A 57,671-nucleotide genomic window follows, 5' to 3' on the forward strand; every position below is an offset into this window, starting at 1 on the left:
TGCCTCGCGCCTGAAGCGGCGCGGCCCCGCCCGGCGGCTGACGCCTGAAGCGGTCCGGCCCCTGCCTCGCGCCTGAAGCGGCGCGGCCCCGCCCGGCGGCTGACGCCTGAAGCGGTCCGGCCCCTGCCTCGCGCCTGAAGCGGCGCGGCCCCGCCCGGCGCCTCACGCCTGAAGCGGCGCGGCTTCCGCCGTCCGGCCCCCTCCTTCGGCCGAATGCCGTACGGACCACGGCAGTTGTGCGTCCGTAAGGAGCAACGAGGTCTGGCGTCCATGGCGCCCGCACCGCTAGGTTCACCCGCGACCGATCTCAAGGGGAGATCTCCAGGGGAGGGTGAATGCGCAAGGCGCTCAGATGGCTGCTGTCGCTCGTGGTGCTCATAGGCACGATCAGCGCTGCCGGGATGACGGCGGGTGCGGCCACCGCCGCAGAGCCGGCCGCCGGCACGGACATCAAGGACCGGATCCTCGCGATTCCGGGCATGAAGCTCATCGAGGAGAAGCCGTATCCGGGCTACCGGTTCTTCGTCCTCACCTACGACCAGCCGGTCGACCACCGGCAACCGCGCAAGGGCACCTTCGCGCAGCGGATCACCCTGCTGCACAAGGACACGACCCGCCCCACCGTCTTCTTCACCTCCGGCTACAACGTGTCCACCACGCCGCGCCGCAGTGAGCCGACGGCCATCGTCGACGGCAACCAGCTCTCGATGGAGTACCGGTTCTTCACTCCGTCGCGGCCCCAGCCCGCCGACTGGTCGAAGCTGGACATCTGGCAGGCCGCCAGCGACCAGCACCGCCTGTTCACGGCCCTGAAGCCGGTCTACGACCGCAAGTGGCTGTCCACCGGCGGCTCGAAGGGCGGCATGACCGCCACGTACTACGAGCGCCACTACCCCCGGGACATGGACGGTGTCGTCGCGTACGTCGCGCCGAACGACGTCGTCAACAACGAGGACCGGGCGTACGACCGCTTCCTGGCGAACGTCGGCACCGCGGAGTGCCGCGACAGGCTGCACGCCGTGCAGCGCGAGGCCCTGGTCCGCCGGGCGCCGATGGAGAAGATCTACGAGACGTACGCCGCCGACGGCGGCTACACCTTCACCACGGTCGGCAGCCTGGACCGCGCCTACGAGGCCGTCGTCCTCGACTACGCGTGGGCGTTCTGGCAGTACAGCCTGCTCGCCGACTGCGAGTCCGTGCCCGCCGCGGCCGGCGCGAGCGACCAGGAGCTGTTCGACCACATCGACGCGGTCGCCGGCTTCTCCGCCTACGCCGACCAGGGGCTGTCCGCCTACACGCCGTACTACTACCAGGCCGGCACCGAGCTGGGCTCCCCGGACATCGCGCAGCCCCACCTGAAGGGCCTGAGCCGCTACGGCTACCAGCCGCCGCGGAACTTCGTGCCGCGGGACATCCCGATGCGCTTCAAGCCGTGGGTGATGAAGGACGTCGACACCTGGGTGCGGCACAACGCCACGCGCATGATGTTCGTCTACGGCGAGAACGACCCGTGGGGCGCGGAGCCGTTCCGCGTCGGCAAGGGCGCCCGCGACTCCTACGTCTACACGGCCCCCGGCGCCAACCACGGCGCCAACGTGGCCGGTCTCGTCCCGGACGAGAAGGCGAAGGCGACCGCGGCGATCCTGCGCTGGGCGGGCGTCGCCCCGGCCGCCGTGCAGGAGGACCCGGCGAAGGCGCGGCCGCTGGCCGAGGCCGACGCCAGGCTCGACAAGCGGGACATGGAGCGGACGCTGCGTCCGTGACGGGACGGGCCGCGGGCTTCCCGCCCGCGGCCCGGCCCCCGTGCGAGGGGCCCCGGCCACCACACCGTGGCGGCCGGGGCCCTTCGTGGATGCCGCCGGAGCGCACCGAGCGGGTGCGCTCCGCCGGCCGGCCGGCCCGCGGGCGGCACCCGGGCCGCCGGCCGGTGGCCCGTCAGCGGTACGAGAGTCCGTGGCCGACGGGGAAGAGCGTCTGCGCCGGGTCGTCCGCCCGCTGGACCGGGACCGGGAGGCGTCCCTCGGGCCTGGCCCTGCCCGCGATCACCCGTGCGGCGGCGCGCAGTTCGACGTCCGTCCACGAGTAGCTCGCCACGGCCGCACCGACGCCGCCCAGCCGGGCGATGTCGTACGGGTTGCGGATGGCGAGCGCCACGACCGGTACGCCCGTCGCCACCAGCCGGTCCACCAGGGTGCGCTGGGAACTGGTGGCCGAGACGTTGTACGTCGCGACGACGACCACGTCCTTGCCCCCGGCCGCGGCGACGGCCTCGGCGATCTTCGCCGCGGTCGGGGCCGTCCCGGTGGACAAGGCCCCCGCCGTGAAGCCGAGTTCCGTGAAGGCGTTCGCCAGGACGGTCGTCGGCGGGCCGGTCGTGCCGCTGGGCGAGGCCGGATCGGCGCCGACCACCAGCAGGTTCGGCCGGCTGCGGCGGCTCAGCGGCAGCAGCCCGTCCGGGTTGGTGAGCACCGTGGTGGTGCCCTCGGCGATCCGGTCGGCGGCGGCCAGGTGCGACCGGGTGCCCACGGTGCGGTCGACACCCCGCGCGCTGACGAACGGGTCGCGCAGCAGCCCGAGCCGCTCCTTCAGCCGCAGAATGCGCAGGATCGATTCCTCGATGCGCGCGACGCTCAGTTCGCCGCCGCGGACCGCCGCCAGCACGGCGTTCCAGGCGACCGCCAGGTCCGGCGGGTTGAGCAACTGGTCCACGCCCGCGAGCAGGGCGAGCACCGGGACCCGGTCGTCCCCGTATTTGATCCGCACGCCCTCCATGTTGAGCGCGTCCGTGACGACCACGCCGTCGTAGCCCAGTTCCTCGCGGAGGATGCCGGTGAGGATCGGACGGGACAGCGTGGCCGGGTCGTTGCTCGGGTCGAGCGCCGGGAACTGGATGTGCGCCGTCATGATCGAGTCGATCCCGGCCTCGATCGCGGCCCGGAACGGCGGCGCGTCGATCCGCTCCCACTCCTCGCGGGTGTGGGTGATCACCGGGATGCCGGTGTGGCTGTCCACCGAGGTGTCGCCGTGGCCCGGGAAGTGCTTGGACGTCGCCGCGATGCCCGCGCCCTGGTACCCCCTGACCTGGGCGGCCACCATCCGCGACACCGCGTCCGGCTCGGAGCCGAAGGACCGTACGCCGATGACCGGGTTGGCCGGGTTGACGTTGACGTCGGCGACCGGGGCGTAGTTCTGCACGATGCCCATGGCCGCCAGCTCCGAGCCCGCGATCCGGGCGGCGGTGCGCGCGTCCGAGCGCGAACCGCCCGCGCCGAGGGCCATCGCCCCCGGCACCAGGGTGGCGGGCTTGCCGACCCGGGCGACGATCCCGTGCTCCTGGTCGGTGGAGATCAGCAGCGGCACGGGTGTCGGCTGGGCGAGACCGGCCCGCTGGATGCCGTTGGAGAGCTCGGCGATCTGGTGCGGATCACGGGTGTTGTGCGCCCACGCGAAGTAGATGATGCCGCCGACGTGGTAGCGCTCGATCAGCTCCGCGGCGGTGCGGACGCCGATCTCCTTGAGATTGGCGTCGATGTCGGCCTGGTCGGGAGCGGTGGCCGAATGGCCGTAGACCCGCATCACGAAGAGCTGGCCGATCTTCTCCTCCAGGCTCATCCGCGCGATGAGCCGTTTCAGGCGGTCGTCCTTGGACGTGCCCGTCACGGCTGACGACGCCGATGCGGGGGACGCCGAGGCGATCGCCCCCGCCGCGACGGCGGTCGCGGTGAGAAGGGTGCGTCTGGAGACATTCCGGTCGTGCACTGGTGCTCCTTCCGGGCCTTGCTCGACAAGGGTGTGGCACAAGGGAGTTGAAGGAAACTTCCAAGGAGTCACGGATATCCGGAAAGTAACTGCCAGGTCAAGGGTGTGGCAAGGAAATGACGGCCCGGCACGCGGAATCTCCGCCGTCCGGCGGGGGACGGAGCACGGGCCGGCCGGCGGCCCGGGGGTGCGTGCGGCGCCTCGCGGCGGGGTTCAGCGTTCGGCGGCCGACCGCGGCCACGCGCGGCGGAGGGTGCGGACCGTCTCGGTGATCGCGGGGCGGCGGGCGGCGCCCGCGCGCCACAGGGCGCGCAGGCGCCGGCTCGGCACCGGGTCCAGGCGGACCGCGCGCACCTCGGGCGGCAGCGCGCCCCGCCCGAGCCGGGGGACGAGCGCGATGCCGAGCCCGGCGGCGACCAGGGCGACCTGGGTCTGGTGCTCCTCCGCGAGATGGGCGATCAGCGGCTCGTGGCCCGCCGCGCGCAGGGTCCGCATCAGCCAGTCGTGGCAGACCGTGCCCGGCGGCTGCGAGATCCACCGCTCGCCGCCGAGCTCCTCGCGGCGCACCGAGCCCGCGGCGGTCAGCCGGTGCTCCGCGGGGACCAGCAGATCGCACAGGTCCGTCCCGATCACCGCCTGCTCCAGCCCCGGGGGCGTCGGCAGCGGGGCGATGTCCCAGTCGTGGGCCACGGCGAGGTCCACCGCGCCCCGGGCCACCAGATCGATCGACAGGTGCGGGTCGATCTCCTGCATCCGGATGTCCAGCGCCGGATGCCGGTCCGCGAGATCGGCCAGCACCCGGGGCATCAGCCCGCGCGCCGCGCTGGCGAAGCAGGCCACCGCGAGCCGCCCGGCGGGCTCCCCGCGGCGCTCCTCCAGGCGGACCTCCGCCGCCTCCACGATCGACATCAACTCCTGTGCGGTGAGCGCGAGTTGATGTGCCTCGTCGGTGAGCCGGATACCGCGCCCCCGGCGCTCCAGCAGCGTGGTGCGGGTCTCCCGCTCCAGCTTGGCGATCTGCTGGGAGACGGCGGACGGGGTGTAGCCCAGCGCGGTGGCGGCGGCGCCGATGGTGCCGTGGACGGAGACGGCGTGCAGGGCGCGCAGCCGGCCGAGATCGAGCACGATGCCCCCTTCGTCGGGTGCGGGCCGCTCGTCACGGCATTCGACAGAATTCCTTCATCCAACCATGAAGGAACGTGTGCTGGTGCTACACAGTTGCACGCTACATCCTCGATGTCATGCGCCCTGCCACCCTGAGCCCCGCGGGGCCCGCCGCGGTCATGTCCCGGGTCCACGCCATGCCCCCCGCCCACATCGCCCTCGCCACCCTGGTCACGGCGGTCTGGGGGGTCAACTTCGTCGTCATCGCGGTCGGCCTCGACCACTTCCCGCCGCTGCTCTTCTCCGCCCTGCGCTTCCTGGCGGCCGCGCTCCCCGCGGTCTTCTTCGTCGGCCGCCCCAAGGTCGCGTGGAAGTGGATCGTGGGGGTCGGCCTCGCGCTCGGGGTCGCCAAGTTCGGGCTGCTCTTCAGCGGCATGGAGCAGGGCGCCCCGGCGGGTCTCTCCTCGCTGATCCTCCAGGTCCAGGCCGTGTTCACCGCGCTCTTCGCCTTCCTCGCCCTCGGCGAACGCCCCGGTCCGCTACGGGTGGTGGGCATGGCCGTCGCGCTCGCGGGCATCGCCGTCGCCGCCGTCGACGAGGGCACCTCCGGCCCCCTGCTGGGCTTCATGCTGGTCATCGCCGCGGCGGCCTGCTGGGGCGTCTCCAACGTCTTCACCCGCAAGGCGTCCCCGCCGGACGCGCTGAACTTCATGGTCTGGGTCAGCGTCGTCCCGGTCCTGCCGCTGCTCGCGCTCTCCCTGCTCCTGGAGGGTCCCGACCGCGACCTCGCGGCCCTGCGCTCGCTCGACTGGACGGGTGTGGGGGTGATCCTCTTCGTCGCCTGGGTCGCCACGATCTTCGGCTTCGGCGCCTGGGGGTTCCTCATGCGCCACCACCCGGCCTCGGCGGTGGCGCCCTTCTCCCTGCTGGTGCCCGTCTTCGGCATGAGTTCGGCCGCCCTGTTCCTGGACGAGTCCATCAGCCCGCTGCGCTGGTGCGCGGCCGCGCTGCTGGTCGGCGGCGTCGCCCTCACCACGCTCGCGCGGGGCGGCCGGGGCGGGACGAGCCCGACCGGCGCACCCGCGCAGGCGGCGCACCCGAACAGCTCCGCCGACGCACCCGAGCAGCCCGCCGTCGGCGTACCCGAGCAGCCCGGCCGGCGCACCTGAGCCGTCCGGCCGGCGACCCGGGCGGCCCGGGGCGGCCTCAGCGGCCGCCGGCGGGGAGCGGCGCCCGGCGCGGGTACCGGGCGCGCACCGCGTCGACGCACAGGTCGCGGGAGGTCGGCCCGCCGAACCGGAGCCGGTCGTACCCGGTGAACGCGGGCTCCAAGGCGTCGAGTTCGTCGACGAGGGCGTGCAGCCGCGCGGACCAGGCGTCCGAGCCCGCGTCCGGCTCCGCGGGAGCCGCGCCGATGGCCGCGGTGAGCTCCTCCTTCCGCCGGATCGTGGCGGGCCGGACGGAGTGCAGGCAGACGTACTGTCCGCTCAGGTACGCCTCCCACTCCCGGCGCCCGGTCTCCCGGTCGGGCCACTGGCCGGTGAACCACTCCTCCAGCCGCTCCGGGCCACCGGCCTCCTCCGTCAGGGCGAAGAGGTCGCGCGGCACCATCTCGGCGCCGTCGGAGCGGAGGTAGCCCGGCAGCGGCAGCAGACCGGACAGCATCGTCAGACGCACCGCCCCCGGGTCACGGCCCTGGGCGGCGCAGAGGTCCTCCAGCACGGCGAACCGGGCGCTGACGTAGGCGTCGTCGGCGGGCGTCATGGGGTGGTCGCCGTTGATCCTGCGGAAACGGGCGGCGAGTTCGGACTCGTACACGGGCGGGGCCTTTCGACGGAGGCGGTGGCGCGCCCGGAGGTGACGACCTCCGGGCCGCGTCGCCCTCATGCTGGCCCGCACTCCGTTCGGCCCCGGCCGAACCGTGCCCGCCACCCGTTCGGCCCCGGCCGGATCCGTGCCCGCGCCCATGCCCGCGGCGCCCCAGCGGTACGCGCACGACCCGGCACCCGCCGGGCACCCCGGCCTGTCCGGCGACCCGGCGACCCGGCGTCCCCCGGGCAACCCGGCCCGTCCGGCGACCCTGCACCCGCCGGGCAACCCAGCCTGTCCGGCGACCCGGCGACCCGGCGACCCGGCGTCCCCCGGGCAACCCAGCCCGTCCGGCGATTGAGGACACCCGCGCGCAGCGGGGGTGCGCGACCACCGGCCGCAACGGGGGCAGGAACCCCCGGCACGGGGCCGGACCCCCCGGCGCCCCGCGCCCAACCCCCCGCGCGGACCCCCCGCGCCTCGCGCGGACCCCCCGGCGCCGTCAGACCAGCGAGCGCAGGTGCGCCACGCCCCCGGCCAGCAGCCCGGGCAGCTCCGCCGCCCGCTCGTACCACCGCTTCTCGTACTCCCAGCACACCCACCCGTCCGGGTCGGCCAGAGCCAGGCACTCGCCGAGCGGGAGGATCCCCTCGCCCAGCGGCAGCGGGGTGAGGTCGTCCCGCGAGGCGACGTCCTTGACCTGGAGGTAGCCCAGGTACGGACTGAGCGAGGCGTGCGAGGTGGCCGGCGGCTCGTCGCCGAGCCAGGTGTGCATCACGTCCCACAGCGCGCCCGCGTGCTTGTGCCCGACGGTGCCGACGATCCGCGACACGTCCTGGCCGGTGCGGTGGGAGTCGTGGGTCTCCAGCAGGATCCGCACGCCCACGCTCGCGGCCGTCTCGGCCGCCGCGCCCAGCCGCCGTGCCGCGACGGCGTCCGCCTCGGCCGGGTCGGAGTCGCCGCCACCGGGGAAGACCCGGACGAACGGCGCCCCGAGGTCACCGGCGAGGCGCACCAGCCGGTCGAGCTCGGTCAGCACCGGTCCGTCGTCGCCGGGCGCGGCGACGCGCGCGTACCCGGCGAGGGTCAGGATCTCGATCCCGGCCTGCGCGAACTCCCGCGCGACCGCCTCGCGTTCCGGCGTGGGGAGGTCCAGGTGCACCGGCTCCTCGGGATGGGTGCGCAGCTCCACCCCCTGGTAGCCGGTGGACGCCGCGAGCGCGGCGACGTCGGCGACGGGCATGCCCGGCACGCCGAGTGTCGAGAAGGCGAACTTCATGGAGGAACCTCTCTCCGGTCGGTGACCTGTCGTCCTGTCGTCTGTCGGGCACCTGCCCACGATGGGCCGCTACCCGCCCGCCGCCCCGCCACCCCGCGCCCCGGGGTGTCGCACACCACCCGTACGGGCACGCCGGTCCGCACGCCCCGCACAGGTGCGCCGATCGGCCCACCCGCACGGGCAGTCCGGCCCGGCCGGCGATCCGCCCGGCTTCGTCGCACGCCCCCGCGCGCGGACCCGCCTCCGGCGTGCGGACCCGCCCCCGCGCGGCCCCGCCCGCGCCCCACCCGCGCCCCGCCCCTGGCGTCAGGCGCGCGGCGGCGCCGTCGACCCCCGCACCATCAGCTCGGCCGGGATCGTCGCGATGCCGCCCGGGGGAGGGGTCTCGTTGCCCATCGCCAGCCGCCCCGCCCGGGCGCCCGCCTCGAACAGCGGCAGCCGCACCGTCGTCAGCGAGGGCACCACGTCGATCGAGAACGGCAGGTCGTCGAAGCCGGCCACCGAGATGTCCTCGGGGATGCGCAGCCCCTGGTCGCGCAGGGCCGCGCACGCGCCCAGCGCCACCGTGTCGTTCGCCGCCACCACCGCGGTCAGCGACGCGTCCCTGCGCAGCAGTTCGAGGGTGGCGTCGTAGCCGGAGCGCCGGTCGTAGGAGCCGTGCACGGTGAGCCGTTCCAGCCCCGCGACGTCCCCCTCGCCCACCAGGCCGGCGGCGGTCACGGCGGCCCGGTGGCCCTCCAGCCGGTGCCGGGTCGTGGTGCGCTCCAGAGGTCCCGCGACATAGCCGATGCGCCGGTGGCCGAGCGCGATCAGGTGCTCGGTCAGCCGCCGCCCGCCGCCGCGGTTGTCGAAGGCGAGCGAGGCGACGATCGCGTCCGAGCCGGGCAGCGGGGGCCGCCCGCACAGCACCACCCGGGTGCCGGCGTCCGCGAGCTTGGTCAGTTTGGCGCTCATCGCGGAGATGTGGGCGGGGTCCTCGATCGCGCCGCCGGTGAGCACGACGGCGGCGGCGCGCTGGCGCTGGAGCAGGGTGAGATAGGTCAGTTCGCGCTCCGGGGAGCCGCCGGTGTTGCAGACGACGGCCAGCTTCTCGCCGCCCGCGCGCCCCGTGCCCTCCTGGCCGCCGATCTCGGTCTGGGCCGCGCCGGCCATGATCCCGAAGAACGGGTCGGCGATGTCGTTGACCAGGATGCCGACCAGGTCGGAGGTGGCCGCGGCGAGCGAGCTGGCCGGGCCGTTGAGGACGTAGTCCAGTTCGTCGACCGCCCGCAGCACCCGTTCCCGGGTCGAGGCGGCCACCGGGTAGTTGCCGTTCAGCACACGGGAGACGGTCGCCGGGGACACCCGTGCGCGGGCCGCCACATCCGCCAGGGTGACTGTCATCGCTTTCCTCCGTGTGTGATGAGCGCCCCCCTTGTCGGGGCCGCTGTCGGCAGGCTAGCTTCATACCGCGTAGAAAGCGCTTGCTACGCTCGTATCGAGAGAACTCGGGTGAACCGAGACGAAAGAGGGAGGCACCTCGTGACACGCAGGACCGTGCGGATCGCCATGAACGGCGTCACTGGGCGGATGGGCTACCGCCAGCACCTGGTGCGTTCCATCCTCGCCATCCGGGAGCAGGGCGGCCTGGCTCTCGGCGGCGGCGAGGTCCTGTGGCCCGAGCCCGTGCTCGTCGGCCGCCGTGAGCACGCCCTGCGGGAGATCGCCGAGCGCCACGGCCTCACCGAGGTCGCCACCGACCTCGACGCCGTGCTCGCCGACGACAGCATCGACATCTACTTCGACGCGCAGGTCACCTCCGCCCGCGAGGAGGCCCTCAAGAAGGCCGTCGCGGCCGGAAAGCACATCTACACGGAGAAGCCGACCGCCACCGACCTCGCGGGCGCCCTGGACCTGGCCCGGCTCGCCACGTCCGCCGGCATCAAGCACGGCGTCGTGCAGGACAAGCTCTTCCTGCCGGGTCTGCTGAAGCTCAAGCGCCTGATCGACGGCGGCTTCTTCGGCGAGATCCTCTCGGTGCGCGGCGAGTTCGGCTACTGGGTCTTCGAGGGCGACTGGCAGGAGGCCCAGCGCCCGAGCTGGAACTACCGCTCCGAGGACGGCGGCGGCATCGTCGTCGACATGTTCCCGCACTGGGAGTACGTGCTGCACGAGCTGTTCGGCCGGGTGACCACGGTCAGCGCCCATGTCAGCACCCATGTGCCGCGCCGCTGGGACGAGCAGGGCAAGCCCTACGACGCGACCGCCGACGACTCCGCGTACGGCATCTTCCAGCTCGACGGCGGCGCGGTCGCCCAGATCAACTCCTCCTGGTCGGTCCGCGTCAACCGCGACGAGCTGGTCGAGTTCCAGGTCGACGGCACCCACGGCTCCGCCGTCGCCGGTCTGCGCAACTGCCGCGTGCAGCACCGCTCCGCGACCCCGAAGCCGGTGTGGAACCCGGACCTGCCCGTCACCGAGTCCTTCCGCGACCAGTGGCAGCAGGTGCCGGACAACGCCGAGTTCGACAACGGCTTCAAGGCCCAGTGGGAGCTGTTCCTGCGCCACATCGCGCTCGACGAGCCCTACCACTGGGACCTGCTGGCCGGCGCCCGCGGCGTCCAGCTGGCCGAGCTGGGCCTGCGCAGCCACGCCGAGGGCCGCCGCCTGGACGTGCCGGAGCTGTCGCTGTGACGATCCTGCTCCCGAACCCCGGTGGCGGCGTCCGCGCCCACGAGCCCCGCACCGAGCCGCTGGGCTTCACCGCCGGTGTGCCGCTCACCTCCCGTACGGTCTTCTCCGCCGCCCATGTGGTGGCCGACCCGTACGCCGACACCACCCCCGACTCGCCGGCGGCCGTCGACTGGGACGCCACCCTCGCCTTCCGCCGCCACCTGTGGTCGCACGGGCTCGGGGTCGCCGAGGCGATGGACACCGCGCAGCGCGGCATGGGCCTGGACTGGGCGGGCGCGGCGGAGCTGATCCGCCGCTCGGCCGCCGAGGCGAAGTCCGTGGGCGGCGCGATCGCCTGCGGCGTCGGCACCGACCAGCTGACCGGTCCCGCCACGCTCGACGCCGTCCGCGCGGCGTACGAGGAGCAGCTCGCCCTCGTCGAGTCGACCGGCGCGCAGGCGATCCTGATGGCCTCCCGGGCCCTCGCCGCCGCCGCGACCTCGCCCGACGACTACGTCGAGCTCTACTCCCATCTGCTCCGCCAGGCGTCGGAGCCGGTGATCCTGCACTGGCTCGGCCCGATGTTCGACCCGGCCCTGGAGGGCTACTGGGGCTCGTCCGACCTGGACGCGGCCACCTCCGTCTTCCTCGACGTGATCGCCGCCCACCCCGACAAGGTCGACGGCATCAAGGTCTCGCTGCTGGACGCCCGCCGCGAGGTGGAGCTGCGCCGGCGCCTGCCGCAGGGCGTGCGCTGCTACACCGGCGACGACTTCAACTACCCGGAGCTGATCGCGGGCGACGAGGCGGGGTTCAGCCACGCGCTGCTCGGCATCTTCGACCCGCTGGGCCCGCTGGCGGCCGAGGCGGTACGGGTCCTCGACACCGGTGACACGCCCGGCTTCCGCAAGCTCCTCGACCCCACGGTCGAGCTCTCCCGGCACCTGTTCCAGGCGCCGACCCGCTTCTACAAGACGGGCGTGGTCCTCCTCGCCTGGCTCGCCGGGCACCAGTCCCACTTCACGATGGTGGGCGGCCTCCAGTCCGCGCGGTCGCTGCCGCACCTGGCCCGTGCCTACGAACTCGCCGACGGACTGGGCCTGTTCCCGGACCCGGCGCTCGCCGAGGCCCGCATGAAGTCCCTGCTGACCGTCCACGGAGTCCCGCAGTGAGCGACGCCCTCTCCCGCTTCAGCATCAACCAGATGACCGTGAAGCAGCTCGGGCTGCCCGCGCTCGTCGACAACTGCGCGCGCCTCGGGATCCCCGCGGTGGGCCTGTGGCGCGAACCGGTCGCGGAGTACGGGCTCCAGGCGGCGGCGAAACTCGTCCGCGACGCCGGGCTCGCCGTCTCGTCCCTGTGCCGCGGCGGCTTCCTCACCGCGGCCGACGACGAGGGGCGCGCCCGTGCCCTGGCCGACAACCGTGCGGCCATCGACGAGGCGGCGACGCTCGGCACGGACACCCTGGTGCTGGTCTCCGGCGGACTCCCGCCGGGCAGCCGCGATCTGGTGGCCGCCCGCGCCCGCATCGGGGAGGCGCTCACCGAAGTCGCGCCGTACGCGGGCGAGCGCGGCGTGCGGCTGGCGATCGAGCCCCTGCACCCCATGTTCGCGTCGGACCGCTGTGTGGTCTCGACGCTCGACCAGGCGCTGGAACTGGCCGCACCGTTCCCCGCCTCCCAGGTCGGCGTGGTCGTCGACACCTACCACGTCTGGTGGGACGACCACGCTCCGGCGGCCGTTGCCCGTGCGGGGGCCACGGACCGTGTCCACTCCTTCCAGCTCGCCGACTGGACGACCCCCCTCCCGGAGGGCGTCCTGAACGGCCGGGGCCAGATCGGCGACGGCGCCGTCGACATGCGCGCATGGCGCGAGCGTGTCGAGGCGACCGGCTGGACGGGCTTCATCGAGGTGGAGCTGTTCAACGACGGGCTCTGGGCCCGGGACGGAGTGGAGGTGCTGGAGGAGACCGCGCGGCGCTTCGTGTCGGAGGTCTTCTGAGCACGGTGGGCACGGGGTCGGGACGCGCGTGCGGCGCGTCCCGGACGCCGTACGGGGGAGGCCGGCCGTCGCCGGCCGGGGGCATCGGGCGCGTGGGGCGTCCGGGGCGTCCGCGGTGACGGATCCTCCCCTCCGGCCCGCGCCGATGTTGCGCATGCGGCGCGGGCCGTCCTTTTCCCGGGGCGGCGCCGGGGTCGGCCGGCGCCGCCCCGCCACGGGAGCCGCCGGCACGCGTGCCGGCGCCTCGGGGGCGCGCACGCAGAGCCCCCCGTCACGGGGGTCGCCGGCACACATCCCGCGCCTCGGGGCCGCCGGCAGCGGTGGTTGATCAAGCAATAGTTACCACTGCGTAACTTACTGGCGGGTTACTTCGGGTAACTAGCGGTGCTAGCTTGCGCTCACCTGCATCGGAGCAGAGAGCGAGGAGTGAGCTGTGAGCCGCACCACCACCCGTTCGCGTTCCACGTCGGCCGCCCCCCACGGCCGGACCCCGTCACGCCGCCGCGCCCACCTGGCCGCCGTCGCCGTCGCCGGCGCGGCCTGCCTGGCGACCGCGATCGTCGCGGTACCGGCGTCGGCCGCCGACGGCACCGCCCCCACCACCCGGGCGGACGCCGCCGCCCCCGACTTCTACACGCCGCCGGCCCAACTGCCCGCCGGCAACGGCGCCCTGATCCGCACCGAGCCGCTGAAGCTCGGCCTCAGCCTGCCCGGCCTGGACGGCAAGACGCTGCCGGGCACCGCCACCCGGCTGATGTACAAGTCGACCGACGCGGGCGGCGCCCCCGTCGCCGTCACCGGCGCCTACATCGAACCGTCCGCCGCCTGGAAGGGCACGGGCCCGCGCCCGCTGGTGGCGCTCGCCTCCGGCACCATGGGCCAGGGCGACCAGTGCGCGCCCTCCAAGGCCCTGGAGAACCCGCTCTCCCTCGGCGCCGACTCGATCTCCGTCGGCTACGAGAACCTGGCCGTCTACCGCATCCTCTCCACCGGCGCCGCGGTCGTGGTCACCGACTACGCGGGCCTCGGCACCCCCGACCGGATCCACACCTACGTGAACCGGGTCGACGAGGGACACGCGCTCCTCGACGCCGCCCGCGCCGCGCGGGCCGTCCCCGGCGCGTCCGTCACGGCCGCCTCCCGCGTCGGCCTCTACGGCTACAGCCAGGGCGGCGGCGCCAGCGCCTCGGCCGCCGAACTCCAGTCCTCGTACGCCCCGGACGTGCCCGTCGTGGGCACCTACGCGGGCGCCCCGCCGGCCGATCTGACCGCCACCATGAAGGGCATCGACGGCAGCGCCCTGGCCGGCGCCCTCGCCTGGTCCATCAACGGCTTCGCCCAGTCCGACCCCGAACTGAAGCCGATCGTCGAGGCGCGCACCAACGACGCCGGCAAGAAGGCCCTGGCCGACGCGTCGACCATGTGCGTCGGCGACGCGATCTTCGGCTTCGGCTTCGCCAAGAGCACCAAGTGGACGGCCGACGGGCGCTCCCTCGCCGAGATCATCGCCACCGAACCGCGGCTCCAGGCGGTGCTGGACAAGCAGCGCATCGGCACCCTGAAGCCGACCGGGCCGGTCCGCCTCGCCACCGGCATCCAGGACGACATCGTCCCGCACGGGCAGGCCCGCCAACTCGCCGTCGACTGGTGCCGCAAGGGGGCCAAGGTCAGCTACGAGGCGGTCTCCCTGCCCAACCTCGGCGACAAGCTGCTGACCAACCACCTCGTCCCGCTCATCACCGACCAGGGCGCGGCGATCTCCTGGATCACCGACCGCCTGGAGGGCAAGCCGGCCCTCTCCAACTGCTGGTCCATGCCCGTCCAGCCGTGACGCCCGCCGCCGCTGCCACCCCCACGAGGGCGGCAGCGGCGGCAGGCCCTGTCGGCGGCACCGGGCAGAATCCGCTCCATGACCGACACACCGCCGTCCGTGCGGGCCGCCTGGGCCCGTATCGACGCCTGGCTCGCGGTGCACGCGCCCCGGAGCTTCGCCCTGCTCGCCCCGCCCGCCGACCCGGCGGACGTCGAACGGGCGCAGCAGGAGACGGGGCTGCGGTTCCCGCAGGAGCTGCTCGACTCGCTCGCGTGCCACGACGGGTCGCACGGCTCCCCGGTCCTGCCGGGCAGGCCGCTGCTCCCGGCGGAGGGCATCATCGCCGTCCGGCGGCGGGCGATGGACCTGCTGGAGTGGGCCGAACAGCAGGGATGGGCGGAGGACGACGACGGGGGCGAGCAGACCTGGCACCCGATGTGGGTCCCCTTCGCGGAGGGCGACGGCGACGCCGAGGTGATCGACCTGCGCACCTGGGAGACGTACGGCCTGGTCGGCACCGTGCACCACGACGAGGGCGGCCTCCAGGACACCTGGCCCTCCCTCGGCGCCTACCTCACCGCGATCGCCGACGCCCTCGACCAGGGCGGCACGGTCGGCGTCACCGCTCCCTATCTCACCCCGGACCGCGCGCTGGAGTGGCATGTGCCCGCGCACGTCCGCCCGGAGCGGGCCCTGACGCCCGCACCGGCCGGCGGGCGGACTCCGTAGACGCGCCTGCCGCCACGGAGTCGGCCCCGCCGCTCAGCCCGTCGGTTCGCGGCAACGGAGTCGCCACGCCGCTCAGCCCGTCGGTCCGCGGCAACGGGTCTCGTCGAGAAGGTGCCCGGTGAGCAGGCCCTCCACGCAGGCGACCGGTGCGGCGTCCTCGAAGCTCATCAAGGTGAGCAGGCTCTGCATCAGGGCATGCGCTCCCGCGCCGAACGGCAGCACGTGCAGCCGCAGCCGCCCTTCCTCCGCGAGATCCGCGATCCGGTGGAGCTGCCCGGCCATCACCTGCCCGCCGCCCACCCGGCGCCGCAACACGGCCTCGTCCAGCAGCGTCCACAGCACCGGCCGGTCCGGCCCCTCCAGGACGCGGGCGCGCTCCGTGCGAATGACAACGGCACGGTCGGCGTACTCGGCGTCCAGATCCTGGAGCAACGGGGATCGTGGCCGCCGAGAGCGGTCCGCGGAAAAATCCTCCGCCGGTGACATAGCGGGGGACGCGTCCCGCCGTCTGAGGGGTGTAGGCGACACGACCACGCCCCGCACGGGGCAACTCCCCATACGACGGAGGACAGATGAAGACGCGCAGGTTCGTCATGGCGGGCGTCATGGCGGCATTGCTCGCGGGCGGGGCGGGCACCGCCGTCGCGCTCGGCGGCGACACGTCGGCCACCACCGCCGCGCAGCAGCGGACCGGCACTCCCGCGGCGGCGGCCACTGAGGCCACCCGTCTCGCCACGGCGCAGGCGGAGGCCGTCGCCGCCGCGCAGGCCGCCGCCCGGGGCCCGCGCGTGGTGCGGCCCTACGAGCCCGTGGAGATAGGCCAGGGCGCGAAGATGGGCCTGCTCCCGCAGGGGCGGCAGAACTACGTCGTCGCCTGGAACGACTACGCCGCCTCGGTGGAACGCGCCAAGGGCCTCGTCGGCGACAGCATCCGCCCGAACAGCCTCAGCGGCGGCGTGAACACCGACGGCGACGACGTCCTGTTCACCGGCGCCTTCCGCACCCACACCGTCCCGGCGCGCATCACCGTGCGGATCGGCGACGGCGCGGTGCGGGACGCGGGCATGCTGAAGCTGCCCGGCAACCCGGGCTGGGGCACCTACCATCTCGACGCGGCGGGCGAGGGCCCCCTGGTGGAGACCGTGCGCGTCACCGCGTACGGGCCGGACGGCGCCGAGCTGGCCCGGCTGACGTTCGACCCCGGACCGGCCGGCGGCCGCTGACCCCGCGCACCGGTGCGCCGCCGACGTCCGGCGGCGCACCGGCACCGTGCGCGCACCGAGTTCGTGCGGAGAGCCGCGCACCCGCAGAAGGCCGAGCACGCCGACGACGAGGACCCGAGTGAAGACGAGCGCGGAGGCGGAGTTCCGGGCGTTCGTGGCCAGCCGCTGGCCCCGGATGCTGCGCACCGCCCATCTGCTGACCGGACACCACCACGACGCGGAGGACCTGGTGCAGGCAGCCCTGGCCAAGACGTACGTGAAGTGGGACCGCGTGCGGCGGGCGGACGACCCCGACGCCTACGTATGGCGCATCATGATCAACACCAACACCGACCGGCTGCGGCGCCTGCGGCTGCGCGAGTGGCTCACCACCCGCATCCCCGACACCGCCGCGCCCGACGGCGCCGACGGTGTCATGGAGCGCGGCGCCGTGCTGGACGCGCTCGCCCAACTGCCGCCCCGGCAGCGGGCGGTGATCGTGCTGCGCTATCTGGAGGACCGCGGCGAGCGCGAGGTGGCGTCGCTGCTCGGGACCGGGGTGGGTACGGTGCGCAGTCACACCGCCCGCGCCCTGAAGAAGCTGCGCGAGCATCCCGGGATCCACGCCGCACACACGACAGGGAGGCCGCGACCGTGAACCCCGTGAACGACGAGGACCCGCGGCGCCCGGGCGAGCGCCGCGTCCCGGCTCCGTCGGGCGACGACCGGGCCCCGGACCGCCGCAGGCCGCCGCGTGGCGGCCCGCGCGGCGACGACCCGCGGTACCCGGGCGAGCGCCACGCCCCGGCTCCCCCGGACGACGCCACCGAGTTCCCGGACGGCCCCCGGCGCGTGGGCGATGCGCGGCGTCGAGGCGATGCCACCGAGTTCGCGGACGGCCCCCGGCGCGTGGGCGACGCCGCGCGCCGTGGGGGTCCGCGCCCGGCCGACGCGGTCGGCCATCCGGGCGACATCCGCCCCCTGCGCGACGCGTTGCGCCGCGAGGCGGACACCGTGTCCGGCGGCCCCGCCCCCGTGGACGCGGTGCTCCTGCGGGGCCGGGCCGCCCGGCGGCGGCGCAACGCCGCGCTGGCCGGGGCGGCCGCCGCGGTGGTGGCCGTGCTGGCCGTCGTGCCCCTCGCCGGCCGCGAGGCCGCCCTCGTCCCCGTCCCCGTCCCGCCCGCCACCGTCGCGCCGGTCACCCCGCGTCCGGAGCCCGTGCGCACGGTCGCCCCGTACGAGACGGTCGACATCGGGCACGGCCGAACCATGGCCCTGCTCCCCGACGGGGAGCAGAACCATGTGGCGGGCCACGGCGACATCCGCGACGAGGTCGACGCCGCGCGCGACCTCGCCGGGGAGAACATCCGGCCGGACAGCCTCAGCGGCGGCAGGGACCTGGACCCCGGCCGACCGGTCATGTTCTCGGGCGTTTTCCGCACCGGCGAGGTCCCGGCCGCCGTCGAAGTCCGCATCGACTCCGGCGAACGCCTCCGCGCCGGGATGCTGCGGCTGCCGGGGGACCCGGACTGGGGCACGTACTACGCCTTCGGCCCCGAGGCCGCCGGGAACCAGAGCTGGACGGTGACGGCCTACGCCGCCGACGGGCGCGTCCTCGTGGAGACCCGCTTCGACCAGGCATCCGGCGGGTGAGGCACCGGCGCCCGCCCGGGCGCGGCCGGGGGACGGCCCGGGGCCGTCCCGTCGGAGGGGAGCCGGACCGGCCCCGGAGGGCGAGGAGGGGGGCCGGGGGCCGTACCGGCCACGGGGCAGGCGCGAACCCCGCACCCGGGGCCCGGGCCTGACGCACGGGCGGCGTTCCCGTCCCCACCCGGCCGCCGTCAGGCCCCCGCCCCCGCCCCGCCCCCCTCGCGGAACGGGGCGAGCAGCGCCTCCTCGGCGGCCGCGGCCTCCGCGTCCTCCCAGAGCGCGACGGGCACCGCCCGCACATGGCGGCCGTGCGGGTCCAGGATGTGGCCGCCGAGCTTCAGCGGCCACAGCGCGATCGCCCGGTCGGCGACCAGCAGTTCGGGGAAGCGGGCGGCCAGCCGCGTCTCGAAGGTCCGGATGTCCTCGATGGACCGCAGCCACACCGCGACCATCAGGTTGTGCGGCCCGGAGAGCGACGCGCACAGCCGGGTCTCGCGCATCCCCGCCAACTGCGCGCTCACGGCGGGGACCTCGCCCGGTGGCGCGGCGCACCACAGGGTGACCGAGACGGGCCATCCGGAGAGGAAGCGCGCCACCTCGCAGCGGAACACCAGCGCGCGTTCCGACTGCATCCGGGCGAGGCGGCGGCGTACCGTCGTCGGGCTCAGCCCGGTGCGCTCCGCGAGCTGCGCCGCGGGCAGCCGGCAGTCCTCGCTCAGCGCCGTGAAGAGGGCGAGGTCCGCCGGGTCGGGCGCCCGCGCGGCAGGGACCGCCGGTGCCCGGTCGGCGGGCACGGGGTCCATCAGCAGGGTGCGCCGGTGCTCCGCGAGCCGGTCCAGCCGCCAGTGGCTGCCCTCGACATGGAGCGCGGTGGCGATCTGGCTCCTGGTCGCCCGTACGCCCTCCAGGGCGCCCAGCCGGAAGCCGAGGTACCGGGCGAGACCGGCCTGGTCGGCGAAGGCCGCCGTCACCAGCAGGTCCCGGGAGCCGGTGACGTGCTCGACGGTGAAGACGTGCGGATCCGCGGCCACCCGCGCCGCCACGTCCCGCAGCAGCGGCGGCGCGCAGTCGATCTCGATGAACGCGACGACCGGCGCGAGCCCCGGGCCCGCCGCGGGATGGCAGCTCAGCCAGGCGAGACCGGTCTCGGTGAGCCGGGCCCAGCGGCGGGCCGCCGTGGAGGCGTCCACCTCCAGGGCACGCCCGATCCGCCGCCAGTCGGCACGCGGCGCTGCCTGGAGCGCGGTGACGAGCAGGCGGTCGAGCTCGTCGAGACCGGCGGATGTCTGCATGACAGGGGCCTTCTCTGGCGGATCCTGCGGAGTTCGGCCCGCACATCGGTGGGTCGCGCCGACCGTACCGCACATGAACCGAGACCACGCGGACGTCCGCCCTCCGCTCGCCGTCCCCGCCCCCGACGAGGCCCCCGCCCCCGGTCCCGAAAAGGCCCCCGGCCCCGGTCCCGCCGAGGCCACCGACTTCGGCCCGGACGCGCGCGCCCTCCACGACGACCTGGTGCGGCTGCGCCACGCCCTGCACCGCGACCCGGAGCTCGGCCTCGACCTGCCCCGGACCCGGCGCAGGGTGCTCGACGCGCTCGACGGCCTGCCGCTGGAGATCACCACCGGCACACGGCTGTCCTCGGTGACCGCGGTGCTGCGGGGCGGCCTCCCGGGCCCCGCCGTCCTGCTGCGGGCGGACATGGACGCGCTCCCCGTCCAGGAGGAGAGCGGGGTGCCGTACGCCTCCGAGGTGCCGGGCGCCATGCACGCCTGCGGCCACGACGTGCACACCGCCGCCCTCGTGGGCGCGGCCCGCCTGCTCTGCGCCCGGCGGGACACCCTCGCCGGAGACGTCGTGTTCATGTTCCAGCCGGGGGAGGAGGGGCACGGCGGAGCCCGCCTGATGATCGAGGACGGCGTGCTCGACGCCGCCGGCTCCCGTGTCGTCGCCGCGTACGGGATGCACGTCTTCTCGACGGTCCTGCCGCTCGGCGTGGTCGCCACCCGCCCCGGTCCGGTCCTCGCCGCGTCCGACACGGTGACCGTGACCGTCAGCGGGCGCGGCGGACACGGCTCCTCGCCGCACGCCGCGGCCGACCCGGTGCCCGCGGTCTGCGAGATGGTCACCGCGCTCCAGACGATGATCACGCGCACCGTGGACGTCTTCGACCCGGCCGTCCTCACCGTCGGTTCGCTGCACGCGGGCACGACGCACAACGTCATCCCGTCGACGGCCCGCTTCGAGGCCACCGTCCGCACCTTCTCGTCCGCGACCCACGACACCGTCCGCGAGGGGCTGCTCCGCACGGTGCGGGGCGTCGCCGAGGCCCACGGCGTCCGGGCCGATGTCGACTACCAGGAGCTGTACCCGCCGACCGTCAACGACGCGGAGGAGGCCGCCTTCGCGCTGCGCACCGCGCGCGGACTGTTCGGCCCGCAGCGGGCGTTCGAGGCGCCCAGGCCGATGGCCGGCTCCGAGGACTTCTCCTTCGTGCTGGAGGAGGTGCCCGGAGCGTTCCTCGGGATCGGCGCCTGCCCGGCCGGCGCGGACCCGTCGACGGCGCCGATGAACCACTCCCCGCACGCCGTCTACGACGACGCCGTGCTGCCGGACGCCGCCGCCCTCCTCGCCGCCCTCGCCACCGGCCGCCTCCACCGCGCCGCGACTGCCGCTGCCACCCCCGCGGCTGCCGTTGGTGCCGTTCCCGCCGGGGCGGCCGCCACGCCCGCGGCTGCCGTTGGTGCCGTTCCCGCCGGGGCGGCCGCCACGCCTGCGGTTGCCGCCGGTGCCGTTCCCGCCGGGGCTGCTGCCACCCCCGCCGGTGCCGCCCCCGCCGGTGCCGCCCCGGCTGGTGCCGCCCCCGCCGGGGCCGCTCCCACCGAGGGTGGCCGGTGAGCGCCGGTACGCCGGGGCGCCCGCCCGGCGACACCCCGGGCACCCCGCCCGCCGCACCCACCCCGGGCGCCCCCGGCGCCCACGCCCCGTCGGTGCGGGCGGTCGTCGGACTGCTCGTCCTCTTCGAGGTGATGAGCGGCTTCCTCCAGATGGGCATGGTGCCGCTGCTCCCGAAGATCGGCGACCGGCTCGGCGTCACGGACTCCGACCTCTCCTGGGTGATCGCCGTCCAGTTGCTGGCCGCGGCCGTCTGCGTACCGGCCTTCGGGCGGCTCGGCGACCTCTACGGGCACCGCCGCCTGCTGCGGGCGAGCCTGGTCTCGGTGGCCGCGGGGACCCTGCTGGTGGCCCTCGCGCCCTCCTTCGAGGTGCTGCTCCTCGGCCGGGTGCTCCAGGGGCCGCTCGCGGCGCTGCTGCCGCTGGAGATCGCGCTCGTCCGCGACCGCCTCCCCGTGGAGGCCGCCCGGCGCGCGATCGCCCTGCTGGTGGGGGCGCTGACGGTGGGCTCGCTGCTCGGCGGGGTGCTCATGGGGGCCGCCGACGCGGTCCTCGGCGACATCCGGCTGACCCTGCTGATGCCCGCCGTGCTCGCCGCGCTCTGCGTGCCCGTCGCCTTCCTGCGCATCCCGGAGAGCCGGCGCCCGTCCGGCGGGCGGATCGACCTGCCGGGCCTCCTGCTGCTCGGCACGGCGATGATCTCCCTGCTGCTCGGCGTCTCGTCCGCCGAGGAGCACGGCTGGACGACCGCCTCCGTCCTCCTCCCGCTGGCGGTGGGCGCGGCCCTGCTCGCCGCCTTCGCCGCCGTCGAACTGCGCTCCGCCGAGCCCCTGCTGGACCTGCGGGCCATGCGCGGGCGGCAGTCGGCGCCGTTCTATCTCGCGGCGTTCCTGTTCGGCGTGTTCTTCTTCGGCAGCCAGGCCCCCAACAGCACCTTCTGGGCGGCCGATCCGGACGAGACGGGCTACGGCTTCGCGCTGAGCGCGCTCTCCATCTCCCTGATGGCCCTGCCCGGCGCGGTGTTCAGCGTCGTGGGCTCGCTGCTCACCGACCGGATCGCGGCACGGGCGGGCTACCGCGCCTCGCTCGTCGGCGCGTTCACCGTCGCCGCCCTGTCGTTCTGCTCGTTCGCCCTGCTGCACGACGTGTGGTGGCACATGTCCGTCACCTACGCGTTCCTCGGGTTCGCCGTCGGTCTCGCGCTGGGCGCCATGCCGACGGTGATCGTCGAGGCGAGCGAGGTGTCCCGGTCGGGGATCGCGACCGCCGTCTACAACAACGTGAAGACGCTCGGCGGCGCCGTCGCGGGCGGGGTGTTCGCGACGATCCTCGGCTCGCTGCCCCTGCCGGGCGGCCAGGTGCCCGGCGAGCGGGCGTACGTCGTGCTGTGGCTCACCGGAGCGGCCTGCGCCCTGTGCGCGGCGGTCGCGGTGGCGGCGGCCCGGCGCGAGGAGGGCGCCCCGGCGCCCGCTCCCGGGAGTTGTCCACAGGCCGCACGCGATGTCGTACCCGGGGGATAACGTCGGGGCATGTCCAATCCGGCCACCGCCCGGGCGGGTGCGCCCGCGCCGGGCTTCACCCCCGCCGTGCTCGAAGGCGTTCTCGAACGGATCACCTACGCCAACGAGGACAACGGCTACACGGTCGCCCGCGTCGACACCGGCCGCGGCGCGGGCGATCTGCTGACGGTCGTCGGGTCGCTGCTCGGCGCGCAGGTGGGCGAGTCGCTGCGGATGGAGGGCCGTTGGGGCTCCCACCCGCAGTACGGCAAGCAGTTCACCGTGGAGAACTACACGACGGTCCTCCCGGCGACGATCCAGGGCATACGCCGCTATCTCGGCTCCGGGCTGATCAAGGGGATCGGCCCGAAGATCGCCGAGCGGATCGTGGACCACTTCGGCACCGACACCCTCGACGTCATCGAGCAGGAGCCGAAGCGGCTCGTCGAGGTGCCCGGCCTCGGGCCCAAGCGCACCAAGCTGATCGGCGCCGCCTGGGAGGAGCAGAAGGCCATCAAGGAGGTCATGGTCTTCCTCCAGGGCGTCGGCGTCTCCACGTCCATCGCGGTCCGGATCTACAAGAAGTACGAGGACGCCTCCATCTCGGTCGTCAAGAACCAGCCCTACCGGCTGGCCGCCGACGTGTGGGGCATCGGCTTCCTGACGGCCGACCGGATCGCCCAGGCCGTCGGCATACCGCACGACAGCCCCGAGCGGGTCAAGGCCGGGATGCAGTACGCCCTCTCCCAGTCCACCGACCAGGGGCACTGCTTCCTGCCCGAGGAGCAGCTCATCTCGGATTCGGTGAAGCTGCTCCAGGTCGACACCGGCCTGGTCATCGAGTGCCTCGGCGAGCTGGCCGCCGACGACGAGGGCGTGGTCCGGGAGCAGGTGCCCGGCCCGGACGGCGGGGAGCCGGTCACCGCGGTGTACCTGGTGCCGTTCCACCGCGCGGAGCTCTCCCTCGCCGGGCAGGTCCGCCGGCTGCTGCGGGCCGACGAGGACCGGATGCCCGCCTTCCGGGACGTCGCCTGGGACAAGGCCCTCGCCTGGCTCGCGCAGCGCACGGGGGCGGAGCTGGCCCCCGAGCAGGAGGCCGCCGTCAAGCTGGCGCTCACCAGCAAGGTCGCGGTGCTCACCGGCGGCCCGGGCTGCGGCAAGTCGTTCACCGTCCGGTCCATCGTGGAGCTGGCGCGGGCCAAGAAGGCCAAGGTGGTGCTCGCGGCGCCCACCGGCCGGGCGGCCAAGCGGCTGGCCGAGCTGACGGGCGCCGAGGCGTCCACCGTGCACCGGCTGCTGGAGCTGAAGCCGGGCGGCGACGCGGCCTACGACCGGGACCGCCCGCTCGACGCGGATCTGATCGTCGTCGACGAGGCGTCCATGCTCGACCTGCTCCTCGCCAACAAGCTGATCAAGGCCGTGGCGATGGGCGCCCATCTGCTGCTGGTGGGCGATGTCGACCAGCTGCCCAGCGTCGGCGCGGGGGAGGTGCTGCGCGACCTGCTCGCCCCCGGCGGCCCGGTGCCGAGCGTGCGGCTGACGCGGATCTTCCGCCAGGCGCAGGAGTCCGGCGTGGTGACCAACGCCCACCGGATCAACTCCGGCCACCAGCCCCTCACCACCGGGCTGAAAGACTTCTTCCTCTTCGTCGAGGAGGAGACCGAGGACGCCGGCCGGCTCACCGTCGACGTCGCCGCCCGCCGGATCCCGGCCCGCTTCGGACTGGACCCGCGGCGCGACGTGCAGGTCCTGGCGCCGATGCACCGCGGCCCGGCCGGCGCGGGCACGCTCAACGGCCTGCTCCAGCAGGCCATCACCCCGGCCCGGCCCGACCTCCCGGAGAAGCGGTTCGGCGGCCGGGTCTTCCGCGTCGGCGACAAGGTCACCCAGATCCGCAACAACTACGACAAGGGCAGCAACGGCGTCTTCAACGGCACGGTCGGCGTCGTCACCGCCCTGAACCCCGACGACCAGCGGCTGACGGTGCTCACCGACGAGGACGAGGAGATCGGGTACGACTTCGACGAGCTGGACGAGCTGGCCCACGCGTACGCGGTCACCATCCACCGCTCCCAGGGCAGCGAGTACCCGGCCGTGGTGATCCCGGTCACCACCGGCGCCTGGATGATGCTCCAGCGCAATCTGCTCTACACGGCCGTCACCCGGGCCAGGAAGCTCGTGGTCCTGGTCGGCTCCCGCAAGGCGATAGGCCAGGCGGTGCGCACGGTGTCCGCCGGCCGGCGCTTCACCGCGCTGGACCACCGGCTGGGCTGAGGCGGCCGCCGGTCTGGGCCGGGTTCGGATCCCGCGGGACGGGAAACACCGTGGGAAACACCACCCGGACCCCACCCCGGCTTTCAGAACCAGGGCGAAGGGGGCAAGATGAGCAGGTTGGCGGCACTGAGTGCCGTCGATGGGCCCAATGGCGACCCCGAGTGCACTCTCCTGAGCCAAATGGGGGATGGTAGAGACAGTCAGGGCACCTCGAAGTAGAGGCACTACGTCGGTGAGGGATGACGTGAGCGACAACTCTGTAGTACTGCGGTACGCGGACGGTGAATACACCTACCCGGTGGTCGAGAGCACCGTCGGTGACCAGGGCTTCGACATCGGGAAGCTCCGAGCCCAGACCGGTCTGGTGACCCTGGACAGTGGATACGGCAATACCGCCGCCTACAAATCCGCGATCACCTACCTCGACGGCGAGCAGGGCATCCTGCGCTACCGCGGCTACCCGATCGAGCAGCTCGCGGAGCGCTCCACCTTCCTCGAGGTGGCCTCCCTGCTGATCAACGGTGAGCTGCCGACCGTCGACGAGCTCGCGACGTTCAAGAACGAGATCACGCAGCACACCCTGCTGCACGAGGACGTCAAGCGCTTCTTCCAGGGCTTCCCGCGCGACGCCCACCCGATGGCCATGCTCTCCTCCGTGGTCAGCGCGCTGTCCACGTTCTACCAGGACAGCCACAACCCGTTCGACGAGAAGCAGCGCCACCTGTCGACGATCCGGCTGCTCGCCAAGCTGCCGACGATCGCCGCCTACGCGTACAAGAAGTCGATCGGCCACCCCTTCGTCTACCCGCGCAACGACCTCGGCTACGTCGAGAACTTCCTGCGGATGACGTTCTCGGTCCCGGCCCAGGAGTACGAGCTCGACCCGGTCGTCGTCTCGGCGCTGGACAAGCTGCTGATCCTGCACGCGGACCACGAGCAGAACTGCTCCACCTCCACCGTGCGCCTGGTCGGCTCCTCGCAGGCGAACATGTTCGCCTCGATCTCCGCCGGCATCAGCGCCCTCTGGGGCCCGCTGCACGGCGGCGCCAACCAGTCGGTCCTGGAGATGCTGGAGGGCATCCAGGCCAACGGCGGCGATGTCGACTCCTTCATCCGCAAGGTGAAGAACAAGGAGGACGGCGTCCGCCTGATGGGCTTCGGCCACCGGGTCTACAAGTCCTTCGACCCGCGCGCCAAGATCATCAAGGCCGCCGCCCACGACGTGCTGTCCGCGCTCGGCAAGTCCGACGAGCTGCTGGACATCGCGCTGAAGCTGGAGGAGCACGCGCTCTCCGACGACTACTTCGTCTCGCGCAACCTCTACCCGAACGTGGACTTCTACACGGGTCTCATCTACCGCGCGATGGGCTTCCCGACGGAGATGTTCACCGTGCTCTTCGCCCTCGGCCGCCTGCCGGGCTGGATCGCCCAGTGGCACGAGATGATCAAGGAGCCCGGTTCGCGTATCGGCCGTCCGCGCCAGATCTACACGGGCGAGGTCCTGCGCGACTTCGTCCCCGTCGAGGCCCGCTGACGCAGGCGTCACGCCTGGCGGACGACAGTCCGCGGTGTTCGCGAGAAGCGCCCCGCCGCCGATCCCCCCACGGGTCGGAGGCGGGGCGCTTCCCATATCCCCGGAGCGGATTCCCCCCACGGGATCCGGGCCGGGCGCCTGCGGACAGCAGATACTCCTGCTGCGGTCTGCCGGGGTACGTACGCACGGGAGGGCCGCTCAAAGCTCCCCGGGCACGTGCCCCGGCCAACGCTTGCCTGGAACGTCCCCCAAGACATTCCATGAACGTCCCCCAAGACGTTCTCGGCATCGACCATTAAGACTCGCGAGGAGCCTGAATGGTTACCCCTAAATATCTGTGATCTAGGTCTCGATGTGAAGGTCTTGTGACCTATTTGTAGTCACAGGGAGGAGCGGAACCGCTGCATCCCAGCCATCGCAAATGAGGATGAACTGGTCATCGGTTGATCGGTGATCAAGGTGCTGAGCAGCGGAAACGCCGGAACGGGCGGCGCGGGGGCCCGATAGCCCAAGGGTCGGTAAAGATTCTTCAAGATCGTGGCCGGAGAGTGCGGGCGTGGCCGGATCACGCCCCTGGTGTCACACAGGTCACGCGATCGCGGCAACCTTTCCGCGTGCGGCGGGCGCACATGCGAGGGCCGGGCCGGTGTCGGGCGGACATCTCCGCCCGGCACCGGCCCGGCCCTGTCGTGCGCGGTGCGCGCGGCCCGGTCAGGCGGTGCCGGTGAGCTCGTAGCCCGCCTCGTCCACGGCGTCGCGCACGGCGGCCTCGGCGAGCGGCGCGTCGGAGACCACGGTCACCAGGCCGGTGGCGGCGACGGCCTGCACCGAGGTGACGCCGTCGATCGCGGAGATCTCGCTGCTCACCGCGGACTCGCAGTGGCCGCAGGTCATGCCGGTGACGGTGTAGACCGTGGTCACGCCGGCCGTCGGGCCGTCCTGGGCGGTGTCGTGGCAGGAGCCGTCCGACGAGCAGCAGGAGCCGGCGCCGGAGCCCTGGACGGTTTCGAGCTGGGTCTTGGTCTCGCTGGACATCGCGTTCTCCTCGGGTGCGGGGCGTGCGTTTGCGGGGTACGCCGGGGGCGTGAAGGTACGCGCCGTCCCGGCATGTTCCGACTCTATACCCCTAGGGGGTATCAAGGCGAGCAGATCCCGGAAGCCTCGCCGAGAAGGGGCTCGAGATAACGGAACATCACCGCCTTCAGCTCCGCGGTGTACGCCACGCGCTCGGCGCCCTCGTGCGCCACGATCAGGTCGAGGCCCGCCTTGAAGATGGCGAACGTCATCGTGGAGACCCGGGCGACCTCGGCGGGCGGGGTCCCGGGAAGGTAGCCGGCGAGGATCTCCTCGATCCGGGTGAGCAGGCCCTGGTGGACGGTGTCGAACTCCTGGGTGATCCGGCCGGGGATGTCGGGGCCGTGCATCAGCACCGAGAACGCCGGGTTCTCGTGGTTGAACGCGATCAGCGGGTCGAGGACCGCGTCCAGCAACTGCTCCAGCGGCAGGTCGAGGGCGGCGGCCGCGAGGGCCGCCCCGTGCGACTCCCGCCACTGGTGCATCAGGCGGTCGCCGAGCTCGAAGGCGATCGCCTCCTTGTTCGGGAAGAACTGGTAGAGCGTGCCCGGCGAGACGCCCGCCTCACGGGCGATCGCGTTGGTGCTGGCCGCGGCGTAGCCCGTGGAGCAGAAGACGCCGGCCGCGGCGTCGAGCAACTGCGCGATCCGCCGCTCCCCCCGCGCCTGCCGCCGCTTCGGCCGCGCCCCGTCCCCTTCGCCCCCGGCGGGCGCGGCCGTCGCGGCCGTCGCGGCTCCGGGCTCCGGATCGGCCGCCGCGGCCCGTCGGCCGCCCGTGGCCGGGGGCGCGTCGGCCCCGGGGGCGGACGCGCCTGCGGCCTCGTGCCGCGGCGCGGTTGCGGCGGGCGGGTCTGCGGCCGCGTCCTGCGGCGCGGGTGCCTGCCGGTCGCCTGCGGGCGCGGCTCCCTTGGCCGCGGCGGCACGTGCCGCGGCGGCGGCCTGTCCGGCCGTCCTGCGGCGGCGGGCCGGGTCCGCTCCGGCCCCGGCCGCCGCGGTCCGTCGGCCGCCCGTGGCCGGGGGTACGTCGGCCCCGGGGGCGGACGTGGCGTCCGGTATCGGCTTCGTCGTCCGTTCCACGGCTCTCGTCGGCTTCGGCACGCGAAATCCCCGGCTTCCTGGGCATGGTTGACAAACGCGAGTGCCCGCTCGCATTCTTGTTGTCAATGCGAGTGATGACTCGTGTTTGCCAGTCTATGGCAATGGTCGAGCCGTGACGCCTGCCCGGAAGCAGCGCACGGATCACGGTGAAGGGGACACCGCACCATGTCCGAAGTCAACACGCCGACCGGCGCCACGGCGCGGCCCGCCGAGGGGGAGGCGCCGTCGGGGCCGCCCGCGCCGGCGCTCGGGCGGTGGACCCGTGCCGTCACCGCGCGCCCGCGTCTCTCGCTGCTCGTCGCCCTGGTGCTCACCGCCCTCGCGGTGTTCGCGGGGAGCGGGGTCGCCGACCGCATGGGCAGCGGCGGCTGGGAGGACCCGTCCGCGGAGTCCACCTACGCCACCAGCGAGGTCGAGCGCGTCTTCCCGGCCTCCCAGCCGAATCTGATCCTCTTCGTCGACAGCGGCGCCCGCGGCGTCGACGACCCGGCCGTGGCCGCCGAGGCGGGGCGGCTCGCCGAGCGGCTGGCCGCCGAGCCCGGCGTCACCGGCGTCGGGTCGTACTGGGGCACCAAGGCCCCCGCCCTGCGGTCCGACGACGGCGGCGAGGCCCTGATAGCGGCACGCATCGAGGGCGACGAGAAGACCGCCTCCGAGACGCTCGACCGGATCGCTCCGGGCCTGCGCGGCGGGCACGGCCCCGTGGAGGTCTCGATCGGCGGCCCCGTGGCCGTCCAGCACGAGATGACGACGACCATCCAGGACGACCTCCTGCGGGCCGAGCTGATCGCCCTGCCGGTCACGCTGGTGCTGCTCGTCATGGTCTTCGGCAGCGCCGTCGCGGCCCTGCTCCCGCTCGGCGTCGGCATCGTCGCCATCCTCGGCACGAACGCGGTGCTGCGGGGCGTCACGGAGTTCACCGACGTCTCCGTCTTCGCCCAGAACCTCACCACGGCCCTCGGCCTCGGTCTCGCCATCGACTACGCCCTGTTCATCGTGCGCCGCTTCCGCGAGGAGCTCGACAGCGGCAGCGAGGTGCGGGACGCCGTGGGGGTGACGCTGCGCACGGCCGGCCGCACCGTGCTCTTCTCCGCGCTGACGGTCGCGGTCTCCCTGGCGGCGATGCTCGTCTTCCCCCAGTACTTCCTGCGGTCCTTCGCCTACGCGGGCATCGCGGTGGTCCTGCTGGCGGCCGGCGCGGCACTGATCCTGCTGCCGGCGGCCCTGATGCTGCTGGGCCACCGGGTCAACGCCCTGGATCTGCGCCGGCTCTTCCGGCGCGGGAAGTCCGGGGCCACAGGCGCCCGGGCCGAAGGTGCCGCCGCCGAGCCCGGCGCCCGCTGGGGGAGGTTCGCCGGGCTGGTGATGCGCCGGGCGCCGCTGTTCGCCTTCACCACCGTCGGAGCGCTGGTGCTGCTCGGGCTGCCGTTCCTCGGCGTGAAGTTCGGTACGCCCGACGACCGGCAGCTGCCCTCGGGGGCCGAGTCCCACGTGGTGCAGCAGCAGATCCGTGACGGCTTCGCCGGCAGCCCGACGGGCACCCTGGAGATCCTCGCGGAACCGGCCGCGAAGGATGCCGCCGGCCCCGCCCCCACCGCCGAGCAGTACGCGCAGTACCGGGACCGGGTCGCGGCCCTGCCCGGGGTCGTCCGGGTGGACGGGCCGGTCACCTCGGGATCCGTCGGCTACTTCTCCGTGGTGCCCGAGGGCGAGGCCGTCGGCGAGCAGGCGCAGCGCCTCGTGCACGAACTGCGCGACGTCCCCGCCCCGTTCGACACCTCCGTGACGGGCCGGGCGGCCGTTCTGGAGGATTCCAAGGCGGCCATCGCCGACAAGCTGCCACTGGCGCTGGGCATCGTGGTCGTGGTGACGCTCTTCCTGGTCTTCCTGCTCACCGGCAGCGTGCTCATCCCGCTCCAGGCGGTGGTCCTGAACGGACTGAGCCTCACGGCGATGTTCGGCGCCCTGGTGTGGGTGTTCCAGGACGGCAACCTCTCCGGGCTGCTGTCGTTCACCTCCACCGGCGACATCGAGACGACACTGCCCGTCCTGATGTTCTGCATCGCCTTCGGCCTCTCCATGGACTACGGCGTCTTCCTCCTCTCCCGGATCAAGGAGGAGTACGACCGGGGCGCGAGCCACGAGCGGGCGGTCCGCTTCGGGCTCCAGCGCACGGGCGGTCTGATCACCGCGGCGGCCGTGATCCTCGCCGTGGTGATGGTGGCCATCGGCACCTCGCGGGTGACGAACACCAAGATGCTCGGGCTGGGCATCGCCCTGGCGGTGCTGATGGACGCGATGGTGGTGCGCAGCCTGCTGGTGCCCTCGGTGATGAAGCTGATGGGGGCCGCCAGTTGGTGGGCACCCGGCCCGCTGCGGCGCTTCCACGAGCGGTTCGGGCTGAGCGAGGGGGGAGTCGCAGCCGACAGCCGCGGCCGCCGCACCGGAGGGCGCCGCCGACAAGGGCGCCCGGGGCGCGGAGGCCCCGGGTGGTGAGCGGCCGTCGGAGGACCGGGACAGGGCCGGGGTCTGAGGGCCCGCGGGTGCCGTCATCGGCGGCACGAGCGGCGAGGGCCCCCGCACCCGTCAGGTGCGAGGGCCCTCGCCCGTCCGCTCCGGCCTCCCGCCGCGGCGCGGGGCTCAGTCTCTTCGGCCCCTGTTCCCCGGCCGGTTGGCCACCCAGACGCGGATGGTGTCCGCGTACCAGTACGGCTTCCCGGATTCCACCTTGTCCGGCGGTGGCAGCAGCCCGTGCTTGCGGTACGAGCGGACCGTGTCCGGCTGCACCCTGATGTGCGCCGCGATGTCCTTGTAGGACCAGAGTTGTCTGTCCGTCATATGCATGGCACCTCCCTGCGCGGGCGGCAGCGGCGGGCGGGATGCCGTCGGGGGAGCTGCCGCGGTGACGCTGGCGATCACTGAGCCTGTGCCCGTTGAACGAGGCCGGGCCCGCGCAGGGGCAGCCCTGTTGATCGCCTGTGACACAAAGCCCGCGTAATGGAGACACATGTGATGAGGAAGGGACAACGGTGACGGACGTGCGGCATTGACCTCAGATGCCGCAGGACCGCAGAAAACCGCGCGTACGTTCGGCGATCGGATAGGGCTTGTCCGGCGGGCAGGGGTACATGTCCTGCTCGACGATGGCGAAGAGGTCGACCCCGAGGGCGCCGGCCGCCGCGAGGACGGGCTCCAGGGCGGGCACCCCGGCCGGCGGCTCGCACATCACCCCCCGCCCGACGGCGGGACCGAACGGCACCTCCCCGGCGACGACTTCGGCGAGCACGGCCGGGTCGACCTGCTTGAGGTGGAGGTAGCCCAGGCGCTCGCCGTAGGTCTTGATGAGTTCCACGCTGTCGCCGCCGCAGTAGGCGTAGTGGCCGGTGTCCAGGCACAGCGAGACGAGGTCGGGATCGGTCGCGTCGAGGAAACGGCTCACGTTCTCCTCGGTGTCGATATGGGTGTCCGCGTGCGGGTGGACGACGATCCGCAGCCCGAAGCGCTCCCGCACCTCACGGCCGAGGCGTTCGCTCTGCTCCGTCAGGTCGCGCCACTGCCGCGGGGTCAGCACGCGGTCCTCCAGGACCCGCCCCGTCTTGTCGTCCCGCCAGAACGACGGGATGACCACCAGGTGTTCCGCGCCCATGGCCCGGGTGAGCGCGGCGATGTCCGCGACATGGGCCCAGGTCTCCTCCCAGACGGCCGGGCCGTGATGCAGACCGGTGAAGACCGTGCCCGCCGAGACCTTCAGCCCCCGCCGCCCGGTCTCCTCCGCCAGCCGGACGGGGTCGCTCGGCAGGTAGCCGTAGGGGCCGAGTTCGATCCACTCGTACCCGGCGCGGGCGACCTCGTCGAGGAAGCGCTGCCAGGGGACCTGCCGGGGATCGTCGGGGAACCACACCCCCCAGGAGTCGGGGGCCGAGCCGACCCGGATACGGCTGTGGGCGGGGACGGAGGCAGTCATGGACGTCAGCTTTCCGGCCGCCGGAGAAGGGTGTCAAGGCTTGGTCCGAATGTCCGGACAAAATGTTGACAGCGCTTGCCGGAGGCGGCTAGACCTGGGGGCACCCCCTGACCGAAGGGACACGTATGAGTCAGCCGTACGCCCCCCAGCCGTACGACGTGATCACGATGGGCCGGATCGGGGTGGACCTCTACCCGCTGCGCGCCGGTGTCCCGCTGGAACGGGTCGACACCTTCGGGAAGTTCCTCGGCGGCTCCCCCTCCAACGTCGCGGTGGCGGCGGCCCGGCTGGGCCGGCGGACGGCCGTGATCACCCGCACCGGCCAGGACCCCTTCGGGGAGTATCTCCACCGCGCCCTGCGGGACTTCGGCGTGGACGACCGCTGGGTGACCTCCGTCGAGGCGTATCCCACGCCCGTCACCTTCTGCGAGATCTTCCCGCCCGACGACTTCCCCCTCTACTTCTACCGGCAGCCCAAGGCACCGGATCTGCAGATCAGGGAGAGCGAGCTGGAGCGCGAGCCGCTGCGCAGCGCGCGGATCTTCTGGATGACGGGCACCGGGCTGTGCGCCGAGCCGAGCCGCACGGCGACGCTGGCCGCGCTCGCCCACCGGGCGAAGGCCGGCACCACGGTCTTCGACCTGGACTGGCGCCCGGTGTTCTGGTCCGACCCCGGTGCCGCGCGGAGCCACTACGCCCAGGCGCTGGCCCACGCCACCGTCGCGGTGGGCAACGCCGAGGAGTGCGCCGTCGCCACCGGCGAGAGCGAACCCCACGCCGCCGCCGACGCGCTGCTCGCCGCGGGCGTCGAGCTCGCCGTCGTCAAGCAGGGCCCCAAGGGGGTGCTCGCCGTCCACCGCGACGGCACCCGCACCGAGGTCCCCCCGGTCCCGGTGGACGTGGTCAACGGCCTCGGCGCCGGCGACGCCTTCGGCGGCGCGCTCTGCCACGGACTGCTCGCCGGATGGGACCTGGAGCGCACGCTGCGCTTCGCCAACGCGGCGGGCGCGGTGGTGGCCGCCCGGCTCGCCTGCTCCTCCGCGATGCCCACCGAGGACGAGGTCCACCAGGTCCTCGCCGGCGGCCCCGTCCCGCCGGACCCCAGCCGCGCGGCGGTCACGGAGGATCGGAACGCCACGGACGCCCCGGATACCGCGGACGCCCCGGAAGCCCCGGCTCCCCCCGGTTCCGGCGGGCGGGCCTCATGAGCCGTGTCGACATCGGCGAACTGGTGGGGATCCGCACCCGTCACCCCGAGGCCGTCGCCGAGGCCGCCGTCCGCCGGCGCAGACGTTCCGGTCTGCTCGGCGACAGCGGCCGGCTGATGATCGTCGCTGCCGACCACCCCGCCCGCGGCGCGTTCGCCGTCGGCGACCGCCCGCTCGCCATGGCCAACCGCCTCGACCTGCTGGAACGGCTCTGCGTCGCCCTGTCCCGCCCCGGCGTCGACGGCGTGCTCGCCACCGCCGACATCCTCGACGACCTGCTGCTGCTCGGCGCGCTCGACGACAAGGTCGTCATGGGTTCCATGAACCGCGGCGGGCTGGCCGGAGCCTCCTTCGAGCTCGACGACCGCTTCACCGGCCACCGCGCCAGGGACCTCCACCGGCTCGGCTTCGACGCGGGCAAACTGCTGCTGCGCATCGACTACGACGACCCGGCCTCCCTCGACACCCTCGCCGCCGCGGCCCGCGCCGTCGACGAGATGGCGGAGCGTCGGCTCCCCGTCTTCGTGGAGCCGTTCATCTGTCACCGCAGGGACGGAATGCTGCGCCACGATCTGGGCGCCGAGGCCGTGGCGCGCTCCCTCGCCATAGCGTCCGGACTCGGCGGGACCTCCGCGTACACCTGGCTGAAGGTGCCCGTGACCGAGGACCCGGCCGACATGCGCGCGGTGATGGAGACCTCCACCCTCCCCGCCGTCCTGCTCGGCGGGGACACCGGCGCGGACGCGGACGCCGCGTACGGGCGCTGGCGCGCCGCACTGCGACTGCCCACCGTCCAGGGGCTGGTCGCCGGGCGGGCGCTGCTGTATCCGGCCGACGGCGACGTGGCCGGCGCGGTCGATACGGCCGTGGGACTGCTGTAGGGGGTACGAGGGAGACATGAGCGACTTCGCAAGCCCGGAACTCCACCTCCCGGCGGGCAGCACGGCGAGCGGGCCCTACGCCCTGGACATCGGCCCCGAGCGCGCGGGCTGGGGGTACGCGGGCCTGCGCGTGCTGGAGCTGCCACCGGGCGGATCGCACCGGCTGGACACCGGTGACAGCGAATGGATCGTGCTGCCGCTCGGCGGCGGCTGTACGGTGCAGACGCAAGGCGAGTTGTTCGAACTGCAGGGGCGGGACGGCGTGTTCGGCGGAGTGAGCGACTTCGCCTATGTGCCGCGTGACGCCCATGCCCTGATCGCCTCCGGTGCGGGAGGCCGCTTCGCCCTGGCAGGAGCGAGGTGCGAGCGTCGACTCCCCGCTCGCTACGGCCCCGCGCCGGAGGTTCCCGTGGAGGCCCGCGGCAGCGGCATCCAGGCCCGGCGCGTGCACAACTTCGCGGCCGCGGGCTCCTTCGACTGCGACCGGCTGATCGCCGTCGAGGTCCTCACCCCCGGCGGCCACTGGTCCTCCTACCCGCCCCACAAGCACGACGAGCACCTGCCCGGCGAGGAGAGCGAGCTGGAGGAGATCTACTACTTCGAGATCGACGGCGGCGGCACCGGCTACCAGCGGGTGTCCCCCTCCCGCCCCGGCGGCGCCGACCTGCTCGCCGAGGTCCGCACCGGCGACGCCGTCCTCGTCCCCGACGGCTGGCACGGACCGTCGATCGCCGAACCGGGCCACACCATGTACTACCTCAACGTGATGGCGGGCCCGGGAGCCGACCGCGAGTGGCTGATCCGCTTCCACCCCGGCCACCTCACCGGCGAGACGAAGGGCTACCGATGAGACGCCTCACCACCGCCCAGGCCCTGGTGCGCTTCCTGACCGCCCAGTACACCGAGCGGGACGGCGAGCGGCACCGGCTCGTCGCCGCCACCTGGGGCATCTTCGGCCACGGCAACGTCGCCGGCATCGGGCAGGCGCTGCTGGAGTCCGCCGACACGATGCCGTTCGTCCAGGGCCGCAGCGAACAGGCCATGGTGCACGCCGCCGTCGGGTACGCCCGCCAGTCCCGGCGGCTGTCCGCCCACGCCGTCACCACCTCCATCGGCCCGGGGGCCACCAACCTCGTCACCGGCGCGGCCCTCGCCACCGTCAACCACCTGCCCGTGCTGCTGCTGCCCGGGGACGTGTTCGCCACCCGGCCCGCCGACCCGGTCCTCCAGCAGATCGAGGTCCCCTACGCGGGCGACGTGTCCGTCAACGACGCGCTGCGCCCCGTCTCCCGCTTCTTCGACCGGATCACCCGGCCCGAGGCGCTGATCCCGGCCGCGCTCCAGGCGATGCGGGTGCTGACCGACCCGGCGGCCACCGGCGCGGTGACCCTCGCGCTGCCCCAGGACGTGCAGGCCGAGGCGTACGACTGGCCCGAGGAGTTCTTCGCCGAACGGGTGTGGCGGATCACCGCGCCCCACCCCGACCCCGGAGTGCTGGCCGACGCCGTGCGGGCCGTCCGCGCCGCCCGCCGGCCGCTGCTGGTCGCCGGCGGCGGGGTGCACCACAGCGGCGCCGAGGACGCGCTGGCCGCGTTCGCCGAGGCCACCGGCGTGCCCGTGGCCTCCACGCAGGCGGGCAAGGGCGCCCTGCGCCACGACCACCCGGCCGACGTCGGCGGCATCGGCCACACCGGCACCGCCACCGCCGACGCCCTCGCCCGCACCGCCGACCTGGTGATCGGCGTCGGCACCCGCTTCACGGACTTCACCACGGCCTCCGGCACCCTCTTCCAGCACCCCGGCGTCCGCTTCGTCAACATCAACGTCACCGGCGCCGACGCCCACAAGCTGTCGGCCCTGCCCGTGGTCGCCGACGCCCGCGCGGCGCTCCGCGGCCTCACCGAGGGGCTGCGCGGCCACCGTGTCGACGCCGCCTACGAGACCGCGTACGGCAAGGAGAAGGCGGCCTGGGAGGAGCGGGTGTCCGCGGCGTTCGGCGCCCCCGACCCCGCCCTGCCGCCCACCCAGGCCCAGGTCCTCGGCCTGCTGGACGAACTGGTCACCGAGGACGACATCCTGATCAACGCGGCCGGTTCGCTCCCGGGCGACCTGCACAAGCTGTGGCGCGCCCGGTCGGCCGACCAGTACCACGTCGAGTACGGCTACTCCTGCATGGGCTACGAGATCCCGGCGGCGATCGGCGTCTCGATGGCCGCCCCGGGCCGTCCGGTGTGGGCCCTGGTCGGCGACGGCACCTATCTGATGAACCCGACCGAGATCGTCACCGCCGTCCAGGAGGGCGTCCCGATCCGCCTGGTCGTCCTCCAGAACCACGGCTACGCCTCCATCGGCGGGCTCTCCGAGGCGGTCGGCGGCGAGCGCTTCGGCACCGCCTACCGGCAGCGCACCGGCCCCGGCCGGGCGTACGACGGGGCGCCGCTGCCGGTCGACCTCGCGGCCAACGCGGCCTCCCTCGGGATGCGGGTGCTCCGCGCCACGACCGTGGGTGACCTGCGGGAAGCCCTGGCCGAGGCCCGGGAGGCCACGGTTCCCACATGTGTCTACACGGAGACCGGAATGCCCGACACTGTGTCGGGCCCGCCCGCCGCGCAGGCGTGGTGGGATGTTCCGGTGGCCGAGACCGCGGCCCGTCCGGCGGCGGTCACGGCGCGAGAGGACTACGACCGGCACGTCGCCGCCCGACGCCGCCATCTCTGAAGGACGCGAAGGAGCTTTTCGCCATGACGAAGACCGTCAACCACTGGATCGGTGGCAAGACCGTCGAGGGCGCGTCCGGCAACTGGGGCCCGGTCACCGACCCGGCCACGGGCGCCGTGACCACGCGCGTCGCGCTCGCCTCGGCGGCGGAGGTCGACGCGGCCGTCTCGGCGGCGCGGGAGGCGTACACGACCTGGGGCACCTCGTCGCTCGCCCAGCGCACCGCGATCCTCTTCCGCTACCGCGCGCTGCTCGACGCCCACCGCGACGACATCGCGGCCCTGATCACCGCCGAGCACGGCAAGGTGCACTCCGACGCCCTGGGCGAGGTCGCCCGCGGTCTGGAGATCGTCGAGCTGGCCTGCGGCATCACCACCCAGCTCAAGGGCGAGCTGTCCACCCAGGTCTCGCAGCGGGTCGACGTCGCCGCCATCCGCCAGCCGCTCGGCGTGGTCGCCGGCATCACGCCGTTCAACTTCCCGGCCATGGTGCCGATGTGGATGTTCCCGCTGGCCGTGGCCTGCGGCAACACCTTCGTGCTCAAGCCCAGCGAGAAGGACCCCTCGGCCGCCAACCTGCTGGCCGAGCTGGCCACCCAGGCCGGGCTGCCGGACGGCGTGCTGAACGTGGTGCACGGCGACAAGGTCGCGGTGGACGCCCTGCTGGAGCACCCCGGCGTCGCCGCCGTCTCCTTCGTCGGGTCCACCCCCATCGCGCGGTACATCCACACCACCGCCTCCGCCCACGGCAAGCGGGTCCAGGCCCTCGGCGGCGCCAAGAACCACATGCTGGTGCTGCCCGACGCCGACCTGGACGCGGCGGCCGACGCCGCGGTGTCGGCGGCGTACGGCTCGGCGGGCGAGCGCTGCATGGCCATCTCGGCGGTCGTCGCCGTCGGCTCCGTCGGCGACGAACTGGTCCAGAAGATCCGCGAGCGCGCCGAGAAGATCGTCATCGGCCCCGGCACCGACCCGGTGTCCGAGATGGGGCCGCTGATCACCAAGGCGCACCGCGACAAGGTCGCCTCGTACGTGACGGGCGCCGCCGCGCAGGGCGCCGAGGTGGTCCTCGACGGCACCGGCCACACGGTGGACGGCTTCGAGGACGGCCACTGGATCGGCCTCTCGCTCCTCGACAAGGTCTCCACCGACTCCGACGCCTACCGCGACGAGATCTTCGGCCCGGTCCTGTGCGTGCTGCGCGCCGAAACCTACGAGGAGGGCGTGGCCCTCATCAACGCCTCGCCGTACGGCAACGGCACCGCGATCTTCACCCGTGACGGCGGCGCCGCCCGCCGCTTCCAGCTCGAGATCGAGGCGGGCATGGTGGGCGTCAACGTGCCCATCCCGGTGCCGGTCGGCTACCACTCCTTCGGCGGCTGGAAGGACTCGCTCTTCGGCGACCACCACATCTACGGCAACGACGGCGTGCACTTCTACACCCGTGGCAAGGTCGTCACCACCCGCTGGCCCGACCCGGCCGACGCCCCCGCCGGCGTCGACCTCGGCTTCCCGCGCAACCACTGACACCGTCCGCCGCCGTCCGCCGGCGTCCGCCGAGGGGCCGTCCACCGGGCGGCCCCTCGGCCGTGCCGCGAGGCCGTCCCGTGCCGCGAGGCCGTCCCGTGCCGCGAGGCCGTCCCGGGCCGCCTCCGCCCCGGGCCGCCTCCGTCCCGGCCGCCTGCGCGGCCGTCGCCGCACAGCCGCGGCAAAACCGGTGGCGTGCGCGCGGTCCCGCGCCGGAGGCTGGCGCCATGTCCGACGAACCGAAGTACCGTGTCCGCGCCCGCCACACGGAGGAGACCGTCACCGTCTACCAGGCCTACCGGCCCGGGATCGGCGGCCCGGCCGCCCGCACGGGCCGCTTCCCGGCGGAGTGGAAGCGGGACCGGATGACCTGGGTCAAGCCGTCGTTCCTGTGGATGATGTACCGCTGCGGCTGGGCGGCCAAGCCGGGCCAGGAGACGGTGCTCGCCGTGGAGATCCGGCGCGACGGCTTCGAGTGGGCGCTGCGGCACGCCTGTCTGTCGCACTACGTGCGCGGCCTCCACACCGACCGGGCGGCCTGGCAGCGGGAGCTCCGGCGGTCGCCGGCCCGGGTGCAGTGGGATCCGGAGCGGGACCTGCGGCTGTCGCCGCTGCCGTACCGGTCGCTCCAACTCGGGCTCGCCGGCGAGGCCGCCGGGCGCTACGCCGACGAGTGGACGGTGTCGATCACCGACGTGACCCCGCTGGCCCGTGAGATCCACGCGCTGGTGGCCGCGGGCGACCTGGAGGCGGCCGGCCGGCTGCTGCCCGAGGAACGGCCCTACCCGGCGGGCCCCGAGCTGCTCGGGCGGCTGGTGACGGCGTGAACCCCCGCCCGCCGGGCGGGGGTCGGCGGTTCACGGGTCGGGGACACCTTCCGGATACCGCGTCTGGTGTACGCCGGAGGCGGGGTGTACTACCTCAGAAGGCCTTCCGGTTCCGCCTGACGGCAGCGGAGGGCACACAGGCGGTGCGCTTAGGGTTCAGACATGAAGATCCGACTTCCCCGGCCCGCCGCCAGGAGCCGATGGTTCGCCGGAGCGGCGGCCCTCGTGGTCCTCGCCGGAGCGGGCACCTGGACGGCCGTCGCGGACGACGGCGCGCCTCCCGTGCACCGCGAGGACCGGGTGCACACCATGCCCGGAGCGAAGATCGACACCTCGTACTTCACCGCGGGCGGTGAAGGACGGCGCCCCGCCGTGCTCATCGGCCACGGCTTCGGCGGCAGCAAGGCCGATGTGCGCGAGCAGGCCGAGAAGCTGGCCCGCGACGGATACGCCGTGCTGACCTGGTCGGCACGGGGCTTCGGCGCCTCCACCGGCAGCATCGGCCTCAACGACCCGGAGCACGAGGTCGCGGACGTCTCCCGGCTGATCGACTGGCTCGCCGAGCGCCCCGAGGTCCAGCGGGACGCGGACGGCGACCCGCGGGTCGGCATCACCGGCTCCTCGTACGGCGGCGCCGTCTCGCTGCTGGGCGCCGGGCACGACAAGCGGGTCGACGCCATCGCTCCGCAGATCACCTACTGGAACCTCGCCGACGCGCTGTTCCCCGACGGCGTGTTCAAGAAGCTGTGGGCCGGGATCTTCTTCACCACCGGCTCGGCGGCCGGCGGCGGCCTGACCGACGCCCCCGCACCGGACGGCCAGAGGCCCGGCGACGGGCAGCGCGACGGCGAGGCGCCGGGCGAGGGCCAGGCCCCCGCCGGCGGCGCTGCCGCCGCGCCCGGCACGGCCGGTGCGACCCCAGGCGCCACCCCCGGCAACCCTTCGGCCTGCGGCCGGTTCCAGCCGCAGCTCTGCGCCATGTACGAACGCGTCGCTGTGGCCGGCCGCCCCGACGCCGAGGCGCGGCGGCTGCTGGAGGAGCGCAGCCCCTCCGCCGTCGCCGACCGCATCAAGGTCCCGACCCTGATCGTGCAGGGCCAGTCGGACTCCCTGTTCCCCCTCACCCACGCGGACTCCATCGCCGAGGCCGTGTCCGCCGGCGGCGCGCCCGTCGCCGTCGACTGGATCTCCGGCGGCCACGACGGCGGCGACCGCGAGACGGACCGGGTCGAGGCCCGTATCGGGGACTGGTTCGACCGGTACCTGAAGCAGGACGAGAGCGCGGACACCGGTCCGGCGTTCCGCGTCAGCCGTACCGGAGGCGTCGACTCCACCGACGGCCGGGCGCTGCTGCGCGGCGCGACCGCCGACCGCTACCCCGGACTGGAGAGCGGGGCACGGGAGTTCGCCCTGACCGGCCGCGAGCAGACCTTCACCAACCCGGCGGGCGGGAGCCCGCCCTCCGTCTCCGCCATCCCGGGCCTGAGCGCCGGAGCGGGCGCGCTGTCCTCGCTCGGCGTCGGCATCTCCCTCGACTTCCCGGGCCAGTCGGCGGCCTTCACCACCGCGCCGCTGGCCGGGACCACCCGCATCACCGGCACACCGCAGGTCACCGTCACGGTGGCGTCGGACACCGGCGAGGCGGTGCTGTTCGGCAAGGTGTACGACGTCGCGCCCGACGGCCGCGGGCAGGTGCTGCCCTCGCAACTCGTCGCCCCGGTCCGGATCGAGGACGCCCGCGAGGGGAAGAAGGTCACCCTCCGCCTCCCCGCCGTGGACCACGAGGTCGACGCCGGCCACCGGCTGCGGCTCGTCCTGTCCGCGACCGACCTCGGCTACGCCTCCCCGGCGGAGCCCGCCACCTACACCGTCTCGGCCGACGGCCCGCTGACCGTCCCGACGGCGCCGTCCGTGCGGACCCAGGCCGCCGGACTCGCCTGGTGGGTCTGGGCGCTGCCGGTCGCCGGTGTCGTCGTCGCCGCGGTCCTGCTGGTCACCGCGCGCCGCCGGGCCGTCGCCCCCGCGCCCGACCCGGAGCGCGCCGACGTGCCGCTGGAGATCACCGGACTCACCAAGAAGTACAGGAAGTCCACCGACCGCTACGCCGTCCGCGAGCTGTCCTTCCGCGTCGAGAAGGGGCAGGTGCTCGGTCTGCTCGGCCCCAACGGAGCCGGCAAGACCACGACCCTGCGCATGCTGATGGGCCTGATCCGTCCCGACGAGGGCGAGATCCGGGTCTTCGGCCACGCCATCCGCCCCGGCGCGCCGGTGCTCTCCCGGGTCGGCGCGTTCGTCGAGGGAGCGGGCTTCCTGCCGCACCTGTCGGGCCGCGAGAACCTGGAGCTGTACTGGCGGGCGACCGGCCGGCCCGCCGGTGACGCCCACATGGACGAGGCGCTGGAGATCGCCGGCCTCGGCGACGCGCTGGCCCGTGCCGTGCGCACCTACTCGCAGGGCATGCGGCAGCGGCTCGCCATCGCCCAGGCCATGCTGGGCCTCCCGGACCTGCTGATCCTCGACGAGCCGACCAACGGGCTCGACCCGCCGCAGATCCGCGAGATGCGGGACGTGATGATCCGGTACGCCGCCGGGGGCCGGACCGTCATCGTCTCCAGCCACCTCCTCTCGGAGGTGGAGCAGTCCTGCACCCACCTCGTGGTCATGGACCGCGGGCGACTGGTGCAGGCGGGCCCGGTGGCCGAGATCACCGGCGAGGGCGACACCCTGCTCGTCACCACCGACGGCGAGGTGGCCGACCCGGTCGTGGAGAAGCTCGCCACGCTGCCCGGCATCGGCTCGGCCGTGCGCAGCGGCGAGGGGCTGCTCGTCCGGCTGGACGGCGCGAGCGCCACCACGCTCATCGCCGAACTGGTCCGCCTCGACGTGCCCGTCACGGGCGTCGGCCCGCACCGCCGCCTGGAGGACGCGTTCCTCACCCTGATCGGAGGCTCCGCATGAGCGCGCCCGTACACGAGGTCCCGGCCGCCCAGGCCGGGCCCGCCGACGCGGCGCCCGGCTACCGGGCCGGCCGCACCCTGCCCCTGCGGGTGGAGGCGGTGCGCCAGCTCAAGCGGCGGCGGACCCTGGTGATGGCGGGGATCCTCACCGCCCTGCCGTTCGTCCTGATCGCCGCCTTCGCGATCGGCGGTTCGCCCGACAGCCGGGACAACGGCCGGATCAACCTGATGGACACCGCGACGGCGTCGGGCGCCAACTTCGCCGCCACCTGCCTGTTCGTCTCCGCGGGCTTCCTGCTGGTGGTGCCGGTGGCGCTGTTCCACGGGGACACCGTCGCCTCCGAGGCGAACTGGTCGTCGCTGCGCTACCTGCTGGCCGCGCCCGTGCCGCGGACCAGGCTGCTGTGGTCCAAGCTCGCCGTCGCCCTGGGCTTCAGCGCGGCGGCGATGGTCCTGCTGCCGCTGGTCGGTCTGGCGGCGGGCTCGGTGGCCTACGGGTGGGGACCGCTCCGGCTGCCCACCGGCGGGTCGCTGCCGGCCGGGGAGTCGCTGGGCAGGATCGCCGTCGTCGTCGCGTTCGTCTTCCTGTCCCAGCTCGTGACCGCGGGGCTGGCGTTCTGGCTGTCCACCAAGACCGACGCGCCGCTCGGCGCGGTCGGCGGCGCGGTCGGCCTGACGATCATCGGCAATGTGCTCGACGCGGTGACCGCGCTGGGCGCCTGGCGCGAAGTGCTGCCCGCGCACTGGCAGTTCGCCTGGATCGACGCGCTCCAGCCGGAACTCGAATGGACGGGCATGGTGAAGGGCGCCTCGGTCTCCGTCACCTATGCGCTGGTGCTGTTCGCGCTCGCGTTCCGCAACTTCTCCCGCAAGGACATCGTGTCGTAGCGCCAGGGCACGGACATCCGGCGCCAGGGCACGGACATCCGGCGCCGGGCACGGACCTCCGGCGCCACGGCACGGACATCAGGCGACGCGGCAGGTGCGAACGCCCCGAACCGGGGCGAAAGCCCTGCCGTGTTGCCGCATCGAGACGTATCCGCAACCCCTTCGTCTGCTCCTTCCGGCCCCCTCGCACGTCACATTCACAAGTGACGCGACAGCGAGGGGGAACCGCGATGAGGCTCCGTTCGGACACGAACGCCCGTACCGGGAAAGGACGGACCGCCCGGCGGGCGGTCCGCGGTGTGACGGCCGTACTGCTGGCGTCGGGGCTCGCCCTGACGGCCGCCGCGTGCGGAGCGGGCTCCGACAGGAGCGCCGCCGACCGGTCGGAGGGCGGCAGGAGCCACGACGGCGCGCCCGCCCCGGTCGCCCCGGACGGGGGCCAGGGATACGAGGACCGTGACGGCGCGCGGCGTGACGACGCGTCCGGTGACGAGGAGCCGGGCGAGAAGACGCGGAAGCCCGCGCCCGACTACCTGTCGACGTTCGCGCTGGACGTCGACACGGCGTCATACCACTACACCCGGCGGCTGCTGAGGGAGGGCGGCACACCCGAGCCGCGGCAGGTGCGGCCCGAGGAGTTCGTCAACAGCTTCCGCCAGGACTACCGCCGCCCTGACGGCGACGGCTTCTCCGTCACCGTCGACGGCGCGCGCCCCGGGGCGGTGGCCGGAGGGGCGCAGGAGGGCGAGATCACGGCCTCGTCCGAGGGGTCGTCCGGCGGCTCGTCCGACAGGGGGGAGACGGACGCGGGGGACTGGTCCCTGGTGCGGGTCGGCCTCGCGACCGCGGCCGCCGAGGACACCGGGAAGCGTCCGCCCGCCGCCCTCACCTTCGTCATCGACACCTCGGGCTCCATGGCGGAGCCGGGGCGGCTCGACCTGGTCAAGACCTCGCTCTCCACCCTCACCGACCAACTGCGCGACGACGACTCCATCGCCGTCGTCACCTTCAGCGGCGAGGCGGAGACCCGCCTGCCGATGACCCGCCTGGACGGCAACCGCGACAGGATCCACGACATCGTCGACGACCTGGAACCCGGCGCCTCCACCAACGTCGAGGCCGGTGTCACGACCGGGTACGACGCGGCCGTCGAGGGCCGCCGCAAGGGGGCGACCAACCGGGTCGTCCTGCTCTCCGACGCCCTCGCCAACACCGGGGCGACGGAGGCCGACGCCATCCTGGAGCGCATCGACGACGCCCGCCGCGAGCACGGCATCACCCTCTTCGGCGTCGGGGTCGGCAGCGACTACGGCGACGAACTGATGGAACGTCTCGCCGACAAGGGCGACGGCCACACCACCTACGTCTCCACCACCGAGGACGCCCGCGAGGTGTTCGTCGACCAGCTCCCCGCCCATGTCGAACTGCGGGCCCGCGACGCCAAGGCGCAGGTGGCGTTCGACCCGGCGACCGTGCGGCAGTTCCGGCTCATCGGCTACGAGAACCGGGCCGTCGCCGACGACGACTTCCGGAACGACGCGGTCGACGGCGGCGAGGTCGGCCCCGGCCACACGGTGACCGCGCTGTACGCCGTGCGCCTGCGGGAGGGAGCCCGCGGGCATGTGGCGACCGCGACCGTCCGCTGGCTCGACCCGAAGACCAGGGCACCGCACGAGGCGAGCGGTTCGGTGGAGACCGGTGCCGTCGACGGCCCGCTCTGGGGCGAGGCGCCGAGCCGCCTCCAGATCACCGCGGTCGCCGCGTACTTCGCCGAGTCGCTGCGCGGCGGCGGCCTGCCCGGCGACCCGGGCCTCGCCGCCCTGGAGCGCCGCGCCCGCTCCCTCGCCGAGTCCACCGAGGACGACGCGGTGACCGGCCTGGCCGACGCCATCGCCCAGGCGGCCCGCCGCACCTTGGACTGACCGCGCCCCGCGGGTCCCGACCCGGGCGGGCCTTCCAGCCCGTCCGGCGATCGAGGACACGGCCGCGGGCTGTGCCCCGACCACCGACCGGTGGCCCGGGCACAGCCCGACGGCCCCACCGCCGGGCGCCCGGGTGGTGGGGCGGCGCCCACCACCCGGGCCCGGTCCCGGGGTCCACGCCCCGCGCCTGCCCAGCGCCCCGGAATCCCGCTGCGCGGCGACCCCCGGCCCGTCATGATGGCGGGCATGCCGACCCTGCTGATCGCCCTCGCCGTCGTGTCCACCGGCCTGTACGCCGGTTTCATGCTGATCTTCCTGACGGGCGTCATGCCGGGGCTCGGACGGCTCCCCGACGACGGGTTCGTCCCGGCGATGCGCCGCGTCAACGAGACCGTCCCCCGGGGGGTGTTCCTGCTCGTCTTCGCCGCGATCGTGGCGTTCCCCGTCGCCGCGCTGCTCGTGCCGACGGAGGGGCGCACCACGACCGACCGGTGGCTGATCGTCGCCGCGCTCGTCTGCTCGGTCCTCAACCACCTGGTCACCGTCGCCGGCAACATCCCGCTCAACAACGCCCTGGCCGCCTCGGAGAGCGCCGCCCCGCCGGTCCCGGACGGCGAGGTGCGGGCGGCCTTCGAGGCGAGGTGGAACCGGCTCCACCTCGTCCGCACCCTGCTCGTCACCGCCGCCTTCGCGCTGCTCGTCGCCGCGGCCGTGGACTGAGGCGCGTCAGGACGACGCCCCGCCGCGGTGAAGCGGCGGGGGCATCGTCCGGCCGCTCGGGTTCAGGCCATCACCTCATGGGCGGACCGCCAGGCGATCTCCCCGGACAGGCCGCTGACCTCCAGCGTTCCCTCGTCCGTCAGCCGGAGACGGTTGCCGCGCCCGTCGGTGCCCAGGCTCCACACCCGCTGCCCGTCGGCGTCGTCGATGGTGAGGTCGCCGTCCATCTGCATGACGCACATGCCGGGCGACCTGCGCTGCGTCCCGGACGACCACCGCGGAGTGCGTTCGCCGTCCCGGTACAGGACCAGGTTCCCGTCGGTCTCGTAGACGAGCCGGTACCGGCCGTCCCCGGAGCCGATCGAGTCGCCGCCGCGCAGGGTGTCCCCGGGGCGCATGCCGTCGCCCTGGGCCGTGGGGTTCTCGGTGTCGTAGACGTAGCCCAGGTCACGATGGTTGAGCACCGCGTTCACCCGCACGCTCGACCACGGGGGCATCAGGTCGCCGGCGTTCTGCCCCGTCGGGCCGCCGCTCTGCGGCTGGTAGGTCAGTTTCGGGTGTTCGTGCTGCCACTGGGCCCAGAGCCGGTCGATGTTGCAGTGGTGCAGCCAGAAGACGGGGTCGTTGGGCGAACTGGCGCGGTCCATGTTGCCGCCGATCCACGTGTGGACCCTGTTGTGGATGTCCGGTGCCGTCATGCCTTCCAGGGATTTGCGGAAGGTGGGTGTCGTGCCTTCCTCCCACGGCTCGCTGTCGTACGGCGTCAGCGCGAGGCATGCGGTCACGTCGGGTCCGGTCGGCAGGTGTCCGCCATGGGCGCCGAACTGCCGCCGCAGGTACGAAGGCATCGTCGGGTCGGAGGGGTCGATGCAGTTCCATCCGCCGCTGATGGCGAACGGGCCGGTCATCACCCGGTCGTCGCCCGCTCTCCCGTTGCCGCCCATGAAGTAGTCGGCCCAGGGGTCGTCGGTGCCCGTCCAGTCCCAGTACGGAACGGTGAGCGTCGGTGTGCCGGGCGGGGTCGGCAGTGCCACCTCCAGGAGCCGGACGAACTCCCGGTGCCAGGGCAGGAAGGCGGGGGCGTGGTGGTAGAAGGCCGCACCGTTCACGTGCATCTTGACGAAGTCGTCGTAGGAGCCTCGGGACTTCACCTGCCAGATGGCTGTGACGAGCTGCTTCTTCTCTTCCTCGGACAGCAGGGCCTGATTCCTGCGGACAAGCTGGGACATGGCGCGCGCCTCGATCGGATGCTGGGCCGGATGGGTGAACCCCCTCCATCAACGTCGGATCGCAGCAGGCCCGTCGCCAACCTGATTAGGCCATTCGGGTGACATCGCCCGGAGGCCGCCGCCCGGGTCCGGCGGCTGCCGGCGGCGCCGGACCGTCCTCCCCGCCGCCAGGGGGCGGCCCGGCGCTTACACGCCCGCTACGCGTGACCCGCTAGGGTGCCCCTGACCAGCGAAAAGGCCCTCCGGGTCGGAGGGCCTCACGGTGGTGCGCGCGGTGCGCCCCCGGCAGGACTCGAACCTGCGGCCAAGCGCTTAGAAGGCGCCTGCTCTATCCACTGAGCTACGGGGGCCGGATGGTGTGACCGGACAAGGACTCTACCTGCGGGGATGTCCTGGTCAACCACAACAGCGGCTTGTGATGAAGATGTTGTAAGCACCTTGCGTAGGAACTGCTAGGGAAGGTGCCTCGCTTCGCCTGGACGTATCCTCCCGCACGACCAGGAGTGCAGGGGCACCGCCGTGCCCCCTGCCCTGACCCTCTGTGTGGCTCCCTGACGGCCCTTCCCCTGGTCCCTGGTGTCCTGGTGTCACCGCTCCCTCGATGGGCCAGCACGGAGGGACGGAGGGTAGAGCAGGGGTGGGGGCTGAGTGCTTCCCCTCCGGTGAATGGGTGGGGGATGACTCCCTTTCCCATGCCTGCCTATGTGGGTGTGAGTCGGGCCCTCTTCATATCAATGAGAGAGAACTCCCGACTCTCTCTCATTCCAGCCCCGAATCTCAGTCCTGGTGAATTGGAGTGGTCGGGAGGGCAGTCACGGCAGGGCCAGGGCAAATTCACCCAGACCAGGGGAAACCGACCCGGGGGTTATTAAACGGCTGTGGGAGTGGGTGTGTGAGTCCCCTTAAAAATCTAACATAAATGCATAACCGTAGACTCTGCGCTCTCCAGTGTTGACCACTGTCCACCGAATGAAGTGGTGTGCGAGACGGCGAGGGTTACTGTCCAGTAACTAAGAAGGCATGAACATGAGTGCAGGAACATCGAATAAGTGATGTCTGAGTGATGTTTCTTCGCTCCAGTCACCCATTTGTGTCACGCTACAGAAACACCCCTGCTCCACAGCTCCTCTGAGTGCTCATGGAATCGGGCAAACATTCCACCTGGACCCATGGAACGGAGGTGGAGTAGAGGAGAGTCGTGCCCGACCAGCCTTGCTAGGTGCGGTGTGACCAGGGCTTCCGAGTCGAAGCGGAACACGGACAGGGAGACGTGATTCATTGCGTCTTCGGCGGCAGAGAACCTTGTCTCCAATCCTTCCTGATCTCCGAGCCTCTCCAGCCCTTCGAGGGTCATGCGAATGCGAGTGGATACCGTGAGGGTTACTCCCTCAATCTCCTCACGCAGTCGGGTCACCTCTCCGTCCGGATTCCCGAGAAGGAACCTAACCCGACACCCTTGCTGGACTTTCCGCCGGAGGATTCCGGCGAAGTCCGGAACCTGAGTCCACAGGAAGTAATTGGTGTAGCCAGCGAAGAACAAATCCTCAGCGGCCTCACTGGTCAAGTCTGCCCAAACGCTTGAGGGGCACGCGGAGCGATAGGGGTAGCTGTGGAGGATCTCCCTATCTCCTCCGGTCTTAATCCGTTCCTTGACTGCCTTAGGCCAGATCATTTCCTCGTCCACTCCCAATGCCCTGCAAGTGTCCTCGCGGTTCCTCGGATGGGGAATCAGGTCAGCATCACTAACCCATCTCTCAACCGTCTTGCCGGAAACCCCCACCTTTAACGCCAGTCTCCTGGGTGACAGACCGGCGGACTCCATAGCTGATCGTAGGGCAGAGTTCAAGGTTCCTCCCGTGGACATCTAGGACGTTCTCAGACTGTAGCCCTAGACGTCCCAACTGTCTTGAGTCTTGGCCCGATACGACCTGTAGGGGTGGCCAACCTGTCCCGCATGACGGAGCAGAGGACAACCCCCTTCAGGCTCGGTGTGTATCGCGTGAACCAGGCGACGGGTAAGAGAACAGTGGTCGTACCTACTCGGGAGGTGAAAGCAGGCGAACCCCTGATGACTTCACAGTTCCCTCCGTGCCTCTGTCATCGGTGCGAAGTGAGAGAGTAAGAAAGAGGGCCGGTTGACTCCGGCCCTTTTCTCATGCCGCCTTCTCTAGTTCCTGTCGAATCTCTGCGTATCGCTGGCTCACGTAGCTACGGCTGACGCCGATCTCCTTCGCTGCTTCCGTTGGATTGAGTCCAGCGAGGAACGCCTTACGGATGGCTGCCTTGTTCTTCTCGGCGTTAGCGTTACTCCTCTTCCCTCCGTTAGTGACGCCGTTACCGTTACCGTTACTGTCAGCGTTACTTGCGTTAGGCGTTACAGCGTTACCGTTACTCCCCTTGGGCGTTAGTGCCTGCGTTACTACCGTTACCGTCACTTCCTGCGTAAGCGTTAGTTCGAGGTCCCTGAACTTACGGCGGTAGATCGGTGCCACTTCGCTGGTGCAGATCAGAATTACCGGAGCGATGGAGTGGATACCAACTCCCACCCAGTCGTCTACTGCATAGCTTCCCCAGGTGTTGAGGAACAGAGAAGCCAGGCCGGTGACCCACCGGAAGGCAGTAGGCCACCTACCTCCCTTTAGTCCGTGCTTGGATAGGACAGCATCTGCGGATAGGGATAGGACAAGGGCAGCATCGACCAGGGCCGGTAGTACCCAACCCGTCCACTGCCATTCGCTGTGCTCGGAGACTAGCGGTGCTCCCGTCATGAGGCTGAAGAGGATTGCTCCTCCGGTGATGACCCACACTGCTGCATTCACTGTCTTGCGGGTGTTACGGATGGAACGCAGCTCGCTGGTTACGTCGGTGTTCATGTCTTGCTCCAATGGTTGGTTACGGTGTCACTTGCGTTAGTGACGTCAGACCGTTAGTAACGCCGTTCGTTAGTAACGGCGCTTTGGTTACGGTTACGGTTACGGTTACGCCGTTGGTTAGCAACGCTCGGCCAACGGTTACGGCATGATGAGTGACGCCGGTACGTCAGTAACGGAGGCGTATTGGTGATAGCCCTCAGCCGGCTGAAAATGGGAGCCAGCAAAAGGGGAGGTGTTGTCGGGTGTTCAGATCACTCACCCAGTACCGGTCATGAACTCAGGCAGGTCACTGAACTTCTCGGACTGGATAAGGTCGGACAGTTCCGTCTCAGGCAGATAGGTGGAGATGAGTCCATCCACTCGGTAATCGGAGAGCTGAGCGGAGAGGATAAGGAACCGTGACTTCCCTCCGTCTAGCAGGTACTCAATCCTGGCTAGCTCCCCATCCCTGAATGACTTCCTCAGCTTGGGTAGTAGCAGTTCATAGGTGCCTGCATATCCGATCCGGTAGTTCCCTCCGGAAGTCACGGCTACATAGGTGTAACCGGGGGAGTGGTTAGTGACTCCCATCTGAATGAGTAGGTCTCCTTGTGCCACTAGCTGAGTCATGTACTGGGCAGAGGAGTGGAGACGACAAAGCCCGATCCTCTGAGAAGAATCCCTGGATGGGGCAGAGCAGATGGAACCGTCATCCATCCTCCAAGGGCAGGTGCGTACATTCATGGGTGATGCTTCCTTTCGGTGTGGACCCCGGGTTGTTTAACGGGTCCTGCTGATGTGTGTATGAGGCCGGAGGGGCAAGGAACATAAATCCAGTACTTCTCAGCCGGCTGGAGGGTATTGCATATATCCATGGGGAGTCCTGGATTCACTCACTGGTTCGTGGTTCGAGTGTCAGCGAGACCACGACTGGAGAGGTAAGGACTAACGAGGACTAACGGATGGGAAGGACTGGCCAGCCTTACGGTGGCCAGGCTTCTGGGTAAGACCTCTAGCAACTCAAGCGCCGTGCGGCTAAAAGACATCGCTACGCTCTCGGCCTAGGGGCCTTCGCTTCGCTCAATCGGAGGGAGAGTAACCGTGTCTTCTCCTCCGGTAAGACTGGTGCAGGGCCCTAGCCCGGAACCAGGCTCTAGGTGGAATCTGATGCTTAGGGCCATAAATTGGATTGAGACTGGAGAAGAGAAGTGCCTCATTCACTCTCCAGTGAGTAAGACTGGTGTAGGCCCTTAGGCCGGAGCCAGGCTTCTGGGCCTGACAGATGAATGAGACCGGAGGAAGAGTGTCTGTCTTCTCCTCCAATGAAGCGAGCGCAGCGAAGCGTGCAGTTGAGCCGCCCGGCGTTTGAGGTGCCAAGACTTAGCCCCGATGGACTTCCGGCCTAGGGGCCTCCGTCCATCACTCAGGACAATTGAGGTTTCTCCTACTTAGGGCCATAAGTCACCCGCTTAAATGGTCGACCATGGATGCTTCTTACTTAGGGCCATAAGTCAGACCTGACGACCAGACCTGACCCACCCTGGATACCTCTTACTTAGGGCCATAAGTCGCACAGCCCTGGAGGATCTTGGTCAGGCTTGGGTGTCTCTTACTTAGGGCCATAAGTCGGAACCACCTGACCCCCGAGACACCTCTTACTTAGGGCCATAAGTCAGGGACGGGCACGTGACCACGGGGCGACACCGAGACACCTCTTACTTAGGGCCATAAGTCAGAAGCCTTCATCTTCGAGGTACTCATCCTCCCCGGACCAGCCAGGATCGGTGAACCTGCCAGGCTGGAGATAGAACGTGGTCCTAGCTCCCCGCTTACTCCCCACGGTCGTGACGGTTAGCCAGCCAGAGTCAACGAGAGTCTTCACTCCCCGCTCCGTGTAAGACCGAAGATTCCCCACCCTGTTCTTCCTGCCGACTGCATCGGCAAGGGAGCGCCAAGGGATGGTGACTAGAGAGTCTTCCCCCGCCAGCCTGGCTAGCTGCTTGGCTACCAGCATCCCGGAAAGGGGAACGCACTGAATGACATCCTGATACCAGAGATACGCCTGTCCGGCTGGAGGCATGTTCTCTGAGGCGAGAGGCTGTCCTCGCTTACTCAGCAGTCGTACACGTTCCTTGATCTCACCCGAGTATCGGGCGAGGAACCCTGTTCCCTTCTCCTTCAGTGGAGAGCCAGCCATGACGGTGGTGATGATGGATGCCTGTCCGGGGATTCCCTTGGGCCATTCCTTCTTTGCCTTGTCCGTTCCTGCCCAACCTCCTGCCTTGAACTGATTGGCAAACCGGCTGAGGTCTCCGTCGTAAAGGTCCTCATAGCTGAACGTCTTGCTCATGTCTTCTTCTCCGTTGCTTGGTTGGTTCGGCTGCACTCCCAGTGCAAGCCGTATGGGTACAACAAAGGGGCTCCGCTGGAAGGCAGAGCCCCTCTGAGGTGTGCTACTGGATTAGTCGAGAAGGTCTGCTAGATACTCCCGAACCTTGCCACTCTCGTCTCCATCAATGATGGTCTCGACTAGGTTCGCTAGCTCGTAAGGATTGGAGGAGAACAGGACTAGCAGTGCCCCAATCTCCTTGGACACAAATCCCTTGCCCACTCCTTCGAATGGAATGGAGTACTCGCCATCTCGGCTTACCTGAGTCTCCACCCCCTTCACCACCCTGGCCGGATAGTCGGTGGCCCTACGTAGGTGGGTGAGAACCTCAACGTGCTTACTCAACTCCTGATCCCCTTCGAGTACTTCTTTATCGGCCTCAGTTCCTGCCCATTCCTGAGCTGGTAGCTGTGCTGCTCGCAATAGCCGTTACTGTGGTGGCCCCTCAGGCAATCCTTAACGGAGCAGTAGAGAGGTGCCTTAGTGGTGTAAGACCTCAGTGCTTTAAGTTCCTCTCCGCGCTGAAGCTGTGATGCATGACCGTGGCAATAACCCCTCCTTCTCTGTGGCTTTGCGCATCCGTCAAAGATGCAGTCGTTGTACTCGTTCATTCCCTCTCCATTCAAATTGGCCTACTTGGCCGGCTGACAATGCCTGCGTTCGTGGACTTCTGTGGCCAGACTCCATTGCGCGTCATTTGGTAGTGAGTCCAGCAGTAACCGAAGAGATGCTGTCTCTTGGTGCAGTCCGTCACTTCACACTGTTCGTCTGTCATTGCTCCTCAATCCGTGCATGAGTAAGGGGCCCAACCGGATGGTCAGGCCCCTTGGCTTACGGAGAGGGGCACTCGACGTGCCCCGCCTCTTAGTTGCTCTTGTGCATGTTCCTGGATAGACGCTCGTAACGCTCACTGCTGATGAGTACTGCCTTAGTGCTCCCGTACGTGGTGAACTCGATGGTCTCTCCCTGTTCCGCTCGCTTAACGAGGTCGGGCAGGATGGTTCGTGCGTTAGTGGTGGTTACCTTCATCTGTCTTCCTTGGTCGTGGGGGGAAATGCTGTGGTCTCCCCTATACGTTACGCCGGGCTCACGACAGGAAAGGCGGGGAAGTCAAAGTCCCAAGGGTCTGTCACCTCCCCCAGCTTCTCCTCAATCCTGCTTCCCTGCGTTGCCCGGTTCTTCCATAGGTACCCGGCCCACCATTCCTCGTAGGTCGGCACCTCGCTCTTTTGTTCTTCAGGGATTCCCTCAGTCTCAGCGAAGAGGATCAGATCAGTGGTTGGGTTGAACTGCTCTCCGAACTCATCCCTGATCCTGGACTCCCTGAATCGGTAGTGCAGTGCTGCTTCCTTGCTTGCTCCTCCCTGAATGATGGCTAGTGGCTTGAGTGGCTCCCTGTATCCCTTGTCGAAGTACTGTCGGGTGATCTCCCTCCACCTCCTATTGATCCGGCCTGCTACTGAGGTGCCGATCTTGATTCGCCCATTGGGTAGCTGAACGATGTAGGTGTAACCGGGGAGGTGGCCGGAAATAAGGCCCTGCTCCTCCATCCGTCCAATAGGAGAAGCCCGGTAAGTTTCTGTGCTCCAACTGTAGAGATTGGCAGCGTGCCTCTCACAGAGAGGGATGCGGACAGTGGAAGGACCGAAGAGGTTCCCCTCGTACAGTTCTCCTCCGCATGGCTTCCTGTCCTCAATGGCTCCGCAGGATAGTCCTCCTACTAGGTGTCCGTTGTCGGTGTTCATTGGTGTTCTCGCTTAACGCAAGAGAAGGAGAGGGGCACTCAACGTGCCCCCGCCCTTGCTCCCTGGTGTTACTCCCTGCCTGACATAGAGAAAGCCCTGAGAGCCTGTCTCAGAGCCTGTCAGTCAGTGTTGGTGTTCCTGGTGGGTCAGAGCCGTGGTCGTCCCCCACGGCCCTTACAGTTCCACCTCCTGTGGTGCTCTACCTCATGCCGGTAAGAGAAGTCGGACCAGCAGAGGATGCATTCGTACCTGACTCGGTAGTTCTTCAGTACGACCCTGAACATGGTTAGACCGCCTTGACCCAGTGGTGCTCATTCACGCTGAGGTCAAGAGTCAGGCCCATGAGAACGGGATGCTTGCACTTGCCTCCAATGGTGTAGTGCTTGCCGAGTAGCTTCCTGGTGGGGAACTCCTCACGGCATAGGACGCAGCGGTAACCGTTGTTGGTTGGTACGTAGTGGCGCTTCATTGGTGCTGCTCTCCTTCTTGGTGTTGTAGCAACTGACATGAAAAAAGGGGCGTCGGCTGGTGTAGTGGTGGACCGAGTGTTGTAGCACCCATCGTGAAATAGAAGAAGCCCCGACCGGAGGGTCAGGGCTTCCTCAGTGAGAAGGTGCTGAACGGACACCAATGAACCAACCAACATGAGGCAGGCTGCCTACCTCAGACCGGCCACCATCAGGGGGTGATGATGACTGGACTCAAGCTTGCAGACTGTTTCTGGGCATGCTGGGTGTAATTCGATCATTACACAGCCTGTCCAGCTTGTCATCTTTTGACCCCCCGTTTTGGTGCCCCCGGAGGGAAGTTCATCCTTAGGTCTGATGACAGGTGCTCTCGTGCCCGTGGTTGTCATACTCAAGAGTGAGAGGGGAGTCATTCTTAAGGATGAGGCAGAGGGTGTAAGTCATGACAAAGGGCCCACGGCACACCCAGTGCCGGGGCCCCTGTCTGGGCTGGTGCTGCTAGTACCTGTCTCCCATTCCCTTCACTGCCTTCAGAGCCCTGGTAGTGGCCATGTCTGCTGCGTACCTCCGGAGCATGGCAGGGTCTTTCCATCCGGCGATCTGCATGACGTCCTCACCTGACACACCGGCAGAGAGGAGGTCATCGGTGAACGTGTGCCGGAACTGGTGAGGGGAGACGGAGTCATAGCCACAGTCAGAGGCCCGGCGCTTGAGCATCCGATAGAGACCGGAGTAGGTGAGCCTGGCCCTGTTCCTGGTGCCAAGCCAGAGCCAGGGCTCTCCGCTCATCCTGTGGGCTTCCCTGGCCCTGATGTACCGGGTGATGGCTACGACTGTCTTGGGCTGAAGGGGGATGATCCTTCCCTCTCCGGCGGCTCGTGCATCCTTCAGGGGAACTACCTGAGCCAATCCCTGTTCGAGGTTCAGAGAGTCGAGACGGAGGGAGAGAAGTTCCTCTGCCCTCAATCCTTCAGTGAGGACTCTGATGATGGCGTGGTCCCTCACCTTCTCGAACTCACGGACCCGGGGGTTTCCTCCCCCGGTCTCCTTAAGAAGGTCGGAGATGAAGTCTGACGACAGGGTCTTGGGCTTTACTCCGGTCGGGGGTGCATAGCGCTGAAGCCTCTTGTCCCGGTACGGATTGACTGTGTCGTACTCCTCCTCCAGGTAGCTGAAGAAGGTGCGGAGGTTCCGCTGAAGGGTGTTGGTTCCTCCCTGCTCGTGCTGCTGGTAGTAGGCCCGAAAGAACAGGTTGAGGGTGTCGGTGCCCACAGAGGAGAAGTCGTCAGTCATTCCCTGTCCGGCCATCCACTTGTCCAGCGCCTTCACAGCCTTGACGTAAGCCGTGACTGTCTTCTCCTGGTAGGGCCGACCATGCTTGTTGTTGCTGGCCCTGAGGTGGGTTGCGTAGTCCTGAAGGGCAGCAGTCCGCTGCCCTGTCTCTGCGCCGTCTGAGGGGATTGCTCGGAGGGTCCTGGTGCTCTTGCTGGCACGGAGAGGACTGCGGTTCTCCTGAGGCTTCCTGGCTGCCACTGCCTGACTCCCTGGTCTGAGAGCGCTAGGCAAGGTGCTGTTGGCTAGGCACCTCACCTAACACGTCTGGATAGGTGAGTCACACGCACTGAGGCATGTTCTCGCAGGTCAGGGAGGGTTTCTAGCTGTCCGCTAGGCCAAGCGCTTAGAAGGCGCCTGCTCTATCCACTGAGCTACGGGGGCCGGATGCGGCCTGGGGTCCCTCTTCGGAGGTCCCGCGGCCTTGCCGGGCACAAGGATAGGGCTCCCTTGCCCTCGGCCCGGCTGCTTCACCTGCGTGGCACGATGTGGAGGTTCGGTGAAGCGAACCGATAATCGCAGGCAGGCGGGATTCGTGCATCGCTTTTGACGCCTCGCGCGGCGGGTGTTGTGCACTCGTTATGCCTCGGTCCCACTCGCCCCTTCTGTCCCGTCTGTCCGATCGGCGCGCAGAGATGCTCATACGCTTCAAAACGGCTCCAAAATTGGGCATTCTTCGCATGTGGTGACCTTGGATGCACGGCCTCAGCTGATCGACGCACTCTCCGCCCTGCGCGACCGTGTCGCCGCCGTGCGTCTGCCGCTTCCGCTCAGGGGCGCCTCCCGCGCCCGGCAGACGCGCACAGAACTCCTCGCACAGCTCGACGACTACCTCGTGCCGCGCCTGAAGGACCCCGACGCACCGCTGCTCGCGGTCATCGGCGGCTCCACCGGAGCCGGTAAGTCCACGCTCGTCAACTCCCTTGTGGGCAGGCGCGTCAGCGAGGCCGGCGTGCTCCGGCCCACCACGCGCACACCCGTGCTGGTCTGCCATCCCGACGACCACCACTGGTTCGCGGGGATGCGCGTCCTGCCCCACCTCACCCGGGTCTGGATGCCCCCGCAGGACGAGGCCGACGCCGAGGACGAGATCCTCGGGCGCAAGGGATCCCGGCGGCCGGGCGGCGGGACGGACGAGAAGTCGCTGCGGATCGAGACCGCCTCCACCCTGCCGCGCGGCCTCGCGCTCCTCGACGCCCCCGACATCGACTCGTTGGTCGTGGAGAACCGCCGGCTCGCCGCCGAGCTGATCTGCGCCGCCGACGTGTGGGTGATGGTCACCACCGCCTCGCGCTACGCCGACGCGGTGCCGTGGCACCTGTTGCGCACGGCCAAGGAGTACGACGCCACCCTCGTCAGCGTCCTCGACCGGGTGCCCCACCAGGTCGTCGACGAGGTGTCGCGGCAGTACGCGGCCCTGCTCACCAAGGCCGGCCTCGGCCATGTGCCCCGCTTCACCGTGCCCGAACTGCCCGAGTCCGCGGGCGGCGGAAACGGTCTGCTGCCGACCACCGCGGTCGCCCCGCTGCTGTCCTGGCTCGCCCACCGGGCGCAGGACCCCGCGGCGCGCCAGCAGGCGCTGGGACGCACGGCGGGCGGCGTCCTCGACTCGCTCGGCTCCCGGATGCCGGAACTGGCGAGCGCGGTGGCCGCGCAGTACGCGGCCGCCGTACG

General features: G+C 71.3%; 43 protein-coding genes, 1 tRNA gene and 3 pseudogenes (1 of these 47 cut by a window edge). 26 read left to right on the forward strand and 21 right to left on the reverse strand.

Annotated elements, in window-relative coordinates; all coding sequences use genetic code 11:
- The first annotated feature begins 335 nt into the window (after positions 1 to 335).
- On the forward strand, positions 336 to 1,763 hold the full coding sequence (locus tag JE024_RS22665; protein WP_205375341.1) for a serine protease: 1,428 nt from the start codon (positions 336 to 338) through the stop codon (positions 1,761 to 1,763).
- A 172-nt stretch (positions 1,764 to 1,935) separates the two neighbouring features.
- Here the strand turns inward: JE024_RS22665 and JE024_RS22670 are convergent, their stop codons facing one another.
- Together JE024_RS22670 and JE024_RS22675 are read right to left on the reverse strand one after the other, a co-directional pair.
- Positions 1,936 to 3,759 (reverse strand): glycoside hydrolase family 3 protein, encoded by a 1,824-nt coding sequence (locus JE024_RS22670; RefSeq protein ID WP_205375342.1) that lies wholly within the window; start codon positions 3,757 to 3,759, stop codon positions 1,936 to 1,938.
- 213 nt (positions 3,760 to 3,972) lie between these two features.
- A complete protein-coding gene (locus JE024_RS22675; RefSeq protein ID WP_205375343.1) occupies positions 3,973 to 4,884 on the reverse strand; it encodes a LysR family transcriptional regulator in 912 nt (303 codons plus the stop codon).
- A 176-nt stretch (positions 4,885 to 5,060) separates the two neighbouring features.
- Between JE024_RS22675 and JE024_RS22680 the strand changes: the two genes are divergently transcribed.
- The gene (locus tag JE024_RS22680; protein WP_205376680.1) at positions 5,061 to 6,032 is read left to right on the forward strand and encodes an EamA family transporter; all 972 of its coding nucleotides are present in this window, start codon (positions 5,061 to 5,063) and stop codon (positions 6,030 to 6,032) included.
- Positions 6,033 to 6,069: 37 nt separating this feature from the next.
- Here the strand turns inward: JE024_RS22680 and JE024_RS22685 are convergent, their stop codons facing one another.
- From JE024_RS22685 to JE024_RS22695, 3 genes are all read right to left on the reverse strand, one after another.
- A complete protein-coding gene (locus tag JE024_RS22685) occupies positions 6,070 to 6,627 on the reverse strand; it encodes a DUF6058 family natural product biosynthesis protein (protein WP_244883208.1) in 558 nt (185 codons plus the stop codon).
- Between the two features lie 547 nt (positions 6,628 to 7,174).
- Positions 7,175 to 7,951 carry a sugar phosphate isomerase/epimerase family protein gene (locus tag JE024_RS22690; RefSeq protein ID WP_205375345.1) on the reverse strand — a complete coding sequence of 259 codons (777 nt, stop codon included), beginning with the start codon at positions 7,949 to 7,951 and terminating at the stop codon, positions 7,175 to 7,177.
- A 306-nt stretch (positions 7,952 to 8,257) separates the two neighbouring features.
- Positions 8,258 to 9,334, reverse strand: coding sequence for a LacI family DNA-binding transcriptional regulator (locus JE024_RS22695; protein ID WP_205375346.1), 1,077 nt, complete (start codon positions 9,332 to 9,334; stop codon positions 8,258 to 8,260).
- A 138-nt stretch (positions 9,335 to 9,472) separates the two neighbouring features.
- Between JE024_RS22695 and JE024_RS22700 the strand changes: the two genes are divergently transcribed.
- The 5 genes from JE024_RS22700 (at position 9,473) to JE024_RS22720 (ending at position 15,147) form a co-directional block, all read left to right on the forward strand.
- Positions 9,473 to 10,624, forward strand: coding sequence for a Gfo/Idh/MocA family protein (locus JE024_RS22700; protein ID WP_205375347.1), 1,152 nt, complete (start codon positions 9,473 to 9,475; stop codon positions 10,622 to 10,624).
- Positions 10,621 to 11,775 carry a dihydrodipicolinate synthase family protein gene (locus tag JE024_RS22705; protein WP_205375348.1) on the forward strand — a complete coding sequence of 385 codons (1,155 nt, stop codon included), beginning with the start codon at positions 10,621 to 10,623 and terminating at the stop codon, positions 11,773 to 11,775. The genes JE024_RS22700 and JE024_RS22705 overlap by 4 nt, the downstream gene beginning before the upstream one ends.
- A gap of 32 nt (positions 11,776 to 11,807) precedes the next feature.
- Entirely contained in the window at positions 11,808 to 12,605 is a 798-nt protein-coding gene (locus JE024_RS22710; protein ID WP_205376681.1) for a sugar phosphate isomerase/epimerase family protein, read from the forward strand.
- 433 nt (positions 12,606 to 13,038) lie between these two features.
- Positions 13,039 to 14,436: a lipase family protein gene (locus JE024_RS22715; protein WP_205375349.1), complete on the forward strand. Its 1,398-nt coding sequence runs from the start codon at positions 13,039 to 13,041 to the stop codon at positions 14,434 to 14,436.
- A 78-nt stretch (positions 14,437 to 14,514) separates the two neighbouring features.
- Complete coding sequence (locus JE024_RS22720; RefSeq protein ID WP_205375350.1) at positions 14,515 to 15,147, forward strand: SMI1/KNR4 family protein; 633 nt, start codon at positions 14,515 to 14,517, stop codon at positions 15,145 to 15,147.
- Between the two features lie 99 nt (positions 15,148 to 15,246).
- Here JE024_RS22720 and JE024_RS22725 read toward each other — a convergent pair.
- A pseudogene (locus JE024_RS22725) lies at positions 15,247 to 15,561 on the reverse strand (DUF5753 domain-containing protein); the annotation flags it as partial.
- 158 nt (positions 15,562 to 15,719) lie between these two features.
- Between JE024_RS22725 and JE024_RS22730 the strand changes: the two are divergent.
- The 3 genes from JE024_RS22730 to JE024_RS22740 all read left to right on the forward strand — a co-directional run bounded on the left by JE024_RS22730 (position 15,720) and on the right by JE024_RS22740 (position 18,002).
- Complete coding sequence (locus JE024_RS22730; protein WP_205375351.1) at positions 15,720 to 16,370, forward strand: hypothetical protein; 651 nt, start codon at positions 15,720 to 15,722, stop codon at positions 16,368 to 16,370.
- A 118-nt stretch (positions 16,371 to 16,488) separates the two neighbouring features.
- Entirely contained in the window at positions 16,489 to 17,007 is a 519-nt protein-coding gene (locus JE024_RS22735) for a SigE family RNA polymerase sigma factor (protein WP_205375352.1), read from the forward strand.
- Between the two features lie 5 nt (positions 17,008 to 17,012).
- Positions 17,013 to 18,002, forward strand: a complete 990-nt coding sequence (locus JE024_RS22740) for a hypothetical protein (RefSeq protein ID WP_205375353.1) — start codon at positions 17,013 to 17,015, stop codon at positions 18,000 to 18,002.
- A 188-nt stretch (positions 18,003 to 18,190) separates the two neighbouring features.
- On the opposite strand, the gene JE024_RS22745 is transcribed toward JE024_RS22740, so the two are convergent.
- Positions 18,191 to 19,291, reverse strand: coding sequence for an Lrp/AsnC family transcriptional regulator (locus tag JE024_RS22745; protein ID WP_205375354.1), 1,101 nt, complete (start codon positions 19,289 to 19,291; stop codon positions 18,191 to 18,193).
- A 220-nt stretch (positions 19,292 to 19,511) separates the two neighbouring features.
- Between JE024_RS22745 and JE024_RS22750 the strand changes: the two are divergent.
- The 4 genes and pseudogenes from JE024_RS22750 to JE024_RS22765 form a co-directional block, all read left to right on the forward strand.
- Positions 19,512 to 20,693 (forward strand): annotated as a pseudogene (locus JE024_RS22750) (M20 metallopeptidase family protein); the annotation flags it as partial.
- Positions 20,694 to 20,893: 200 nt separating this feature from the next.
- The gene (locus JE024_RS22755; protein ID WP_307840710.1) at positions 20,894 to 22,414 is read left to right on the forward strand and encodes an MFS transporter; all 1,521 of its coding nucleotides are present in this window, start codon (positions 20,894 to 20,896) and stop codon (positions 22,412 to 22,414) included.
- 9 nt (positions 22,415 to 22,423) lie between these two features.
- Positions 22,424 to 24,667 (forward strand): SF1B family DNA helicase RecD2, encoded by a 2,244-nt coding sequence (recD2, locus tag JE024_RS22760; protein ID WP_205375355.1) that lies wholly within the window; start codon positions 22,424 to 22,426, stop codon positions 24,665 to 24,667.
- Between the two features lie 244 nt (positions 24,668 to 24,911).
- Positions 24,912 to 26,201: a citrate synthase gene (locus tag JE024_RS22765; RefSeq protein WP_147986559.1), complete on the forward strand. Its 1,290-nt coding sequence runs from the start codon at positions 24,912 to 24,914 to the stop codon at positions 26,199 to 26,201.
- 711 nt (positions 26,202 to 26,912) lie between these two features.
- Here the strand turns inward: JE024_RS22765 and JE024_RS22770 are convergent.
- Positions 26,913 to 27,236, reverse strand: a complete 324-nt coding sequence (locus JE024_RS22770; protein WP_205375356.1) for a heavy-metal-associated domain-containing protein — start codon at positions 27,234 to 27,236, stop codon at positions 26,913 to 26,915.
- A gap of 101 nt (positions 27,237 to 27,337) precedes the next feature.
- Positions 27,338 to 28,033 (reverse strand): annotated as a pseudogene (locus JE024_RS41215) (TetR/AcrR family transcriptional regulator); the annotation flags it as partial.
- A 504-nt stretch (positions 28,034 to 28,537) separates the two neighbouring features.
- On the opposite strand from JE024_RS41215, the gene JE024_RS22780 reads away from it, so the two are divergent.
- Positions 28,538 to 30,868, forward strand: a complete 2,331-nt coding sequence (locus JE024_RS22780) for an MMPL family transporter (RefSeq protein WP_205375358.1) — start codon at positions 28,538 to 28,540, stop codon at positions 30,866 to 30,868.
- Positions 30,869 to 31,012: 144 nt separating this feature from the next.
- Here the strand turns inward: JE024_RS22780 and JE024_RS22785 are convergent, their stop codons facing one another.
- Both JE024_RS22785 and JE024_RS22790 read right to left on the reverse strand, forming a co-directional pair.
- Positions 31,013 to 31,210: a helix-turn-helix transcriptional regulator gene (locus JE024_RS22785; RefSeq protein ID WP_147986556.1), complete on the reverse strand. Its 198-nt coding sequence runs from the start codon at positions 31,208 to 31,210 to the stop codon at positions 31,013 to 31,015.
- Between the two features lie 214 nt (positions 31,211 to 31,424).
- Positions 31,425 to 32,336 carry a sugar phosphate isomerase/epimerase family protein gene (locus tag JE024_RS22790; protein WP_205375359.1) on the reverse strand — a complete coding sequence of 304 codons (912 nt, stop codon included), beginning with the start codon at positions 32,334 to 32,336 and terminating at the stop codon, positions 31,425 to 31,427.
- A gap of 125 nt (positions 32,337 to 32,461) precedes the next feature.
- On the opposite strand from JE024_RS22790, the gene iolC reads away from it, so the two are divergent.
- The 10 genes from iolC (at position 32,462) to JE024_RS22840 (ending at position 45,983) form a co-directional block, all read left to right on the forward strand.
- Positions 32,462 to 33,544, forward strand: coding sequence for a 5-dehydro-2-deoxygluconokinase (gene iolC, locus JE024_RS22795; RefSeq protein WP_205375360.1), 1,083 nt, complete (start codon positions 32,462 to 32,464; stop codon positions 33,542 to 33,544).
- Positions 33,541 to 34,425 carry a Cgl0159 family (beta/alpha)8-fold protein gene (locus JE024_RS22800; RefSeq protein WP_205375361.1) on the forward strand — a complete coding sequence of 295 codons (885 nt, stop codon included), beginning with the start codon at positions 33,541 to 33,543 and terminating at the stop codon, positions 34,423 to 34,425. Before iolC ends, JE024_RS22800 begins: the two co-directional genes overlap by 4 nt.
- 16 nt (positions 34,426 to 34,441) lie before the next feature.
- A complete protein-coding gene (iolB, locus tag JE024_RS22805; RefSeq protein WP_205375362.1) occupies positions 34,442 to 35,275 on the forward strand; it encodes a 5-deoxy-glucuronate isomerase in 834 nt (277 codons plus the stop codon).
- A complete protein-coding gene (gene iolD, locus JE024_RS22810) occupies positions 35,272 to 37,143 on the forward strand; it encodes a 3D-(3,5/4)-trihydroxycyclohexane-1,2-dione acylhydrolase (decyclizing) (RefSeq protein WP_205375363.1) in 1,872 nt (623 codons plus the stop codon). Before iolB ends, iolD begins: the two co-directional genes overlap by 4 nt.
- 23 nt (positions 37,144 to 37,166) lie before the next feature.
- Positions 37,167 to 38,669, forward strand: coding sequence for a CoA-acylating methylmalonate-semialdehyde dehydrogenase (locus tag JE024_RS22815; RefSeq protein ID WP_205375364.1), 1,503 nt, complete (start codon positions 37,167 to 37,169; stop codon positions 38,667 to 38,669).
- 227 nt (positions 38,670 to 38,896) lie between these two features.
- Entirely contained in the window at positions 38,897 to 39,496 is a 600-nt protein-coding gene (locus tag JE024_RS22820; protein WP_205375365.1) for a DUF4291 domain-containing protein, read from the forward strand.
- 162 nt (positions 39,497 to 39,658) lie between these two features.
- A complete protein-coding gene (locus JE024_RS22825; RefSeq protein WP_205375366.1) occupies positions 39,659 to 42,454 on the forward strand; it encodes an alpha/beta fold hydrolase in 2,796 nt (931 codons plus the stop codon).
- Positions 42,451 to 43,341: an ABC transporter permease gene (locus tag JE024_RS22830; RefSeq protein WP_205375367.1), complete on the forward strand. Its 891-nt coding sequence runs from the start codon at positions 42,451 to 42,453 to the stop codon at positions 43,339 to 43,341. Before JE024_RS22825 ends, JE024_RS22830 begins: the two co-directional genes overlap by 4 nt.
- Positions 43,342 to 43,571: 230 nt before the next feature.
- On the forward strand, positions 43,572 to 45,263 hold the full coding sequence (locus JE024_RS22835) for a vWA domain-containing protein (protein ID WP_205375368.1): 1,692 nt from the start codon (positions 43,572 to 43,574) through the stop codon (positions 45,261 to 45,263).
- Between the two features lie 246 nt (positions 45,264 to 45,509).
- The gene (locus tag JE024_RS22840; protein ID WP_205375369.1) at positions 45,510 to 45,983 is read left to right on the forward strand and encodes an anthrone oxygenase family protein; all 474 of its coding nucleotides are present in this window, start codon (positions 45,510 to 45,512) and stop codon (positions 45,981 to 45,983) included.
- 62 nt (positions 45,984 to 46,045) lie between these two features.
- On the opposite strand, the gene JE024_RS22845 is transcribed toward JE024_RS22840, so the two are convergent.
- The 10 genes from JE024_RS22845 to JE024_RS22890 all read right to left on the reverse strand — a co-directional run bounded on the left by JE024_RS22845 (position 46,046) and on the right by JE024_RS22890 (position 56,198).
- The gene (locus JE024_RS22845; protein WP_205375370.1) at positions 46,046 to 47,212 is read right to left on the reverse strand and encodes a tyrosinase family protein; all 1,167 of its coding nucleotides are present in this window, start codon (positions 47,210 to 47,212) and stop codon (positions 46,046 to 46,048) included.
- Positions 47,213 to 47,489: 277 nt separating this feature from the next.
- A tRNA-Arg gene (locus tag JE024_RS22850) sits at positions 47,490 to 47,562 on the reverse strand.
- A gap of 743 nt (positions 47,563 to 48,305) precedes the next feature.
- On the reverse strand, positions 48,306 to 49,034 hold the full coding sequence (locus JE024_RS22855; RefSeq protein WP_205375371.1) for a helix-turn-helix domain-containing protein: 729 nt from the start codon (positions 49,032 to 49,034) through the stop codon (positions 48,306 to 48,308).
- 331 nt (positions 49,035 to 49,365) lie between these two features.
- Entirely contained in the window at positions 49,366 to 50,085 is a 720-nt protein-coding gene (locus tag JE024_RS22860; RefSeq protein WP_205375372.1) for an RNA polymerase sigma factor sigma-70 region 4 domain-containing protein, read from the reverse strand.
- Positions 50,086 to 50,340: 255 nt separating this feature from the next.
- The gene (locus JE024_RS22865; protein WP_205375373.1) at positions 50,341 to 50,808 is read right to left on the reverse strand and encodes a hypothetical protein; all 468 of its coding nucleotides are present in this window, start codon (positions 50,806 to 50,808) and stop codon (positions 50,341 to 50,343) included.
- Positions 50,809 to 51,796: 988 nt separating this feature from the next.
- Positions 51,797 to 52,414: a hypothetical protein gene (locus JE024_RS22870; RefSeq protein WP_205375374.1), complete on the reverse strand. Its 618-nt coding sequence runs from the start codon at positions 52,412 to 52,414 to the stop codon at positions 51,797 to 51,799.
- Positions 52,415 to 52,794: 380 nt separating this feature from the next.
- Positions 52,795 to 53,064: a hypothetical protein gene (locus tag JE024_RS22875; protein ID WP_205375375.1), complete on the reverse strand. Its 270-nt coding sequence runs from the start codon at positions 53,062 to 53,064 to the stop codon at positions 52,795 to 52,797.
- 253 nt (positions 53,065 to 53,317) lie between these two features.
- On the reverse strand, positions 53,318 to 53,482 hold the full coding sequence (locus JE024_RS42325) for a type II toxin-antitoxin system Phd/YefM family antitoxin (RefSeq protein ID WP_205375376.1): 165 nt from the start codon (positions 53,480 to 53,482) through the stop codon (positions 53,318 to 53,320).
- 47 nt (positions 53,483 to 53,529) lie between these two features.
- Positions 53,530 to 54,198 (reverse strand): hypothetical protein, encoded by a 669-nt coding sequence (locus tag JE024_RS22885; protein ID WP_205375377.1) that lies wholly within the window; start codon positions 54,196 to 54,198, stop codon positions 53,530 to 53,532.
- A 965-nt stretch (positions 54,199 to 55,163) separates the two neighbouring features.
- Positions 55,164 to 56,198 carry a tyrosine-type recombinase/integrase gene (locus JE024_RS22890; protein WP_205375378.1) on the reverse strand — a complete coding sequence of 345 codons (1,035 nt, stop codon included), beginning with the start codon at positions 56,196 to 56,198 and terminating at the stop codon, positions 55,164 to 55,166.
- A 490-nt stretch (positions 56,199 to 56,688) separates the two neighbouring features.
- Here JE024_RS22890 and JE024_RS22895 point away from each other — a divergent pair, with 490 nt between their 5' ends.
- Positions 56,689 to 57,671 carry the 5' portion of a dynamin family protein gene (locus tag JE024_RS22895; protein ID WP_205376683.1) on the forward strand. It continues 643 nt past the right edge of the window, so only the first 983 of its 1,626 coding nucleotides appear in the window; its start codon is at positions 56,689 to 56,691; its stop codon lies beyond the right edge, outside the window.

Origin of the sequence: Streptomyces zhihengii (assembly GCF_016919245.1) — a bacterium.
Lineage (GTDB): Bacteria > Actinomycetota > Actinomycetes > Streptomycetales > Streptomycetaceae > Streptomyces > Streptomyces zhihengii.

Coding starts and splice junctions, on each gene's coding strand:
- JE024_RS22825 (WP_205375366.1), top strand. CDS start 39,659: ATGAAGATCCGACTTCCCCGGCCCGCCGCCAGGAGCCGATGGTTCGCC.
- recD2 (WP_205375355.1), top strand. CDS start 22,424: ATGTCCAATCCGGCCACCGCCCGGGCGGGTGCGCCCGCGCCGGGCTTC.
- JE024_RS22680 (WP_205376680.1), top strand. CDS start 5,061: ATGCCCCCCGCCCACATCGCCCTCGCCACCCTGGTCACGGCGGTCTGG.
- JE024_RS22820 (WP_205375365.1), top strand. CDS start 38,897: ATGTCCGACGAACCGAAGTACCGTGTCCGCGCCCGCCACACGGAGGAG.
- iolD (WP_205375363.1), top strand. CDS start 35,272: ATGAGACGCCTCACCACCGCCCAGGCCCTGGTGCGCTTCCTGACCGCC.
- JE024_RS22840 (WP_205375369.1), top strand. CDS start 45,510: ATGCCGACCCTGCTGATCGCCCTCGCCGTCGTGTCCACCGGCCTGTAC.
- JE024_RS22665 (WP_205375341.1), top strand. CDS start 336: ATGCGCAAGGCGCTCAGATGGCTGCTGTCGCTCGTGGTGCTCATAGGC.
- JE024_RS22875 (WP_205375375.1), bottom strand. CDS start 53,064: ATGAACGAGTACAACGACTGCATCTTTGACGGATGCGCAAAGCCACAG.
- JE024_RS22815 (WP_205375364.1), top strand. CDS start 37,167: ATGACGAAGACCGTCAACCACTGGATCGGTGGCAAGACCGTCGAGGGC.
- JE024_RS22720 (WP_205375350.1), top strand. CDS start 14,515: ATGACCGACACACCGCCGTCCGTGCGGGCCGCCTGGGCCCGTATCGAC.
- JE024_RS22690 (WP_205375345.1), bottom strand. CDS start 7,951: ATGAAGTTCGCCTTCTCGACACTCGGCGTGCCGGGCATGCCCGTCGCC.
- JE024_RS22695 (WP_205375346.1), bottom strand. CDS start 9,334: ATGACAGTCACCCTGGCGGATGTGGCGGCCCGCGCACGGGTGTCCCCG.
- JE024_RS42325 (WP_205375376.1), bottom strand. CDS start 53,482: ATGAAGGTAACCACCACTAACGCACGAACCATCCTGCCCGACCTCGTT.
- JE024_RS22780 (WP_205375358.1), top strand. CDS start 28,538: ATGTCCGAAGTCAACACGCCGACCGGCGCCACGGCGCGGCCCGCCGAG.
- JE024_RS22770 (WP_205375356.1), bottom strand. CDS start 27,236: ATGTCCAGCGAGACCAAGACCCAGCTCGAAACCGTCCAGGGCTCCGGC.
- JE024_RS22730 (WP_205375351.1), top strand. CDS start 15,720: ATGAAGACGCGCAGGTTCGTCATGGCGGGCGTCATGGCGGCATTGCTC.
- JE024_RS22710 (WP_205376681.1), top strand. CDS start 11,808: ATGACCGTGAAGCAGCTCGGGCTGCCCGCGCTCGTCGACAACTGCGCG.
- iolB (WP_205375362.1), top strand. CDS start 34,442: ATGAGCGACTTCGCAAGCCCGGAACTCCACCTCCCGGCGGGCAGCACG.
- JE024_RS22830 (WP_205375367.1), top strand. CDS start 42,451: ATGAGCGCGCCCGTACACGAGGTCCCGGCCGCCCAGGCCGGGCCCGCC.
- iolC (WP_205375360.1), top strand. CDS start 32,462: ATGAGTCAGCCGTACGCCCCCCAGCCGTACGACGTGATCACGATGGGC.
- JE024_RS22785 (WP_147986556.1), bottom strand. CDS start 31,210: ATGACGGACAGACAACTCTGGTCCTACAAGGACATCGCGGCGCACATC.
- JE024_RS22885 (WP_205375377.1), bottom strand. CDS start 54,198: ATGAACACCGACAACGGACACCTAGTAGGAGGACTATCCTGCGGAGCC.
- JE024_RS22865 (WP_205375373.1), bottom strand. CDS start 50,808: ATGAATGTACGCACCTGCCCTTGGAGGATGGATGACGGTTCCATCTGC.
- JE024_RS22745 (WP_205375354.1), bottom strand. CDS start 19,291: ATGCAGACATCCGCCGGTCTCGACGAGCTCGACCGCCTGCTCGTCACC.
- JE024_RS22800 (WP_205375361.1), top strand. CDS start 33,541: ATGAGCCGTGTCGACATCGGCGAACTGGTGGGGATCCGCACCCGTCAC.
- JE024_RS22685 (WP_244883208.1), bottom strand. CDS start 6,627: ATGACGCCCGCCGACGACGCCTACGTCAGCGCCCGGTTCGCCGTGCTG.
- JE024_RS22835 (WP_205375368.1), top strand. CDS start 43,572: ATGAGGCTCCGTTCGGACACGAACGCCCGTACCGGGAAAGGACGGACC.
- JE024_RS22855 (WP_205375371.1), bottom strand. CDS start 49,034: ATGGAGTCCGCCGGTCTGTCACCCAGGAGACTGGCGTTAAAGGTGGGG.
- JE024_RS22845 (WP_205375370.1), bottom strand. CDS start 47,212: ATGTCCCAGCTTGTCCGCAGGAATCAGGCCCTGCTGTCCGAGGAAGAG.
- JE024_RS22790 (WP_205375359.1), bottom strand. CDS start 32,336: ATGACTGCCTCCGTCCCCGCCCACAGCCGTATCCGGGTCGGCTCGGCC.
- JE024_RS22870 (WP_205375374.1), bottom strand. CDS start 52,414: ATGAGCAAGACGTTCAGCTATGAGGACCTTTACGACGGAGACCTCAGC.
- JE024_RS22860 (WP_205375372.1), bottom strand. CDS start 50,085: ATGAACACCGACGTAACCAGCGAGCTGCGTTCCATCCGTAACACCCGC.